At 61.4% G+C, this 45,994-nt stretch carries 41 protein-coding genes; 29 read left to right on the top strand and 12 right to left on the bottom strand.

Going from position 1 to position 45,994, the window contains the following annotated elements; genetic code table 11:
- Positions 1-129: 129 nt before the first annotated feature.
- The 5 genes from ACREPD_RS09855 to ACREPD_RS09835 form a co-directional block, all read right to left on the bottom strand.
- Positions 130-795 (bottom strand): hypothetical protein, encoded by a 666-nt coding sequence (locus ACREPD_RS09855; protein ID WP_431599163.1) that lies wholly within the window; start codon positions 793-795, stop codon positions 130-132.
- Between the two features lie 147 nt (positions 796-942).
- Complete coding sequence (locus ACREPD_RS09850) at positions 943-1,413, bottom strand: hypothetical protein (protein WP_431599162.1); 471 nt, start codon at positions 1,411-1,413, stop codon at positions 943-945.
- Between the two features lie 220 nt (positions 1,414-1,633).
- A complete protein-coding gene (locus tag ACREPD_RS09845) occupies positions 1,634-1,885 on the bottom strand; it encodes a hypothetical protein (protein ID WP_431599161.1) in 252 nt (83 codons plus the stop codon).
- A gap of 622 nt (positions 1,886-2,507) precedes the next feature.
- Entirely contained in the window at positions 2,508-2,819 is a 312-nt protein-coding gene (locus ACREPD_RS09840) for a hypothetical protein (RefSeq protein WP_431599160.1), read from the bottom strand.
- Positions 2,777-17,179, bottom strand: coding sequence for a hypothetical protein (locus ACREPD_RS09835; protein ID WP_431599159.1), 14,403 nt, complete (start codon positions 17,177-17,179; stop codon positions 2,777-2,779). The genes ACREPD_RS09840 and ACREPD_RS09835 overlap by 43 nt, the downstream gene beginning before the upstream one ends.
- Positions 17,180-17,572: 393 nt before the next feature.
- On the opposite strand from ACREPD_RS09835, the gene ACREPD_RS09830 reads away from it, so the two are divergent.
- The 26 genes from ACREPD_RS09830 (at position 17,573) to ACREPD_RS09705 (ending at position 38,130) form a co-directional block, all read left to right on the top strand.
- Positions 17,573-18,724 (top strand): tetratricopeptide repeat protein, encoded by a 1,152-nt coding sequence (locus ACREPD_RS09830; protein WP_431599158.1) that lies wholly within the window; start codon positions 17,573-17,575, stop codon positions 18,722-18,724.
- Positions 18,725-18,762: 38 nt separating this feature from the next.
- Positions 18,763-19,029 carry a flagellar biosynthetic protein FliQ gene (locus ACREPD_RS09825; protein ID WP_431599157.1) on the top strand — a complete coding sequence of 89 codons (267 nt, stop codon included), beginning with the start codon at positions 18,763-18,765 and terminating at the stop codon, positions 19,027-19,029.
- Positions 19,030-19,031: 2 nt separating this feature from the next.
- The gene (locus ACREPD_RS09820; RefSeq protein WP_431599156.1) at positions 19,032-19,775 is read left to right on the top strand and encodes a flagellar biosynthetic protein FliR; all 744 of its coding nucleotides are present in this window, start codon (positions 19,032-19,034) and stop codon (positions 19,773-19,775) included.
- A complete protein-coding gene (locus tag ACREPD_RS09815; RefSeq protein WP_431599155.1) occupies positions 19,772-20,839 on the top strand; it encodes an EscU/YscU/HrcU family type III secretion system export apparatus switch protein in 1,068 nt (355 codons plus the stop codon). The genes ACREPD_RS09820 and ACREPD_RS09815 overlap by 4 nt, the downstream gene beginning before the upstream one ends.
- Entirely contained in the window at positions 20,836-22,920 is a 2,085-nt protein-coding gene (locus ACREPD_RS09810; RefSeq protein ID WP_431599154.1) for a flagellar biosynthesis protein FlhA, read from the top strand. The genes ACREPD_RS09815 and ACREPD_RS09810 overlap by 4 nt, the downstream gene beginning before the upstream one ends.
- Positions 22,921-22,934: 14 nt before the next feature.
- Complete coding sequence (locus tag ACREPD_RS09805; RefSeq protein ID WP_431599153.1) at positions 22,935-23,663, top strand: flagellar hook-basal body protein; 729 nt, start codon at positions 22,935-22,937, stop codon at positions 23,661-23,663.
- A gap of 1 nt (position 23,664) precedes the next feature.
- On the top strand, positions 23,665-24,426 hold the full coding sequence (locus tag ACREPD_RS09800; RefSeq protein WP_431599152.1) for a flagellar hook-basal body protein: 762 nt from the start codon (positions 23,665-23,667) through the stop codon (positions 24,424-24,426).
- 11 nt (positions 24,427-24,437) lie between these two features.
- Complete coding sequence (locus ACREPD_RS09795; protein WP_431599151.1) at positions 24,438-24,872, top strand: hypothetical protein; 435 nt, start codon at positions 24,438-24,440, stop codon at positions 24,870-24,872.
- Positions 24,873-24,907: 35 nt separating this feature from the next.
- Positions 24,908-25,468, top strand: coding sequence for a flagellar basal body L-ring protein FlgH (locus ACREPD_RS09790; protein WP_431599150.1), 561 nt, complete (start codon positions 24,908-24,910; stop codon positions 25,466-25,468).
- A 143-nt stretch (positions 25,469-25,611) separates the two neighbouring features.
- Positions 25,612-26,655, top strand: a complete 1,044-nt coding sequence (locus ACREPD_RS09785; protein WP_431599149.1) for a flagellar basal body P-ring protein FlgI — start codon at positions 25,612-25,614, stop codon at positions 26,653-26,655.
- Between the two features lie 14 nt (positions 26,656-26,669).
- On the top strand, positions 26,670-27,035 hold the full coding sequence (locus tag ACREPD_RS09780; RefSeq protein ID WP_431599148.1) for a flagellar basal body rod protein FlgB: 366 nt from the start codon (positions 26,670-26,672) through the stop codon (positions 27,033-27,035).
- A 3-nt stretch (positions 27,036-27,038) separates the two neighbouring features.
- Positions 27,039-27,491, top strand: a complete 453-nt coding sequence (gene flgC / locus ACREPD_RS09775; RefSeq protein WP_431599147.1) for a flagellar basal body rod protein FlgC — start codon at positions 27,039-27,041, stop codon at positions 27,489-27,491.
- The gene (gene fliE / locus ACREPD_RS09770; RefSeq protein WP_431599146.1) at positions 27,488-27,805 is read left to right on the top strand and encodes a flagellar hook-basal body complex protein FliE; all 318 of its coding nucleotides are present in this window, start codon (positions 27,488-27,490) and stop codon (positions 27,803-27,805) included. The genes flgC and fliE overlap by 4 nt, the downstream gene beginning before the upstream one ends.
- A gap of 67 nt (positions 27,806-27,872) precedes the next feature.
- A complete protein-coding gene (gene fliF / locus ACREPD_RS09765) occupies positions 27,873-29,267 on the top strand; it encodes a flagellar basal-body MS-ring/collar protein FliF (protein ID WP_431599145.1) in 1,395 nt (464 codons plus the stop codon).
- A 390-nt stretch (positions 29,268-29,657) separates the two neighbouring features.
- A complete protein-coding gene (locus tag ACREPD_RS09760) occupies positions 29,658-30,425 on the top strand; it encodes a hypothetical protein (RefSeq protein ID WP_431599144.1) in 768 nt (255 codons plus the stop codon).
- The gene (locus ACREPD_RS09755) at positions 30,418-31,743 is read left to right on the top strand and encodes a FliI/YscN family ATPase (protein WP_431599164.1); all 1,326 of its coding nucleotides are present in this window, start codon (positions 30,418-30,420) and stop codon (positions 31,741-31,743) included. The genes ACREPD_RS09760 and ACREPD_RS09755 overlap by 8 nt, the downstream gene beginning before the upstream one ends.
- Complete coding sequence (locus ACREPD_RS09750; protein ID WP_431599143.1) at positions 31,740-32,192, top strand: hypothetical protein; 453 nt, start codon at positions 31,740-31,742, stop codon at positions 32,190-32,192. Before ACREPD_RS09755 ends, ACREPD_RS09750 begins: the two co-directional genes overlap by 4 nt.
- Before the next feature lie 110 nt (positions 32,193-32,302).
- Positions 32,303-32,893: a hypothetical protein gene (locus ACREPD_RS09745; protein WP_431599142.1), complete on the top strand. Its 591-nt coding sequence runs from the start codon at positions 32,303-32,305 to the stop codon at positions 32,891-32,893.
- Entirely contained in the window at positions 32,883-33,290 is a 408-nt protein-coding gene (locus tag ACREPD_RS09740; protein WP_431599141.1) for a flagellar hook assembly protein FlgD, read from the top strand. Before ACREPD_RS09745 ends, ACREPD_RS09740 begins: the two co-directional genes overlap by 11 nt.
- A gap of 12 nt (positions 33,291-33,302) precedes the next feature.
- Positions 33,303-34,496: a flagellar hook protein FlgE gene (locus ACREPD_RS09735; RefSeq protein WP_431599140.1), complete on the top strand. Its 1,194-nt coding sequence runs from the start codon at positions 33,303-33,305 to the stop codon at positions 34,494-34,496.
- 26 nt (positions 34,497-34,522) lie between these two features.
- Positions 34,523-35,308 carry a FliM/FliN family flagellar motor C-terminal domain-containing protein gene (locus ACREPD_RS09730; protein WP_431599139.1) on the top strand — a complete coding sequence of 262 codons (786 nt, stop codon included), beginning with the start codon at positions 34,523-34,525 and terminating at the stop codon, positions 35,306-35,308.
- Positions 35,309-35,312: 4 nt separating this feature from the next.
- Positions 35,313-35,639 (top strand): FliM/FliN family flagellar motor switch protein, encoded by a 327-nt coding sequence (locus ACREPD_RS09725; RefSeq protein WP_431599138.1) that lies wholly within the window; start codon positions 35,313-35,315, stop codon positions 35,637-35,639.
- 43 nt (positions 35,640-35,682) lie between these two features.
- Positions 35,683-35,994 carry a hypothetical protein gene (locus ACREPD_RS09720; protein WP_431599137.1) on the top strand — a complete coding sequence of 104 codons (312 nt, stop codon included), beginning with the start codon at positions 35,683-35,685 and terminating at the stop codon, positions 35,992-35,994.
- A complete protein-coding gene (gene fliP, locus ACREPD_RS09715) occupies positions 35,991-36,794 on the top strand; it encodes a flagellar type III secretion system pore protein FliP (RefSeq protein ID WP_431599136.1) in 804 nt (267 codons plus the stop codon). The genes ACREPD_RS09720 and fliP overlap by 4 nt, the downstream gene beginning before the upstream one ends.
- Before the next feature lie 50 nt (positions 36,795-36,844).
- Positions 36,845-37,564, top strand: coding sequence for a sigma-70 family RNA polymerase sigma factor (locus ACREPD_RS09710; protein WP_431599135.1), 720 nt, complete (start codon positions 36,845-36,847; stop codon positions 37,562-37,564).
- Positions 37,561-38,130 (top strand): hypothetical protein, encoded by a 570-nt coding sequence (locus ACREPD_RS09705; protein WP_431599134.1) that lies wholly within the window; start codon positions 37,561-37,563, stop codon positions 38,128-38,130. Before ACREPD_RS09710 ends, ACREPD_RS09705 begins: the two co-directional genes overlap by 4 nt.
- Before the next feature lie 100 nt (positions 38,131-38,230).
- Here ACREPD_RS09705 and ACREPD_RS09700 read toward each other — a convergent pair whose 3' ends face one another.
- The 3 genes from ACREPD_RS09700 to dksA all read right to left on the bottom strand — a co-directional run bounded on the left by ACREPD_RS09700 (position 38,231) and on the right by dksA (position 40,423).
- Positions 38,231-38,566, bottom strand: coding sequence for a hypothetical protein (locus ACREPD_RS09700; RefSeq protein WP_431599133.1), 336 nt, complete (start codon positions 38,564-38,566; stop codon positions 38,231-38,233).
- Positions 38,567-38,599: 33 nt separating this feature from the next.
- On the bottom strand, positions 38,600-39,148 hold the full coding sequence (locus ACREPD_RS09695; protein WP_431599132.1) for a lytic transglycosylase domain-containing protein: 549 nt from the start codon (positions 39,146-39,148) through the stop codon (positions 38,600-38,602).
- Positions 39,149-39,229: 81 nt separating this feature from the next.
- Positions 39,230-40,423 carry an RNA polymerase-binding protein DksA gene (dksA, locus tag ACREPD_RS09690; RefSeq protein WP_431599131.1) on the bottom strand — a complete coding sequence of 398 codons (1,194 nt, stop codon included), beginning with the start codon at positions 40,421-40,423 and terminating at the stop codon, positions 39,230-39,232.
- Positions 40,424-40,693: 270 nt separating this feature from the next.
- Between dksA and yidD the strand changes: the two genes are divergently transcribed.
- Genes yidD through ACREPD_RS09675 form a run of 3 tightly spaced genes read left to right on the top strand, consistent with a single transcriptional unit; the run spans position 40,694 to position 43,141 of the window.
- A complete protein-coding gene (gene yidD / locus ACREPD_RS09685; RefSeq protein WP_421570194.1) occupies positions 40,694-40,948 on the top strand; it encodes a membrane protein insertion efficiency factor YidD in 255 nt (84 codons plus the stop codon).
- A gap of 1 nt (position 40,949) precedes the next feature.
- The gene (locus tag ACREPD_RS09680; RefSeq protein WP_431599130.1) at positions 40,950-42,296 is read left to right on the top strand and encodes a dihydroorotase; all 1,347 of its coding nucleotides are present in this window, start codon (positions 40,950-40,952) and stop codon (positions 42,294-42,296) included.
- The gene (locus ACREPD_RS09675; protein ID WP_431599129.1) at positions 42,296-43,141 is read left to right on the top strand and encodes a M23 family metallopeptidase; all 846 of its coding nucleotides are present in this window, start codon (positions 42,296-42,298) and stop codon (positions 43,139-43,141) included. The genes ACREPD_RS09680 and ACREPD_RS09675 overlap by 1 nt, the downstream gene beginning before the upstream one ends.
- A gap of 234 nt (positions 43,142-43,375) precedes the next feature.
- On the opposite strand, the gene ACREPD_RS09670 is transcribed toward ACREPD_RS09675, so the two are convergent.
- The 4 genes from ACREPD_RS09670 to ACREPD_RS09655 form a co-directional block, all read right to left on the bottom strand.
- Complete coding sequence (locus ACREPD_RS09670; RefSeq protein WP_431599128.1) at positions 43,376-44,083, bottom strand: squalene/phytoene synthase family protein; 708 nt, start codon at positions 44,081-44,083, stop codon at positions 43,376-43,378.
- Between the two features lie 97 nt (positions 44,084-44,180).
- Positions 44,181-44,876, bottom strand: coding sequence for a phosphoglycolate phosphatase (locus tag ACREPD_RS09665; RefSeq protein ID WP_431599127.1), 696 nt, complete (start codon positions 44,874-44,876; stop codon positions 44,181-44,183).
- Complete coding sequence (ubiG, locus tag ACREPD_RS09660; protein WP_431599126.1) at positions 44,869-45,600, bottom strand: bifunctional 2-polyprenyl-6-hydroxyphenol methylase/3-demethylubiquinol 3-O-methyltransferase UbiG; 732 nt, start codon at positions 45,598-45,600, stop codon at positions 44,869-44,871. Before ubiG ends, ACREPD_RS09665 begins: the two co-directional genes overlap by 8 nt.
- 18 nt (positions 45,601-45,618) lie before the next feature.
- The coding region (locus ACREPD_RS09655) for an amidohydrolase family protein (protein WP_431599125.1) at positions 45,619-45,994 on the bottom strand (376 nt) is incomplete at its 5' end.

Here is a 45,994-nt window from a genome sequence, read left to right as displayed (position 1 = left end):
TCAGAGGGGTGGGTTCGCTTGTGTCCGACTGCGGGTAACAAACCCACGGAACAGCTTGCCACCTCCCATCTACTCGCCCGGCTATACCGCCGGAGCGCTGGCGTCTCAGTAGCTGGAGGAACCCGGCGGTCATCGTTTTGACTGCGCAACCAGCATCAGTTGATCCAGTCTCTTAGCAATTTGACCATACTGACTCGGCTGTACAACCTTGGCAAAAGCAAGGTACTGAGCGATCAACTCAGGCACGCGCTTATTCTCTGCAAAGAAAGCAGCCGCCACACCCAAATACACTCGCCGAGGGAAGTTATTGCACAGCGGGTGCGTTATCGACTCAATCGGATCATTTAGCCCGCGCGAGCACTCAAGTAGCGACGAATACTTCTTGAAAAACATCTCACCCTCGCCACTGAGCATGGAAGCGATACTGGAAGCGACATACTCCACATCTGCATCGACAGATGCACGACTGATGTACCGCTTCTCGTCTCTTCCTTCTTTGAACGGGAAAAAACCAAGCCCACGATCAACTGTCGCGGTGAACCTCCTATTAGCCTCCCCATACACCAAACCCAACTCGTTCACCACGCCTTCTACCATATTGTGACGAACAGCCAATAGCGGCACCAACTCAAGCCGCCCACCACCTTCTCCGGTCCAATAAAATTCCCAAGACAAACTGGAGAAACCATACAACTCTTTTCGCACGAACATTGCGCGCGCTTTGAGCCACTTAAAGCCCGCCTCCGCCATGAACGTTGCCAGCTGCTCAACCAGCGCTTTTTCAGCGTTACTCATAAATGTGCGACCACCAATTTTTTGGGGCAGGCAGACCGGAGACAGCGACCCTGCCCCTGCCAAATGACTCAAGCACTGAGGGGCTGTAAACGACACCGCCCGGCATTGCCGGGCGGTGGGTGAACTTTTTCAGCAGCTAGAGAAAGGCTAGGACTGTCGCTCGACTCGGACCAGGTCGTCATAATATCCAAATTCTGGCCTTGGGGAATAATTGGCGGCCACGTCAGCGCTCGATGTTGCTGTTTCGAGCTTATGTGGATTGAAAAATTCCCGCCTTATCGATACCGCTCCGTCTTGGCCAAAGATGTACGAAGTTCCGCTAAGAACCCTGTCCTTGTCGCCGTCAAAATTTCGATGCGTCGCCATCGTCAGAAAAAGCACGCCTGACTCAACCTCCTGAAAATCATATGACAGGGATTCGCGAAGATGCTCGTCAAGGAAACTGACGCCCACTGCGTTTCCGGCCACCTCCAAAAAGCAATAAGGGCACTCAACAGCGCCAACGAGAACCGTATAAGGCAAGCCCTTCTCATGCGCAGCCCTGGCCTGATCCTCGGACCACATCTCTGTAGGGCACTTCTTGGCACGAAACCACGAATTACAGAAAGAGACTTTCATCAATTAATCCTATCGTTGCAATGTCCGCGCCGCGTTGGGACACTTCATCCGAAGCTCCGCTGATTCCGACCGAGCACATACCAAATTACGCCTACTACCGATGACAGCAAGGAACTCTCGCGATTCCGGCTCAACACACATCAACTCACTCGTTCTGCGCCATACTTCCTTGCTTGGAACAACAGCGTACCCATAAGCAGTTGGAGCGCGCTGCCATACGTCACCTAGTCTTACTCTTACCCTGAAGATACGTGTCTACGACGACAAGACGGTCGCGAATTGACTGAATCCCTAGCACATCTCTCCCTACCTCAGGGTGATAGCAGGCAAGCATCTCAACCGTTTCCTGAAGATAGTCGTCGTCAGGGAACAACTCATCGAGCAGGAATTCCAACCTCTTGGCCGCTTCAGTGCCAGTGTCAGCGCCCGAAGCAATTACCTTTGCCAGCGAAAATATTCCTTCAACTCTCACTTCACTTCCTCCGTGGATTGATGACGGAGTTATTCTCTGACCCGTCGCCTCATCGACCACAACTCGACGCCTACATGGCCGGTCCGTGAATCCCAGCTCACCAGTTGTCGGAACACTGCTCGGATGTCCTTTACCACAAGCTACCAGCCACGCTGGTAAGCTACTGCGCCCACCTTTTTGCTGACCGTCGCGCCCAGGGCCGAGATCGCCACGCTCTTCCAGTCGAAACTCACCTGCCGGCCAGCGAGCATGCCAACCCCTTGGTTTAACCTGCCCCACTGCCCGTCTCTGCCGACACTGCCGACACTGCCATTATCGATGACGACGAACGCAGCCCCTACGACGACTTCAAGCTCCAATTCGAAGCAGTCAAGCAGCTACTGCCCGAAGACAAGCTCACCATCAAAGCCATGTTCGACGGCATGATCGCCAAGCACCGCACCAAGCAAATGGTGCAGTTGCATACCTCACAGCCAGCTGGAAACTCCATAGCACCAAACAGCACCGCCCGGCTATGCCCGGCGATGGGTGGGCCTTCAGCGACTAAAGAAAGGTCAGAAGGCCTGCAACCAACTCAAGCCCAGGACAGGTCATTCGAAGCGCGAAACATGCGGGCTTTCAACTAGGCATCGTGATCAACTAGATGCATACCTGCCACCAGTTCCCTTGGTCCATCCAGGCCAATAGCGATATTCTCGCTGGCTTCCGCATCAGGGTCTGGCTCAATGAGGGGCATGGTAGTCAGGCTCCATTCTCCAGAGAGTTCTGGTGACCGCATGGGCCATCTAACTTGACTCAAGTCACCAGAGATGACCTGCACTACGGCCAAGAAATCCTGCCGGCCAGGAACAAAAAAAACATCAATCACTTGAAATTGAGTAGGCATAGCGATCACCGATCCTTCTGGAATGCTTCGTGAAGCAACTTCTTCCACTCAACCTCAGCCGTTTTGAAATGTTGGACTTCGGCAGGTGACCAGCCCTTGGCCTGAGCGAGAGAGCCCAACCTCTGCTGCGCCTGAATCTCAAACTCAAGGCCTTGAATGTGGCCACCAGTTAGCGGATTACTCGTGGGGAAACCGGCTCGCTTGTACTGACCGTAGTGAAGAAGTTCTTCTAATACCATGCTGCGAGTAGGGTTGGTCGGCAAAAATAGTGTCCCAGGTGCGCCCTCTTGAGGCCAATAAGCAGCCTTTGCTCCAATGCTATTGAGTAGTCGCTCCGCTTCCTCACCTCTCATTACACCGACACCCTGCCTCTGTGCTGCCTCTAAAACACGCTCCAGCTTTTGCGCATCGTAGAGCTCACCGACAGCATCCCCTCTATTCATCAAAACAGTGCCATTGGCCCTTCCAGCACCGACTCTGTTTGGAACATCATAACTCTCCTCAGCAAACCGCGGCGAATTCCTAACGCCGCCCGCACCAGTCCCCGCCGGCATGTAAACAGTCTCACCCAGCGTGCGCCCCAGCGATACGTCGCGGGCCGCTAGGCCTCCGCCCAGAAGGCTGAGACCCATCACCAGCCCGCCGCGAACGTAATTGCCACGGGCAATGTCCACGCCGCCTTCGTACACCCCGTCGGCCGCCAGCGTCAACTGCAGCAGCGGGCTCAGTGCCGCCGCGCCGGCAAGTATGCCCGCACCGGCGACCATCGCGTTCGCCTTAAGGAATGCCATATCACCGCGCATAGCGTTGATCTCGGCCTCCGTCGCCACGTGGCGCGACGCCGCAAATTCAGCCCGGAATCGCTGCACCGATCTTTGGCTGCTGAAGATGTCTTCCCGCTCCTGCAGATACGCGTTATGCACAGGCCGCGTGTAGGCGTCCATGATTCCGCGATAGGCCGAGAGGTAGCTGCCCCCGCTGCCCTGCGGTGCCGGTTGCCCGTACTGCAGCGACCACTGGTACAGCCCCATGAAGTCGCGGTTGACGGCCTCCTCTGGCCGCACCTGTATACGAGGCAGCGTCTGGGTCACCGATGGATCCGGAACGTAGCTATCGGTCCGGGTCGACCGCAGCGGCACGTTGATCTCGCCTACGGCGTACTCACGCGATGGATCCGCACGCATCTCCAACAGCGCCGCACTGCGGGATTCCAGCCGTTCACCCAGCTCCGCGTTGGCCGCTGACATGTCCACCCAGCTGAGCTCGTCTGCCAAGCTTGCTCGCGGCGCCTCCTGCTGCCGGCTGGCCATGCCGCCGATCGTGGCCGACACCCCATCCAGCCCCGCCTGCAGCAGCACCTGGTCGGAATTGCTGCCGCGCATCAGCGCGCTGATCGCGCCGGAGCTAGCGCCGCTGCTGATGTACTGCACCACAGGATGCCAGCCACGCTGGTCTGCCATTGCGCCCACCTTGTTGCTGACCGTGGCGCTCACGGCCGAGATCGCCACACTCTTCCAATCGAAGCTGTTCTGACGGCCGGCGAGCATGCTCACCCCTTGGTTGGCAACGTTGCCCACAGCACTGCGCACCACTACCTGGCCAGCTGCACCGATACCTGCATTGCTCATCGCGGTGGTAAATCCAGCGCTATTAAGACCACCAGCGATCGCGCCGCCGGCCGCCGACAGGGCTACTGCCTTCCAATCGAGGCCAGATTGCTGACCTCCGGCGATCATCACGCCCTGGCTGGCAATCGAGCCGACAGCCGCGCCGATGGCCATCGCACCCGCACCCGCGGTGGTCGCCCCTGCCGTCATCGCAGACGCAAAGCCCCAAGCAGCGCCGCTGGCCACGCCGGCGGTATAGATGGTCACAATCACTGCCACCACGATCGCCAGGATCTGGACAAACTTGCCACAGCCGCCCTTGCTCTGCTGTGGCGGCGGCGGCGCGTCCGGCACGGTCGGATTGGTGTTACCCATCGCCGCGCCGGTGTCATAGGGCTTGAACGTGCCCGCGTTGTTGTGGATGTTTGTGACCTTGTTGGGAACAGTCAGCGAGGTGTTGGGCGTCAGCGGGTCCTGCGCAGTAAGCCCATTAGCATCGGCCAGCACGTACCACATCGCGCTGTCGCCCCAAAGCGCAAGCGCTATCGATTGCAGCGTGTCGCCGGTGCGCACCAGATAGCTGCTCGGTGCCGACCCCGGGTACATGCTGTTGATCGGTTGATAGTTGCTGTCGAAGTCGGCGCCCGCCACTGGGGTGAATCGCTTGTGCCGTGCGTCGTTCTTGGCACCCGAATCTGCCTGGTGCTGTGCCAGTTCCTTGGCGTAGTCGATCCTGTCGATGCCGTCGTTGCCGACATTACCGACCTGACGGTCATCGAACAGATAGTAGCTATGGAACCGATTGTTGGTCGCCCCAGTGACCTTGCCCGCGCCATCGACCTGACCACCGATCAGCTCATCGCGCTGCAGGATTCGCCCCTCGCCATCGGTCTGGTATCTGAAGCCGCGATTGCCCGCCACGTCGTAGGCGATCTTGATCCGACCCTGGCTGTCATACTCGTATTTGGAAAATCCTGGCGCCCAGTTCTTCACATCACTGTTGTCGGCCTGCACCTTGATCTCGGTCTGTCGCGCACCGTCATACCATCCGTAGGTGTACCACATCGTCTGCGTGGTCTTGTCACCGTAGGTTTTGGTGTGATCTACGGTGCCGTCCGCCATCCGATAGGTGATCGTGCCGGTGTTTGTTATGTTGTCGTGCTCGCGCGTCAGCAGACTGTCCTGGTCCCAGGTACGCGTCAGGTTCCCGATCTGCCTGCCATCGGCGGCATACTCCACGTAAGTAGTTACCCGCCCGGCCAGGTCGTTCGCGCGACGGGCACGCAGCACGTTGTTGATGTAGGTGTCGGTCAGGTAGCCCTGCGCATCATATGAATAGTCTTCCTTGTGTCCGTCGCTGGCATACACGGCCTGCCTGCGCTGGTTGGCCATGTCGTAGGACACCCGCACGCCATCGCCGCCCGTGCTGCCCACCCACACCTGGGCGCGCGCGTCACTCGCACTGGTTCCACGCACGCCGTCCTTCAGCTGGCCCATTGTTACAACGAAGCGGTTCATGCTGTCGTACTGGTACCAGTAGTCCTGCACCTGCTTGTTGCCACCCAGCCCGTCGTTGTATTCCGACCGCATGTGAATGCGGTTGCCCATCGCATCGTATTCGTAGTCGATTGCGTAGCGTGGGTCGCTGATTTTCACCAACCGGTTCAGGCTATCGTAGGTGGCCACTGACTGCTGGAAGCCCCAACGTCCGTCCATGCCGGTGAAGCCTTCGAAGGTGCGATTTCCATTCTTGTCGTACTCGTAGTACCCCACCGTTCCCTGCTCGCTGCTTCGCAGGTACTTGAGCAGGCCATTATTGTAGTACTCGTAGCTGGTTGCACCACTCCGGGCCAGCAGGCCAGCATAGTTGTAGACGTAGTCGAAGCGGCGCCCGCTCATGTCCTGGTGCACGAGCAGGCGCCCATGCGCGTCAACGTCATCCACCGTGCTGCGGCCGTTGGCATCGGTCATCACCCGTTGCCAGTACCCCTCATTGCCGGCTGGTACCCACGTGGCCGCCCACTCGATCACACGCCCCGCCATGGATACTGCACGGCTGACGTTTCCTTCGATGTCGTAGTCCGTCGTTTCGCGCCCCAGCGTGTTGCGATGGGCAATGCGACGATCCAGCTCGTCGTATTCGTAGTACTCGTGGTTGCGGTCACCATTGGCGAGCAACGGCCGGTCGATCTGCACCAGCCGGTTTCCGGCGTCATACGTATAGTCGGTGCGACGCCCTATCTCGTCGACCACCACACGTTGATTGCCGTAGACATCGTAGCCATAACTCTTCACGCCCCCATCGGCATGCCACTCCGTGGCAACCACAGGGGTGGCGCTGCCGTAGTTCCACGCCTGCGTGGTCAAGTTGCCATTGGCATCCTTGTACGCAATCAGACTGCCCACACGGTCATAGGTGTAGCGCGTCTCCGGGGATATCCACTCCCGGTAGCCGTTCGCCCGCGTCACCTGTACCCGCGGATCGATCTTTCCGGTCAATAGCCCAAGATTGTTGTACTCCAGCCGCGTGGTGTTGCCGCGACCATCGGTTTCGCTGATGACCTGGCCGAAGGCGTCGTACGCCTGCTTGCGCCGAATCATCACGCTGGTTGGACCAATGCTTTCGCTCTTCCAAAGCACCCAGCCGGTTTGACTGGCGGCTGCGGTGGGCGTGAAGTAGCCCGTCACTCGCGTGAGCGCGCTACCGCTAGCCGGCTCCTCACGGCTGACATAGACGTCGTAGTAGTACTCGTACTCACCGCCCTGCCGGAGCCCAATGGCATCCCAACGATAGATGCCGTCGCGATCCTTGAGCAACGTGATGCTCTGGAAGTCTTCCTCCGCACTTCCCTTGGGCCGGAAGTACAACTTGATGGCGTTACCTGCGGGCAGCTTCGGGTCGAAGGTAAGACCAGACACCCCGCCGATGGCAGAGAAGTTCAGGTCGCCACTGGTAACACCGGTCGTGCTGATGGCGAGGGTACGAGCAACCGTATAGGTAGCCGGCGGAAGGACACCGTCATCGGTGAAAGTGGCTTCGAACGTCCAGTTCGCCGTGCCAGCCATCATTTCGGCCTGCAAGGTCGCAGGCATGATCCATTCCAGCGCTCCGTTAACGATATTCCGGCTATCCATGACCGCCGCAACCGTGCCATTGGGGCGCCTGACCACCAGGCTCATTCGGTCAGCTGCGGCAGGCAACCCGCTGAGGCGCAGCGTGCCCGCGCCCGCAATGGCTTGGTACTTCACATCAACGCGCGGGTCCGTACCAATGCGGACGTCACCGGCCAGCGTATCAAGTACGCCATTACCGCCGACCAGGCGTATGAGCACTTCATAGTCGCCATTCAGACCGGAGGTATTCCAGACATGGCTTCCCCATGTCGCCATGGGGGGCACATTACCCAGATAACCGCTGCTCTGCCATGCGTCCTGGCTGCCCTTGCGTCGATACTCGACATAGGCACCAGAGGGCGTCTGCCCGAGCCTTGTGCGCAGGTCGACGAGATGCAACTGGCCGGCCAGCATGACGAAGGTGCCTGCAGGGTGGGTCAAATACGCAGAACCCGCGGAATAGCTATCGCCAACTCTGGAGATGCTCTGGTCCGAGCCGACCACCAGGCGATATTGCTCACGGCGCATCAACGCGACATCCGTCGGTTCCGCTCCGTTTCTCTCGGCAAGGTACAGCACCTCATACTCACCGTTGGCCAGGCCCGAGATGTTGGCGGTGGCGGGGCTGACGCTGCGGTCGAGTGGCAGCGACTGGAATGCCCCCGTGGAGCCGAACGGGCGTACATACACCTGAGGGTTGATATCAGAGCGGAAACCGTCGGCGGGAAGCTGAATTCCCTTCAGCGAGCTCGGCACGCTCACATTCGTGGTGCCACCCATGAAGGGGTAGATCCAGCTTCCATTGTTGGCCGTGTAGATTGTCCCGCTGGTGGCGAACCCTCCGATGTAATAGGTCTTTCCGGTACTCTTCTGGACGATGGAAACACCGATGGAGACCCCGAACATCCAGCCAATGTCTCGCTCGAAGCAGTTGGTGATGACCAACGAAACGTACGGCGGGTTGCCGTATCCATAGCCCGAATCGTAGCCTTCACCGTACCGGTTCATTCCCGTGCCGGTGAGTACAACGTCGTACTGGCCGAAAACCTTGGTGAGGTCCGGGATGTTCACGGAGTAAGCAATGCTCGTGCCGAGCTTCACCTGGTTCATGCTGAAAGACAGCATTCCAAGCTGCCCCGTCCCCGGCGTGACCGTAAGAGCGCCGTCAGCGGCGGTCAACTGTGGCGCACGGGGACTGGCCGGCCCTGTCCCACCCAAGACTATCTCGAGCCTGTCGCTACCTCCCTGGGACGCCGCCCAGCCTGAGCTGACCTTGAGCCGCTCCCCCGTGGTTTCCATCGACGGCTGGATCACCTCGATGGCTTGATTGCGTTGGTCGTAAACCGTATACGTTGCGAACACGTCCGGCAGTTCGAGGATCTGCTGCAGGCTCAGTGAGCGAAGGTCACTGGCTTGCGACTCCATTCGCATGGTGGAATTGCCATTGGCGTCATACAGGTATGCGTAGGTGATGCCACCTTCGGTGTTGCTCTTCACCGCCCGGCCCGCATTATCGTACTCGGCAAATTCCTGCCAGCCTTCGCTCCCGGTACCCCGCCCGGTCACGTCTCCAAACAGGTTGTACTTAACACGGCGCTCCGCGCTTCGTGCGCCGTCGCTTCCCACCGTACTTCGATAGACCTCACGTCCTTCGGCGTCATAGCTCACCGACACGGTTTCGGTCCGTGTGCCGCCCGCCGAGTCGGTGCGGGTATAGTTCATCGCAGCCATGTTGCCGGCCGCGTCGTAGCTGAAGTACGTAGTGTGTCCAAACGCATTGGTCTTCGACAGCAGCCGCCCAGCGACGCCATAGGCGTATGAATCGACCTGCACCTCCCCATCCACCGCCCCGCGGCGCACTTCCTGAACCACCTGGTTCAGGCCGTTGTAGCTGTACTCCGTCCGGGCCCGTACATTCCTTCCCGCAAAGTCCACCATACCTGGCAGCACGATGGCGATGTTACGACCCAGCAGGTCGTACTCCCACCCGCGCTCATTACCATTCGCATCGGTCGATCGCACGAGGTTTCCGGCGGCGTCATACGCATAGTTGGTGCTGACGTTTCCCGCAGTCTTGGTCAGACGGCCCGCCACATCCAGCGTGCCGTACGCCACACCCGACCGCGTTTCACTCAATCGGCGCCCCATCAGATCGTAGGTGTAGTCAGTGACCCGATCCTTGTCAGGGGCTATCGGAACCTCGACAGGGAAGTCAAGGCCAAGGCCAGCGTCAAGGCCAAGCCCAACCCCAAGGTCAAGGCCAGGACCAAGCGGTGATACGCCGGTATATGCCCGTTTCCGCGCACCGAATATCCACCGGTCATCAACATTTTCGATGATGTCGTTGTAGAGAATCTCCTTGACCACATTGCCTTCGGCATCGTAGTCCCAAGAACTGGAGTACCCGCCCGCATCCACTACATAGACCTTGCGCCCCAATGCATCGTAGTAGTTCCGGGTAACACCGCCGTTGCCATCGACATGCCGAATGATCTGGCCGTTCGCATCGTATTCCCACGTTTGTATGACGTGCCCGGTAACGGCCTCGAAGGTGAGATCGACGGTGCCGTCGGCATTGACTCGCTCGGCCTTTCGCCCCGAAACCACATCGGGCACCCGAGATTCTACGAGCCTGTTGTTTGCGTCGTACCGGTACTGCACCTCACGATAAACTCCGGAGGGCGCTGCCGGCATCGGGCCATCTGCCGTGGCAGAGACGGCATTTTCATAGGAACGCGTGCTGGCAACGTTTCCTACCTGATCGTACAGGGTAAGTGTCAATGCGCCGCTTGGCCCAACCTGGGCGGTCACACGATTACTGGCGTCGTAGTAGTACACGCGCGCATTGCCATTGGCATCGGTCTGCTCGATGACGTTGCCACGCAGATCGTAGCGCGTCGTCTCCTGAGCCTGAACGGTCGCGCCTGCAGAAGTAGCAACCGTCACCCGACGGACAGTCTGCCGATTCAGGGCGTCGAAGCTATAGCTGACAGCCCGCTGTTCCGCGGTACCTTCCGCTTCGACGCTACTGATCCGGTTTCCACCTGCGTCGTAAGTGTACCGATTCACCAGCGCGATGTTGCTGCCGTTGACGGCCCTCACTTGTGCCGGCAGTTGTTCGCTCAGCAGTTGCCCGAGCCGGTCGTACGTGAAGCGGGTAACTCCACCGAGTTTGTTGGTGTAGCTGGTACGATTGCCGTGGGCGTCATAGCTGTAGAGCTCGACGCCGCCCATCGCATCAATCGCTTTGCAAAGGCGCCCCAAATTATCGTAGGACAGCCTGGTCACTGCGACCGGCCCTTCGGGAGGGGCGTCCAGAAATCCTCCCCATTGCCACATGCTGGTCAGCAACTCTCCGTCGGACCTGATGATCCACGGCGATAAATTCTCGTTGACGCGCGAGTTGTAACTCGCCATCTGTGTCAGGTGGCGGCTGATCACCACTGCATTCCCCATCACGTCGTATTCGGTGCGGGTCTGGTAGCCCGACGGATCTACCTGGACAATCACCCTGCCGAGCAGGTCATAGAGGAAGTAGCCAGTATTGCCACGTGCGTCGGTCACCTGAACCAGGTTGCCAAAGCTGTCGTACGCATACACCGTCGCGTTTCCAAGTGCATCTGTGCTGCGGATGCGGTTACCGGTATTGTCATACTCGGACGTGCTGGTATAGCGGCTCATCAGCGCACTCTTCTGCGCTGCGCTCAGGTCCGCGGCACGCCACGGAGTTCCGGTTTCATTGACATATCCCAGCGCCTTGCGTTGAGCGAGCGCCCATTCCGAGTCGCTCTCAACGAGGTCGATGCCTCGCGGGTCAATTACCGCGACTTGCTGCCCAAACGCGTTGTAGGCATAGCGCGTGGTCGCTGCCACGGCCGAGCCTGCCGCGCGAATCTCCTCGACCAGGTTTCCTTGCCTATCGTATTTCCGCAGGGTGGTGACTTGCTGAGCGGTCGCCCAAGCGACATGGACGGCCGTGACTTGGCCGAGACCATCGACCTCGAAGCGGGTGATGCCACCCAATGCGTCAATCTGCTCGACGACGCGGCCGGCTGCGTCATATCGCAGCACGCTTGTGGCCACCTCGCTGCCTCCCAACCGCTCGGCGAGCGAGCTCGCCGTGTCGTGGACAGTGAGCGACGCGAAACGATCGTTGTACCGCAATGTTGCAGTCAACTGCCCAGCAGCATCGTACCGAAGCTCACTGATGTAGCCTTCGGCATCCTGAATGAACCGTCGCGCACCGGTGGAATCGTACACATACCGGGTCACAGCAGCCCGGCTTTGACGGGTTTCGGCCCAGCTTTCAAGCTGGTACTTCGTCCCGCTGCGCGGCGCTCCTGGATCACTGTATATCAGCTGCGCCACCACTCTTCCGGCCGCGTCATAGCGCTGCTCGGTCAGGGTTCCAGCGGCATTGATGTGCCAAACCAGGCGACCGGCGCTGTCATAGGCCCATGTGTCCACGATCCTGGCGGCAACTTCCTGGCCAGCGGCCCAGGACTGGAGCGCCGCAGCCGTGGCCGCCCCGGTGTAGCGCGCGGCATACGCCACGCGCTCAAGCGCGTTACCGTTGGCATCGTAGCGGTAGCCGGTGACATAGCCCCCTGCATTGATCTGGAATTGCGGGCGGTTGGCCGTGTCATAGATCGTTTGCTCGGACTGGTCAAATGGCCCTGAAGAGCGCGACGAACGCAACACGTTGCCTGCTGCATCGTATGTCAGTGTCGTCGTAACGCCGGAGACAGCCGTGGTCGCCAGGCGTCCGTTGGCGTCATAGGTGTAACTTGTGGTGCGGTCCTGTCTGGCATCGGGGGTGAGAAGCCCCAGTACCGCCGCGACATCGAGCGCGCCATTCAGGCGCTCCAGCGCCGACGTGCTCACCCGGGCGCCATAGCTCACCTGCCTGGTGACCCGACCTTCGGCGTCACGGATGAGTTGCTGCGCCGAGCCATCGGCCGCCAGCGTAAAGCGCAGCTGATTCTCTCCGTCATAAACGTAGCGGGTTACGAAGCCATTCGCGTCCGTACGTGCAACCACGTTGCCGTTGGCGTCGTAGCTGTAGCGCGTGGCAAGCGCCAGACCATCCGGATCTCCGATGCTGCTGACGCGGAACCCAGACGGATCGTAGCCATATGCGGTAACGCGTGCAGCGGCGGTGCCAGCCGCTTCGGTCACTCGCAGGAGCTGACCTATGCCGTCGTACTCGAACGTCGTGGTCAGGTTGAGCTTGCCCGTCCCAACGTCACGGGTCACTTGGACCGTCTGCCCACCATTATCATAGCGGGTCTCGGTCACCATGCCACCGGCATCAATACTGCGTATGGACTGGCCCTTGCCGTCGTACTCGAAGCGCTCGATCAACGCCAGGCCTTCAGGATCCAACGTTCGTGTCAGTACGCGGCCGGCAGCATCGTACTGGTAGACAGTACGCACTCCGCGTGCATCGACGCTCTCGATCAGCTGACCGGCACGGTCGTAGCCGGACGCCACGGTTCCGGCCGGCGAGGTGGTGCGGACCAGAAGCCCGTCGCTGTCGTAATCGTACGTGGTTGCATTGCCCCTGCCATCGACCACGGCAATCATTTGGCCGTGCTCGCCAAAGCGCGTCACGGTCTGGATGCCCCCGGGCGTCTTCATGCGCACTTCGCGGTTGAATGCGCTGTACTGGTAAGTGGTCGTTTTTCCAGTGCGGTCGGTTTGGCTCAGCACGTTGCCGAACGCGTCGTAGCTCAGGCGCGACTGCGCGCCCAAGCCGTCCTGCACGGTAACGACCTGGCCGCGACGATCGAAGGCTTGGCTGCGGGACACTCCTTGCGCATCCACCGTCTCTATGACGCGACCAAAAGCGTCGTAGCGAAGCTGGCTGTACGCCGTGCCGTTGCCAAAGGGCGAGCCGACCTCCACAGTCCGCCCCACTGCGTCATAACGGTAGCTGGTCGTTCGAGCCGTTCCCGGATCACTCCATTGGGTCTCGGTGGCCAGCTCGCCAAAGCGGGTGTATCCATAGTCGGTGACGTTTCCCAACGCATCGAGGCGCCTGTTCACCAGCCCCAGGACGTTGTAGTTCAGCGTTACCGTGCTGGATTGCGAGCCATCCAACTGCCGGAACGTCTCGGCCAGCGCTTCGCTGAGCGCTCCGCCACGCAATCCGCCGAGGATCAACGACGACAGCCGGTTGGCGTAGGTCGTTGTCTGGCTGACCTCACCAAATGCGTTGTACTGGTAACCAATGACCTCACCCAATGCATTGACGGCATGGGTCATACGGCCGGTTACATCGTAGTAGTAGTGACTGGTGTGACCCAGGGCATCGGTGGCGGAGGTGCGTCGGCCAGCGGCGTCATACTCATAGTGAGTGCCCCATTGCGACCAGACGGCGTCGATCTGCGCCTGGCTAGGGTCTACACCGAGCCCGGCCAGTGCAGCGCTCCCCATACCACCAAGCTCACCGATCAGCCGACCCTGCACATCGTAGCGCCAGGTACTGGTTCGATCACCGCGCTGCTCACCGACCAACCTGCCCTCACTGTCGTACGTGTACTGGGTAGCCGCTGCTCCTTCGCTGGCATATTGAACCTGCCGCGTCAGCCGTCCCATCCGGTCATAGGCGTATTCGGTTCGCTCCAACGGGCCGGGCAGCGTGGACAGATGGGCAAGCACCTGCGCTGCCTCCACACCCCAGCGCAAGGCGCCGGCCTGAACCAGACGCTGTTCCCCGGCAGGCTGCACACTGACGATTCCCTGCTCACTGCCGGTGCCACCAGCGGCCCATAGCACCGCGCCGGTGGCGTCAAATTGCGCGCCAGCAAGGCTCGCCTGAGTGATGGTAGCCTCGCGCCCCGGTGCTGCATTGGCATACACCACCGATACCTGATGCGCCGCACCGGGCGCAACCATGGCGGTGAAGGCGTAGGTCGTGTCGATCGCGGTCAACGTCAGCGTGCTGACCTTGATGCCGTCAACCCATACCTCAAGTTGCGGCCAGACCCCTCCAGGACCGGCTGCGCCGCGGGCACGCACGGCTCCGGAGACCTGGGTCGGCGTGTTGAGCGATGCTGCCGCGACCCTCTCGCCTCGAATGCGTTCGGTCACGTTACCCTGGCTGTCGTAACGGTAACGGGTGACATACCCTTCGCCATCGACCTCGCTCAACAGCAGCCCGCGGCGGTCATAGACTGCATACTGGTGCACGTCCTGTACCGAAGCGGCGGGACGCAGGCCATCGAGGGTTTCACTTGCAGCCGCCACCGACGAGGCGTAGCGGATCGTTTCGATTCTGCGGCCTGCACCATCATAGAGGTACTCGGTCAGCGCGCCACTGGCATCGAGCACGCCCTGCAGCGGCCCATCGGCGAGGTAGAAGTAGCGGGTAACCCGATCCTGCGTCGAACGCACCACCGCTTCGGCGCGCAACAGGCTTGGATCGGCCGCAAACGCGGCCGTATCGATCGAATTTCCGTAGGCCACTGTCTCGATCAGACGGAACGATGCATCGTAGCGGTATCCCACCATTGCACCTGTTGAATCCACCGTACGCACCAAGCGTCCGCCTTCGTCATACAGCCGCCAGCCATTGCGGTCGTCCGGAACCTCGGCAGGACGTACGCCCACGAGGCTGGCGCCTTCATCAATGAAACCGTTCGCGTCAGTCAACGACGCCAGTACTGCTGCCCCTACACGCGAGGCGTACTGCCGCGTATGCGTTATCTGATTGTTTCCATCGTAGTGGAACTCGGTCAACTTCCCGCCGGCGTCGATCAGCGCAACCTGCCTGCCGGCCTCGTCATACAGATAGTGAGTGCGTGCGCCTGCTGCATCTTCGGCCAGCCTCAGCCGCCCGTTGCGGTCGTACTGGTACCGCACCTGCGACAGCACCTGCCCCGCCTGCGATTCGGCCATCGCAAGCAGCTCGCCTGCCAGACTGTACGTTGACGTACGAACAAGACCACTGGCGAACGTCACAATCGTCTGCTGCCGCGCGTCGTCATACTGATACAGCGTCACGCGACCATCCAGCGTGGTGGCAGAAAGTACGCGACCCAGCGCATCGTAGCTGTACTGCTCCGCCCGTTGCTGCCCGATCGGGCCGACGTAACGCTGCACCAGCCGCCCCGCCGGATCGTACACATAGCGGACCTGACTGACCTGATCGTCCAACACGCCACTGCCATCGACCCGCACCGCTCCATAGGTCGTCACGGTATCGACGTTCCCGCGGAAGTCGTAGCGGGTCTCCGTGAGTGACACCTCGCTCTGCCGCGCATCTGCCCACGCCCTCAGGGCAGCCTCATTGAAAGCACCGCCTGACGGATATCGCCCGGCCGTATATGCCAAGGTGGCCACGACCTGTCCCGCAAGGTTGTAACGCTGCTCGCTTACCCTTCCATCGGCAGAGACTACAAAGCGCAGGTGGCCCTTCGTGTCATACACATAGCGCGTCTGAGTCGTCGCCGAGCCAGGCCCGCTCAGCGTTTCACTCAGCAACTGGTTGTCTGCACCAAAGGTGCGAACCACCACATTGCCAAGTGCATCCTCCTGCCGGACCCTATTCCCCGCGCTGTCGTAGGTGAACCGCGTCACTCGGCCGAGCGCGTCCTCCACACTGCTCACCTGGCCATTGCTGCCATATGTGAAGCGCTGGGTTTGCGCAGTACCGTTGACGGCCGGCATTGTTGATTGCAGCAATCGCCCTTGCCCGTCGTAGCTCAGCACCGTCGCCTGGCCCAGCGGATCGGTGATGGTCGTACGTCGGTTAACGACGTCGTAGTCCAGCGTCGTGGTCCGTACCTCGCCGACGGCGCTGGTTTGGCTCAGCGTCGTCACCCGGTACTCACCGCCAATCATCAGATAGGTGAACGCCACCATTGTGCCATCGGATTCGATGATTGAAGCGATCCGTCCGCTGCTTCCGTCGTATCCGTAGGAGGTGGAGTACACCCGGCCATCGGCAATGTTTCCATCCTCCGGACTCAGGTCGACTTTCACACAGCTCAGCCGGCCCAACCCGTCGTACTCGTAGCGAACCGTGGTTGTCTCGCCCCGCTGGCCGAGCGTGCGCAACTGGATCAGATGCGTGCCTGCATAGTCCAGGTACGTAGCCTCACCGCTGGCGGTGCGGACTTCACTCAATAATCCAGCGGTGTTGTAAAGGTATTGCACCGCATTGCCATCACGGTCAACCACGGCACTCAGCCGGCCCCCAAGCGTAGCCTCGTACCGCTCGGTCATTTCGCTGCCGCCTTGCGTCCACAGCCACTGCTGAGCGCCCGAATCCCAGACAAGGGTATCGCACGCACCGACGCCGCTACTCGCCACGTAGCGGCCGCGCGAAGCCTCCCATGCGTACGAAACTGATGAACCGTCCCAGTCTGTACGCACCACGGAGCTTCCCTCAGCCCCCAGCTCTCCTGATAGACCATTGACCGTCTTGGTCGTTCCAGGGCGCCAGTTCTGACCCTCCAACTGGGCTTGACTGTTGTAGGCCCGGTACACCTCGCTGTTTACACCCTGGCCGATGAGCAATTGATCGCGTCCGCGCAGGATCAGGTTTCCGTTGGCGGCGTTGACGTACGCCTGCTCGCCGCTCTTACCCAGTCCGGCTTGGCCCAACTGACCTTGGCTGCCAAGTCCCAGCGCCGAGCTCGACTGCAAACCAAGACCATTTCCCGTAACGATCGCGACCATGTTCGACATTCCCGTAGCAGCGGCCGCACCTCCGTGGCGCGACTCCTGACAACTTGTCCGAACAATTCACGACATGTTTAGGCCAATCGCAGACCCGAGATGATCGAAGGCTTCAAATGCCCTGCGGCGTCATGCACATCCCATCGACCCACGCACCAGCAACCAATACTCCCGAACATGCAAGCGATACCTCCGAAACTAGGATTCGTCTGATTGCGACCCAATTGCTGAGATGCTGAAATTCGCGAGGCTATTCCCCTCCAGCGAATAGTGCTCGGCGAGCTTCGGACGTACACCGTACATCTGGGCCCGGCTGGAGGGCTGCCCCAACACGACACGGATGCCGGCATACGCCTGCGCTCACGGCTATAGGACCAAGGAGAAGGATTCTTGATGGATGGCACGACGCAACGTCTTGATTCGCCCTCGCCACGGCTGCAGCGCCTGCTCGACTATATCGACGCGGACCCGACCAATCTTGCACTGATTGGCGATGCTGCCAAACGCGCTGCGGATGACGGTCGGTACGTAGAATGCGACACCCTTCTGAACCGGTACGAGCAGCTTCAGCCACTGGCCCCGGCACTGATGAACCTGCGCGCTGTCTCCGCGCTATCGCAAGGGCGCAGCAGCGAGGCTCGAGCAACTTTCGCGGCCTTGTTGCTTGAGCATCCCGACGACCCCTTCCTTGCCTATAACCTCGCCTACGCGAGCGCCCTGTTGGATGACTACGCGACGGCCGTCGACTTGCTGACCGATCCGGTCTTGGACGCCCAGCCAGACGCCATTGTCCTGCGGATGCAGTGCATGCATCACCTGGGCATGCTGGACGCCGCGATTGACCTCGGCAAGCAACATGCCGAGCATGCGATAGTCGGCGGGCAGGTTGCCGGCATGTTGGCCACACTCCTGTTTGATGCCGCCGAAGGCGACCAGGCAGAGGCCTTCGCCATGCGCGCGCCCGCCGCGGCGGGAAGCTTGACTGTCCTCGGCCTGCTGGCTCTGGAACGGGATGACCTCGGCCAAGCAATGCAGCTGTTCCGCAAGGCTATGGAGGCCGACCCAGCCAGTGGCCGCGCCCATCTCGGAGAAGGCCTGGGCCGCCTTGCCCAGCAGGACTTCAATACTGCCGCCATGAGTCTCGACAAGGCCGCGGCCCTGCTTCCGGGTCATGCGGGCACATGGCTTACGTCCGGCTGGGCACACGTTCTCAACGGAGACCTGGATACGGCACGTGATCGGTTCGAGCGCGCACTTGACATAGATCGAGGGTTCGCCGAAGCACTCGGCGCAATTGCCGTAACCGACGTCTACCAGCACCGCATCGACGACGCGCAGCGCCGCACACAAGCAGCATTGCGCCTCGATCGCGAGTGCCTGTCCGCCATCATGGCGCAGGGCCTGCTCCTCCAGCGCGCCGGTCAAACAGACAGGAGCGTCGAGCTGCGACTTGCTCTGCTCAACCATCCGCTCGGAGGCGAACAGGGGCCGACGATCGCGCAGATCATGGCCAAGCGTTCCCTGCGCGACGCTGCCAATCACTGATCCAGCGCCACTCCACCGTACTGACCAGGTAACCGTCCGTGTCGTCCGATCAAGCGCTTGAGCTTATGTCCCAGCTCTTCTGGAACAGCTTCGCCATATCTGCCCCCATCCTGCTCTCGACACTGCTGGTTGGCTTGGCGGTGAGCGTCTTCCAGGTAGTCACGCAGTTGCAGGAGATGAGCCTCAGCTACGTACCGAAGCTTGCCATTGCGATGATCGTTGCGATCGTGCTGGGCTCTTGGATGCTCGGGCGCGTCGTCGAGTTCGCAGCAAGCCTGTTCAAGAGCATTGCAGGCATGGGCTGAGAATGAACTCTACCGTCTCTGCCATCGCCCTGCTGACACTGAGAATCGGACCACTGTTCGCCATTGCTCCACCGTTCTCGCAGATCAACGTGCCAGTGCGCATTCGCATCACCCTGGTCCTTGGCTTGGCCGCTGCGCTGGCTCCGGTTATGCCATCGAACCTCCCGCAAACTGACGGCGCTTTTATCGCATCGGCGGCCTGTGAGCTGATTCTAGGCCTGGCGATTGCGTTTTCCCTGCAGATTGCCTTCGCCTCACTGTCTTTCGCCGGCCGTGCGCTGGACGTGCAGGCAGGATTCGGCCTCGCGCTGGTGATAGACCCCGGGTCACGTGGGCGCGCGCCGTTGCTCGGCACTGCGCTCACCATGGGCGCCGGCATGATCTTCTTTGCAAACAACGGCCATTTGGAGGCAGTACGACTTCTTGCTTCGATGGCGAACGTATTACCCGTAGGACAAAGCAGCATCGCGGGCAGCCCGGAAATGCTGATCGGCTACACCAGTCTCATCATGGGCATAGGTCTCAGCGCGGTGGCCGCCGCTGTGGTCACCTTGTTTCTGATCGACATTACGATCGGCTTCCTTTCGCGCGCGCTACCGCAGATGAACGCGTTGATGATGGGCCTGCAGGTGAAGGCCATCGCAGCACTCGTCATGCTCGCGCTTTCGGCAGGCCTTCTTGGCCCAGTCGTGCTTCGCCTGTTGCGACACGCATTCGACTACACCGCTTCGTTGGCGACCCAATGAGCGACAGCGAGCAGAACAAGACAGAGCAGGCAACCTCCTACAAGCTCGAGCAGGCCCGGAAGAAGGGCATGGTCGCTAGGAGTCCGGATCTTGGCATGGTCGTCGCGCTGGTATTTCTTGCCAGCTACATTTCGCTTCGCGGGAGCCAACTGGCGACTGAACTCAGCACTTTGTGCGCCCGCGCGTTCGCCGAGGCCGGCATGATCCACAGCAGCGGCAATGCTCTACTGGTTTGGTCTGGTCGCCTTCTGGTGGAAGGGGCGACTGCAGTTGCGCCATTGATAGCGACTGTCCTCACTGGCGCGCTACTGGCATCACTTGCCCAGACTGGCGTCATCTTTGCGCCTGCCGCACTGAAGTCCGACCTCTCCAGACTCAACCCGATTCAGGGCGTCAAGCGGCTGTTTTCGCTGCAGCTGCTACTCGATGCGGGCAAGGCATTCGTGAAGATGGCAGCCTACGTCGCGATCGCCGTGCTGTTCATCTGCAGGTCCGCGCAAGATCTCTCACACACGGCATTGGCCTCCCGGGATATTGCCGGCATGATCCGCAGCAGCGGCATGGACCTGCTCGTGCTGTTCCTGATCGCAGCAAGCATCTTTGCCGCCATCGACCAGGTCATTGTCCGGCAAATGTTCGCCAGGAAGATGCGCATGAGCCGGCACGAACAGAAGCAGGAAGCTAAGCAGCGCGAGGGCGATCCGCGAATCAAACAACGGCGCCGGCAGCTCCAACGCGAACTCCTACAGCGCGCAAAAAGCATGCGCAGCCTGCGCGGCGCGGATGTACTCGTGACGAACCCAACACACTATGCCGTCGGGTTGAAGTACGATCCGACCATCATGGCCGCCCCGGCGGTGGTCGCAAAGGGGGCTGGTGACTTCGCCCTGCGGCTACGCAAGCTTGCCTTCATCTATGGCGTGCCAATCATAGAATCGCGCGCCGTCGCGCGTCAGCTCTACCACAAGACCGCGCTGGAGCAGGAAGTTCCCGGCACTCTGTACCGTCGCACGGCTGAGATCTACCTGAAGATCCGGCAATTCAACTCCGGCAAGGCCGCATGAACCCATTCCTGAAGCTCAAAGGGCAGTCCGACCTTGCGCTGGTATTCGCGGTGCTGTCTATCCTGCTCATTCTGTTCATGCCGATACCTTCGGCGGCATTGGACTTCCTCATTCTCGTCAACTTTGCGTTCGCGCTGACGATGCTCCTGATGACATTCTACGTGCCGCGGCCTGTGGACTTTTCCACGTTCCCCTCGCTACTGTTGATCGCGACCCTGTTCCGACTGTCGCTGAACATCGCGGCCACGCGCCTGATACTCTCCGGCGCAGAGGCCGGGCAAGTCATCGGTTCGATTGGCAAGTTCGTCGTCAATGACAACTTCATCATTGGCCTGATTGTCTTCTTCATCCTCATCGTGGTGCAGTACGTTGTGGTGACCAACGGTGCTCAACGCGTATCGGAAGTCGCCGCACGTTTTGTACTCGATGCGATGCCCGGCCAGCAGATGAGTATCGATGCCGATCTCAATATGGGCCTGATCGATCAGGATGAGGCTCGCCGGCGACGCAAGGACCTGGAGAAGGAAGCCGGCTTCTATGGCTCAATGGATGGCGCCAGCAAGTTTGTGAAGGGCGATGCGATAGCCGGCATCATCATTCTGTTGATCAACGTCATCGGCGGGCTGTCCGTCGGGGTCGCGCAGATGGACATGTCGTGGGGCGATGCGGCGCGGGTTTTCACTCTCCTTACCATCGGTGACGGAATCGTCACTCAGGTACCTGCGCTTGTCATATCGGTGGCTACCGGCATCATCGTCACCCGATCGGCATCCGACAACCGTCTGAGTCTGGAAGTCGTGCGGCAGCTGTCGAGCCATCCGAAGATCCAGCTACTGGTGATGATCGCGCTTGGTGGGCTGCTCCTTCTACCTGGCATGCCAAAGTGGCCGGTGATCATCCTCGCCGGCATCGCGGCGGCAATTTGGCTCAGCGTCCGCCGGAAGGCCGCCGCTGTCGCAGGCCAACAGGCTGGGACAGCCGAAGAGATCACATCGGCCGCGCAGCGTACACACGTGGCAGTCTCACCAATCGAGGTTGTGTTCGGCGCTGGGCTGGGCAAGGCGTGGATGCCACTCCAGCTACTGCTGTCCGAGCGTCTAGCGAACATCAGAAAGCAGTACGCGCAGGACATGGGAATGATGGTTCCCCCCATCGTGTTCCGCGATGATCCACAGCTTGGCACTGACGAGTACCGGATCCTGCTGTTCGGAGACCGCTACGCTGGGGCAAGCCTGCAGCACGATATGACGCTGGCCATCCACTCCAATGAAAAGGCCGCAGGCCAGCTTCCCGGCACACCTACGAAGGACCCGGCTTTCGGGCTGCCTGCGGTCTGGATCGCGGCGGAACACATCACCCAAGCGCGCGCGCTCGGCTATACCCCAGTCGATGCCATGACCGTATTCACGACGCATGTGACGGAAGTGATGAAGGAGCATGCCTCCATGCTGCTGCTGCGCAGCGAGGTGCTATCGCTGTTGGACGGTGTACGTGCGCGTCAGCCTGGGCTGGTCGAGGAGCTCGTTCCGAACATTCTCGCGCTCAGCGATATTCAGCAGGTGCTGCAGGGGTTGCTGGAAGAGAGTGTTTCGATACGGAACATCGACCTCATCATCGAGGTGCTGGTCGACAAAGCCAGGCATGAAAAGGACGCTGCGAAGCTCGGCGAAGCCATTCGCCAGAGACTCAGCCATTCCATCTGTCGCAACATCCAGGGCAATCGCGAGGTGTTGCCGGTCCTCACTCTAGATCCTGCGATCGAGGGTCGCATGATGCAGAACCTGCATGATGTCGATGGAAGTGGTGGGTTCGTTCTTGATCCACACCTGGCGGAGGGATTTCTGGGTAGGCTTTTGGCGCAGATTGACCTGATGATGCGAAAGAACACGCCTCCCGTGATGCTGTGCCGACCTGAGCTTAGGCGTGCGCTTAGAACGTTTACCCGACGCGTCGCACCCCGGCTCTCGGTGATCTCCATGAGTGAGGTCCCGCATTCGATCACGCTCTCCTCCTTCGCCACGATAACAGTCGAATCGATTAGTGAGGCGAAATCCAGCAACCCTGTCTTCCCTGCCCGATGAAGGACGCTGTCTCGATGGACAATTTAATGGTCACGGCAACGGAACTGATCGCGCAGGAGACAAGGCGCGTTGAGGCTTCCAGTCAGAACGTCGCCAATACCGCCACGCCGGGCTACAAGAGCCTCATCAGCTTCAAGCAGGAACTGACCGCTCAAGAGCCACGCCACCTTGGCGCCACACCACGTATGCATGGCATCACGATTTCAACCGACTTCAGCAACGGAAAGCTGGTGCATACCGGCAATCCGCTCGACATCGCGATCAACGGCCCCGGTCTCTTCACGCTCAGTACCGACGATGGCGTTGTGTACACCCGCGCTGGAAGCTTCAGGCGCGATGCCGATGGTCGCCTGGTTACTGGACGAGGAGGCTATCTGCAGTCTGCCGAGGGTGGCGATATCGTGGTCCAGACCAGCGACTGGCACGTCGAATCGGATGGAACGGTGATCGACGGCGGCGCCCCGGTCGCTACGGTCGGCATTGTCGAGTTCGAAGCCGGCGTAAATCTGGTTCGCAAGGGCAATAGCCTCTTCGCCGCCGATCCCGCTCTCGCCCCGCCGATGGAGCAGCGTGTGGTGAGCTCCACGCTCGTCCAGGGCTTTGTGGAGATGGCCAATGTAGCGGTAGGCAAAGACATGATCCAGGTCATGGAATCCATGCGTCGAATCGAGGCAGGCCAGAAGGTGATTCATGCCTACGACGACATGATGGGAAACGTACTGCAACGCCTTGGAGACATGTGAGATGAACGGGGTTTTCTATATTGGCGCCACCGGCCTGAACGCGCAGCAGACGGCCGTGGACATAACCGCCAACAATGTGTCCAACATTAATACGGCCGGCTACAAGCGCGGGGTGGTTTCGTTTTCGGAGCTGGTCGGTGCTACCTCGCCCAACGAGCGAAGCTCGCCCAGCAGTAACGCCAACGGTGTAATGGCAACTCCAGCCTTGCATGTATTCACTCAAGGTGACCTTCGCCCGACTGGCAATGCTCTCGACCTCGCCATTCGCGGCGACGGCTTCATCGAACTACAGGCGCGGTCTGGTGACAGCGTTCTCTGGCGCGGTGGCACGCTGCACATCGGCGAAGACGGCTATCTCACCGCACCTAATGGGCTTCCCTTGCATGCCATGATCACCGTGCCGAGCGACGCAACCAGCCTCACCATCCGCGCCGATGGGCAGGTCCTGGCCGCACTTCCCGATCAGAGCGAGTTGCTGGAGCTTGGCAACATCGAACTGGTGCGCGCCAAGGATAGCGGTCGCCTGCTATCGCTTGGCGATGGCATGTATGGGATCGCGGAGGACGACCTCACCTTGAGCCGTGGCGTTCCGGGCGAGGACAACGCGGGATTGATCGCCCAGGGCTTCAGCGAAGCATCCAATGTCCAGTTGTCCGATGAGCTGGTCAACCTGATGATCTATCAGCGCGCGTACGCGGCCAATGCACGTCTGGTTCAGATCGGGGATGAGCTGATGGGCATCGCCAACGGATTGAAGCGTTGATGCCTACATCCATGCCGCTCCTCCTGCTGTTCGTCATCATTGCGAGCGCTCCTGCGGCCGCCCACGCGAAAACAGGCGCCAGCACCTGCATGCGCCTGACCCAAACGGTAGCACGCGGCGATGCCTTTTCCAGAGAGAACCTGGAACTCGCCGAGTGCTCAATCGGAGAGGCATTGGTTCCCGTGCACTACGACGGAAGAGAGCGTCTGGCGCGCGCGACACGGGACATGCTGCCCGGACAGACCGTTCCCCGTATTGACGGGGCCAAGCTTGCTCGCGCCAGGCGCGGCGAGGAGATTGTCGTGCTGCTCATAAATGGCCCCATCACCATTGCCAGGCGTGCAAGCGTGCTTCGCGATTGTGCGGGCGGAGACCCCGTCCTGGTAGCAATGGGCGACGGCGTTGCAGTTGCGCTGCGAGCCGAACCCGCGAAGGATGGGAAATGAGATTCCTGTCACCAAAACGTGGGGTAGAACGGTGCATGTTGGCACTGGGTCTGCTTTTTGCCAGCGCCAGTGCATGCTCTGCAGACCTGTACAACGGGGCCGACTATCGCCCGCTCATCGCCGACAGACGCGCCTCGCTGGCGGGGGATATCGTCACGGTGCTCGTCTATGAGAACTCCAGCGCTCGCAACAGTGCGGACACGTCCACCTCAACTGCTTTCAGTGTGGGCGGGAGCGTCAGGTCACTTGCCAACACCGATACCTCGCTGCAGGCCAACCTGCGAGACAGCTACGGCGGTCGTGGCCAGATACAGCGAAGTGGAAACCTGCTTGCGCAGATCAGTGTGCTGGTGGTGGAGCACCTGCCAAACGACGATCTCAGGATCGCGGGCGAGCAGACCATCGACATCAATGGCGAAAAGACCCGCATTCGACTGAGTGGTCGGATACGCCCGATCGACATTTCACAAGGAAACACCGTTCTCTCTACCCGGATCGCCGATGCGCGTATTGACTACGTAGGCGACGGCTACATCACAGATCGAACTCGTCCTGGTCTCATTCCACGTGTACTTGCATGGCTGGGGTTGTGGTGAACATGCCTCGCATCCGCCCCATCGGCCGAAATGTCGACCGCAGAAAGTGCGTCATCTTGGCCGTGCTCATACTCATGACAGTTCAGCTTTGCGTGACTGCCTCCGCCTCCGGAATCCCTCCAGCACAATCCAATGAAGCGAGCGTGCGACTGAAGGATCTTGGACGTTTCCTTGGCCGGCGCGACAACATGCTGGTGGGCTACGGCATTGTCACCGGCCTTGCAGGCTCGGGAGATTCGCCGCGCAACCAGGCCACTCGACAGGCCATGGCCAACATGTTCTCGCAGTTTGACCTTACCGTCCCACAGGACCAGATTCAGAGCCGCAACGTCGCCATGGTTCTGATCACCGCCACCCTGCCCCCCACCGCAAACATGGGCGACAAGATCGACGTCAACGTCACCTCTACAGGCGACGCGCGCAGCCTGGCCGGTGGGACGCTGATCATGAGCCCGCTGCGAGGCCCAGATCGCCGCACCTACGCGTTGGCGCAGGGCCCAGTGGCCGTGGGCGGGTACAGCTTCAATGCAAACGGCAACCTTCGGCAGAAGAACCACCCGACAGTGGGCATCGTATCGAGTGGCGGGACGGTGGAGTACCCGGTGCGGTCGGAATTGAGCGCGGACGATGGATACCTGACCTTCGTTCTCAAGAATCCCGACTCGATGACCGCCGAGCGCGTCGCGTCGCAGATCAACCACTCGATCGCGCCTGGCACCGCGTCTTCGTTGGATGCAGAGACGGTGAAGGTCCGTATCCCTTACGCGCGCGCAGAGCTGAATGCCTACGTGTCGCGCATCGAGGACCTCAGCGTCATTCCCGACCAATCCTCACGCGTCGTCATCAATGAACGGACCGGCACCGTGGTGTCCGGTGGCGATACCCGCATCTCACCTGTCACCATTTCTCATGGGGATATACGTGTATCTGTCGACACTGAGTTCTCAGCCTCTCAGCCAGAGAATGTTGGTATTGCGGGGCGTGGCGTGCGAAGCCTGGTCATCGGCAATAGTGATCTCGCGGTGGAAGAAGGCGCTCAGCGAATTGCGTATTCCTTTCCCCACACGACCGTGTCTGTTCTCGTCAGCTCCCTCTCGCAATCGCATGTCAGCACGCGCGACGTCATTGCCATTCTGCAATCGATCAAGGCTGCCGGCGCTCTGCATGCGGACATCGTTGTCCAATGACCGGGGTATTCCAAATGTCATCTGAAATCATCAAGGCAATCGCGTCCAAAGCACTGGATGGATTGCAGGTGCGGCAGGCCGCCACCGCCCAGAACATCGCCAACGCCAACTCAGTGGACTACCAGCCCCTGCGCGTTTCATTCGAGGAACAGTTGCGCCTCACTGTCTCCGAGGCAGGTACCGCCAACCCAGCCGATCTTGCACGAGAAATTGGCGCTCTACGGCCCTCGCTGCAGTGGTCCGCCGATGGCCCCGAGCATGGCGTCCGCATCGACTATGAAATCGCCCAGGCATCCGAGACCTCAGCGCGCTACGCGATGCTGATAGGCGTACTCAACCGCACGTTGCAGATCGAGCAACTTGCCATCAAGGGAGGCTGATCCATGGCTGATTCCATTTTTGCCATATCGCGATCTGCGCTCGAGGTAGAGCGGCAGCGAATGGAAGTGATCGCGCAGAACCTTGCCAATTCCGGCACCGTCAGCACTCCGGGCGAAGAGCCGCATCGTGCGATGCGCCTGATCTCGGGGCCGCGAACCACACGATTTGATCAGGCGCTCCAGCAGGTGAGAACCGATGCAGGCAGCTCCGGGCCGGAGCTGTCCGGCGTTCAATCCTATGCACTCGTGCAGGCAGATGCACCTGCGAGAGTTGTCCATGACCCGTCCCACCCGTTGGCCGACAAGAACGGTGATATCGCTTACCCGTCGATTGATCACGCTGGCGAAATGGCGCTGATGGTGCAAACCCTGCGTACATATGAGGCAAATACGGTCATGTTCAACGCAGCGCGCTCGATGTACATGCGGGCGTTGGAGTTGGGGGGTACCCCATGAGCATTGCGCAGCTCGGCACGATCGCCTCGCTGATGCCGTCGGCAATTCCCAGCCCTGGGCTGCAGCCCTTGAGCCCGGCAAACATCAATGACCCGATTGGCTTTGGCGAGATGCTGATGGCTGGCGCAGTGAAGGTCGATGGTCACGTCAAGGTCGCCGATCAAGCTGCGCAGGCCTTTGCTATGGGTGCCGACATTCCGCCGCATCAGGTGATGTTGGCGCTTGAGGAGGCGCGCATGTCCCTGCATTTCGCTCTGCAGGTTCGCACACGGTTCGTGGAGGCGTATCAGGAACTGATGCGGATGCAGCTCTGACATGAGTGTCCCAAATCCTTCAATGGCATCAGCCTTTTCCTCCTTGAGTAGAACCCGCCAGTGGCTGATGGCAGGCGCGCTGTTTTCATGCCTGCTTCTGGTGGCTCTGGCCATCTATCTCGCACTCCGCCCCAGCTATAAGCCACTGTTTACCGACCTCAAGCCAGGGGACGCCAGCGCAGTGATCGCCGAGTTGGAGAAAGAGAGGATTCCCTTCAGGCTGGACGAAGATAGGGGCGCCATTCTGGTTCCGGAGAACGACAGCCGCGCCGCCCGCATCAAGCTTATGAGCGGTGACCTGCGCCTGCAGAACGTGGTTGGGCTGGAGCTGTTCAAGGACTCAAGTCTTGGCCTTACGGAGTTCGCGCAGAAAGTCAACTATCAGCGTGCACTTCAAGGCGAGCTCTCCAGAACGATCATGTCGCTGGACGACGTCGATACGGCACGCGTGCATCTCACCCTTCCCGAGTCGTCCATTTTCCGCAGGGACAAGGCGCGCCCCAAAGCATCCATTGCTGTTTTCATGCGCCGTGGCGGCCATCTCGACGAGGACACCATCGGCGGCATACAGCGGCTGGTGGCTGCTGCAGTTCCGGAGATGGCCGTATCCGATGTCACTGTTCTCGATGCGCGCGGCGTGGCGCTCGCCTCTGCCAACGGCGCTGTTGAGGACCAGAAGTTCGTGTTGAAGCGCACACTCGAGGAGCACTACCAGAACAGGATATTGGCGCAGATTTCGCACCTCACCGGCGACACGCAAGCCAGTGTCGCAGTCGATGCCGAGATGGACTTCGACCAGACACAGGTCACCCGCGAATCCACTTCCCGCCCGCGCTCTGTCGGGATGACCAACCTGATGTCGCTTCCCGGTATCGTCGAAGCGACCGGTGTCGACTCGACATCGGGTGTTCGCCCTCCGATCCCGATGGAGATCGACAATGGAAAGTCGAACCGTACCGTCGAACAGGTTGTATCGGCACCGGGCTCCGTTCGCCGCCTCTCTGTCGGCATCGTGTTGGGTAAGCCGCTGTCTGCCGCGGAAGCTGCAGAGATCACTGAGCTGGTTTCCGCGTCCATTGGACTCCTCCCGGACAGGGGCGATGTCATATCCATCATTGCCCGATCCACACCATCACTCTCGGACCTCGAGAGCGGGAACGCGTCAGCGACCTCCATAACACAGAGCGTGCAACCAATCATCACTGAGCCAGTATTGGCCGCTAGGCAGGCCGCTCCGTCACCGAGCCTTTCGAGAGAACCCCACAGTAACCAGGCTTACACGCGCACTTACTGGCTGGCCGGATCGGTGCTGCTTGGCTTGCTGCTTCTCGTCTCCGCTCGCCTGCTACGGCGAACCTCCGCCACTTCCAGGCGACGCCAGATGAGCGAGGAGGAACGCCAGGCGTTCGTACAACGCCTGAAGAACCTCATCGATGCGGAGGCGCAGCATGGCAGGGCATGACAGGACCCTGCGCCGCGCCGTGGCTCGTTTGAGCGAGTGCGCGATTGAGGACGTGGAACATATCTGGTCAAGCTTGGACACTGTGGAGCAGGCCCGGCTACGGCCGCTTCTCGCCGACGCGGGCGGCATTGTCCTGCAATCGCTGTCGAACTCGGATGCCGCTTCAGAAGAGGTCATCTGCAGAGCGCAGCGCCTTGATCGCTTCATGAGCTCGGCCCCTAGCGATCTCACAACACGGCTGCTCCATAGCCTGAGAATCAATGGCGAGGATGCCTTGCTGGCGGTACTGGAACGCCCCGTCTCCAACCATCGAGCCGTTAAATACCCGGCATACCAATTGACCGCGCACGCCGGAAAGGCACTGATCGAAGCCGCATTGGCAACTCAACCATGGTCGACGTCAAGCGCGCCAACACGCCGCGCAAGGGCATGGGATGCAGTGCTACGACGCGTCCGACGATGGGGGCAACTGCGATGACCGGACTGATCAAGGCGTACGCGGTCTCCGCCCTCCCCGCGCGCGCCGTGGCTGCACCTGATCAGTCGGTCGAGGGCCACGAGCTGGCTGCCGCCGTAGAGCATGCCGCTGCGCTGGCTGCGGTTATCGAGGGGCTGCGGGGTGAGCGGGATCAAGCAGAGCAGAACGCCTCGATCGCAGAGGAGGTGGGCTTTGAGCGAGGCCTTCAGCTAGGGCGGGAGCAGGGACGGAAGATCGCCCAGGAAAAACTTGACCATAGACTTCAGGTGCTTCGTGATGCCATGGAGACGGCGCTTTCGGCGTTCGATGTCTCGTTGGTGGAGCATTCGCAGCAGCTCGCAGTACGAATGACGCAGGTGGCGCTGGCTAATCTTTTCGGCGATGTCACCAGCTACGCATCATTGGTGGCGCAATCCATCGCGCACCATCTGCGCGCTACCGCTCACGATGCCGTGCTCAGCATCGATGTCTCCGCGCAGGATTTCCCGGATGACAAACAGCTCCGCAACCTTCTGGCGGAGTATGTCCGCACTCCAGGCTGTTCCATTACCGCCAGGCCTGAGCTGGAGCCAGGTGCCTGCCTGATTGGCCTGACTCTTGGAACAAGCGACATCAGTCTCTCGACCCAACACGGAAAGCTGGCAGCAACACTGGACAATCTGCGTGGCGACCATGCCTGATCTGGAACAACACCCGTTTGTCCAGGCGCTGCAGTGCATCGACACAGCGACGCTTTGTGGCAGGATCACGCGGATCACGCCCACCTACGTGGAGGCGGACGGACCGGGCGTATCTCTGGGATCGCTATGCCGAATCGATAGATATGGCCAAGCCTCGCTGCTCGTCGAGGTCGCCAAGGTCGAAGTTGGCAGAGTTACGCTGGTACCTTTCGGACCACTAACTGCCCTACATGTCGGCGACAGGGTGGAGGCACTTACAATCGGTGCCACTTTACCCGTTGGACAGGGCTACCTCGGGCGCATCATCGATGCCTTGGGCAATCCCCTGGATGGGAAGGGGCCGATCAACCACTGCCTGCAGCGCCGGCCCTTGGCCGGTGCCACGACCGCCGTCCTTGATCGCGTGTCGCCCACGCAGCCACTGGAGACCGGATTCCGGGCAATCGACAGCCTGCTCACCCTGGGTATCGGCCAGCGCGTTGGCATCTTTGCCGGCAGTGGTGTCGGAAAGACCAGCTTGCTTGGCGGCATGGCCAGGCATGTCGCCGCGGATATCTGTGTGCTGTGCCTGGTCGGCGAACGCGGTCGGGAAGCTGAGGAATTCTGGGAAGAGGCACTGACCGAAGAGGCGCGAAAACGCTCGATCATGGTCCTGGCCAGTTCCGACCAGCCCGCGATCATGCGTGCTCGCAGCGTTCTGGTCGCACTGACCTTGGCGGAGTACTTCCGCGAGGCCAAGAGCCATGTGTTGCTGCTGCTGGACTCGATGACCCGCTATGCACTCGCGCTACGGGAAATCGGCCTTGCCGCTGGCGAACCCCCGACCGTTCGAGCGTACACACCCAGTGTATTTGCAGCGCTGCCCAAGGTGATCGAGCGCTGCGGCGCACTCAAACAAGGTGGTGCAATCACCGCGGTAATGACGGTTCTTGCAGAAAGCGACGACATCGACGACCCAATGACGGATACCCTGCGCGCATTGCTTGACGGCCATATTGTCCTCACCCGGGAGCTGGCGGAAAAGCGACACTTCCCAGCGATTGACGTCCCGCGGAGCATAAGCCGGGTATCTGGACGGGTGAGCAACAAGCCACAGCAGCGCGCCGCAGCAGATGCAATATCACAACTGTCCTTGCACGATTCGTCGCGAATGCTGATTGAATCTGGCCTGTATATCGCTGGCGGCAGCAGTGCGTTGGACCGTGCTATCGCCCTGCGTCCGGAGCTGATGGATTTCCTACGCCAGGAGCCGACCGAGTTCTCCAGCAGTACCGAAAGCACTCGCACGCTGCAGCATCTACTCGGCACTGAATTGTGAAGAAGCGCGATGTATACAAAGCTCGAAGCGCCATCGCAGAACTGCACATTCTGCGTCGGCACTGCGCGGAGGCGGACTCCATGCGACTTCGACACAGGAAGGACCTGACCCGTGCGTCACTCGACGCCGCCACGGCACGGCTCCAGTTCGCCATCACACAAGGCCGCGCTGCGCTATCGAGCCTCGGCGGGCCTGCGCCAATGGCGATCATGGCTTGGTCGCAGGTCGCTGGTCATGCCTACAAGCTGGTTGTCGACGCAGAGACGGCGGCAACCAGCGCAAGCGAACATCTCAAAGAGCAACACAGAACCTTGGTGCAGCGACGACAGTTGGCCGATCACGCGCAAGAAAACGCCCTGCGCGCGCGCGCGCGCCTTCGGCAGCAAATTGACGATGAGCGCTCAGCGCACCTCGCACAGTTCCCCCAGGAATGGAGTGATGAGCAATGAGAATCGCGATCGCCGTTCCATTGCCTTCTCGACCTGCCCCAGAAGCTGCGGCCACGCGACCTGGATCGAGCTCAGGCTTCCAGCACCTAATGCAGTCCCTGGAAGAGAGCATGTGGAACAACGCACGCGCCGGAGACAGCTACGTGGAAGAGGCATCATCCGCGCCGAAGCCGCGAACAGCTGGAGAAGCGTGTTCACTCATTCGCACTCCCGAGAGCCCGGCTGCGCATAGCCCCTCGGCAGCACCCCCGCAACCGAACCGCATCGGCACTCCAGCTGTCGGTACTACAGATTATCCTCTGGTGCAACCGACCCGCATGTGCCGGTACGACCCACAAGAAGTTGACCACGCCAACACGCCCACCCTGGGCATGCCGGTGGTCCATGGAAGCGCGGCCCCTACTGTGTTCTACCGCCAGTTGGCCGCAACGCCCGCGAGCAGCGTACAGGCCGGACCTGCCTCTCCGGCGCCCCCCCCGGCCCAATCCCCCTTCTCCGACAGTGCAGTAACCATCGTATGGGGAGCGTATGGACTGAACATCTTCGTACGCATCAAGGAAGGCGACTCACTCAACACCAACGATATCCGCAAATACATTATTCAGATCGTCAGAGAACGCGACATGGTGATCGACCAGTTGCACATCAACGGATTCGAAGCCTCCCACACCCTCTTAAAGGAGCAGAACCATGGCAATTAGCCCTGTCGGTCCCACCAGCGGGGTCGACCAACGAATCGACTCGCTCGGCCTGGATATGCAGTCGCTGCTGCAGATCATTCTGACCCAACTTACCTATCAGGATCCGCTGAAGCCGGTGGACAACTTTGAGTTCGTCTCACAGCTGGCGCAGTTCACCTCGCTGGAGCAGACCCGCCAGATGACGGACAAGATCGACAATCTCCTGTCGGTTCAATCGGCGACGCAGACCCTGGGGCTGCTTGGCCGTCAGGTGGATGTGCAGACCGACTCCGCGCTGCTTAGCGGCGTGGTCAAGAGCGTCTCGTTCAAGGAGGCGAGTCCAAACCTGGTTATCGAAACGGCGAGCGGTGAGTTCCTGACCAACGCGAACATTTCCCAGGTAGTACAGGTTCGATAAGGAGACAGCGACATGCTGGAGAGCATCTACATCGGCATGAGCGGTCTAACCGCGCACGCCAAGGGCTTGCAGACGATCAGCAACAACGTTGCAAACATCAACACGCCCGGATTCAAGACAACCACCCCGCGATTCTCCGATCTCTACTACGGTCAGCAGTTCTCAAACAACGCGCTTGGCTATGCCAGCACCATGCAGCTTGGCAGCGGCGTGGAGTATGGCTATTCATTCATGAGCTTCTCCCAGGGCGACATACGTGCAAGCGATGGCCAGCTGGACCTGGCTATCCAGGGCGAAGGGTTCATTCCCCTGCTCGACGGCGATCAGGTCAAGTATGTCCGTACCGGCCAGTTCATCGTGGGGGACGACGGCTACATACAGGACAAGGCCACCGGGCTTCGACTGGCCACACTGAGCGGTTCCGGCGCTCTGCAGCCGATTTCGCTGGAAGGTAAGCGAATGAGCCCACCCTCCCCGACCACCAGCATCAAGTTCTCCGACAATCTTTCTTCGGGCGCCACAGAGTTCTCGATTCCCAACGTAGACGTCTACGACAGTTCTGGTGAAAAGCACACACTCAAGATCGTCTTCACCCCGGACAGCGGAATCTTCCCCGGACGCTGGGCGGTCTCGATGGTGGATGCCAACGGTCGCGAGATTGGGCGGAACACGCTGCAGTTCCTTGGAGGCATTCCGGAGCCTGGCATGGATCTGCTTGAGTTCACGCTGGAAGCCAACAATGCTGAGGCCAGCACAATCACGCTGGACTTTTCAGCTGGCGTAACCAGCTTCTCGGCAGGTACCTATTCCAGCCTTCGCGTCTCCACTAGCGACGGATATGCCGCCGGCTCCTTGTCGTCCGTATTCATCGACGAGGATGGAAGCCTGACGCAGAACTACTCCAACGGTCAGAAGGAAACGTCAGGCAAAGTCGCGCTGGCTCTGTTCTCCGATCCGCAGAGACTGATCCAGGAAAGCAATGGACTGTTCAATGCAACGAAGTCGCCCCCTCCCAGCTTCACCACCAGCAAAGAGAATGGCGCAGGGATGCTCGTATCTGGTTATAGCGAAGCTTCAAACGTCGATCTTTCCACGGAGTTCGGCCGCCTCATCATGATCCAGCGTGGCTTCCAGGCGTCTTCGCAGGTGATCAGTACAGCCAATGAAATGATCATGCAGCTGTTCCAGATGCGGGGCCAGGGATGAGATTGATGCCCTCGCGGTGGCGTCCATTGGTCCAGGCCGACACCGACCAGCTCCTTGCAGCCGTAAACGGCGCACTGTTCGTCTGGCAGCAGCAGTGGTTCGAGCACCCAGATGATCTGAAGGTCACGTCCTGCCCAATGCCGATGCTTGCATGCGTGCCGCTCGAGGATAGTGTGCAACGATGGGCTATCGATCGCGACCTGCACTTCGTTACCCACAGAGGGGACTGGAACCGCTATGCGGAGAAAGCGCTGGACTACCCGATCGATGCCGAAGGCATGCCGGTCCACGCGCTTCAACTACAACTGCGCGACAGTCTTCGCGATGAGATGCTGAACGAGCTGATCCACGCCATAGGAGCCGCTATCGCGCCCTCCTCGCTGGAACAGACCATTCAGGCGCCACCTGCAGAGACCATCCGACTTGACCACGGTGGTCTGCGCATAACCATCGGCTGCCTGGACCACCGACCGTTGTTGGAACTCTACTGCTCGACACCATTGCTTTGGCGCCGCACGCAGTTCGAACAGCCGGCCATTCCCACTCTGCCGTCGCCTGAGCCACGCAGCTCCGCACTGGCCCCGACCGAGCTCTTGGTCTTGGTCACCCTCGGCGAGTGCCGGCTAACGGCGATGGAGTTTTCTTCGTTGGCATTGGGCGATGTCTTGACTACCTCCCAGGTTGTTGGCCAGTCCGTCCCACTTCGGCTCACTTCCTCGAGTCATGCCGCAGCGAGCATCCTGGCGCACGGCCAGCCCGTACGCAATGGCGACCGTGTCGCCATTGCATTGACCTCCATCAACAGACAGTAGATCCATGGACACCAACGCAGCAGCACACCAGACCCGCATCACCCGCATAGATCTGCCCGACCACGCGACGCCCGTACCCGAACCGAATTCGCAGCGCCCTTCACTGGAGCTTCTCCATGATGTGACGGTAGTGCTGGAAGTTCGATTGGGAGTAACGGAGACCACGGTCAAGACACTGATGGATCTGCGCCTGGGCGCTACCGTCGAGCTCTCCCAGCATGTGCAACAGGATGTCGATGTACTTCTGAACGGAAGGGTCATTGCACGCGGCGAGATCGTCGCGGTCGATGACCACTTCGGCGTGCGCATCACTGAGCTAGCCGCGACCTGATGATTCCTGGAATCCTTATCCGCAGAAACGCAGGGAGGCGCGCATGACGGGTGGCATCGACTACCTCCGGGTTGCCCTGTCGCTTGGCTTCTGCCTTGCGCTTGGCGTAGCTGCCATCTACTTCATTCGTGCCAAAGGTCGATTGCCGATCAAGGGTAGGACCAGGGACATGCGCCTGCTGGAGAGCATGGCGGTGGATACCCGCACATCGGTGCATGTCATCGAGTATCGAAGCTGCCGCTTTCTGCTGACCTCCAGCACGGGCAACGTGCATCTCTCCCCGCTTCCCAGCGAGCGCCCCCTACCGACCAACGCGGACGTTGCCGCGGAACAACGCAGCCTACCTGAGCCATGACCCCACTACCCATAGACAAATCGCATCTATCAAGACTGGCCCGCGATGTCACCTTGCTTCTTGTCACTGCCCTCGCCCTATGCGCCACCTTCTCCGTGCTTGCTTCAGATGCATCCCCGCAGACGGGGAGCGGCGAACTGTTGAGACAGTTCGGAGACGTGTCCGATGCCCAAGGCGCGAGCGAGGCAGTGCGCATCGCAACAATACTGACCCTGCTCAGCCTGGGCCCGGCGCTCGTGATATCGATGACGGCATTTATCCGGATCATCATTGTGTTATCGATGATCCGACATGCCTTTGGCATGCCGGAAACGCCGCCCACTCCGGTTCTGGTCAGCCTGGGGCTTCTGCTCACCGTATTCGCAATGATGCCTACGCTGGAGAAAGTAAACAGCGAGGCGTTGCAGCCGTTCATGGCAGGTACCCTGCAGATTGACGCTGCGTACGAGAAGGGCTCTGCACCGATCCGGGACTTCATGCTTCGCCAGGTTCGTGAAGACGAGTTGGCGCTGATGTATGAGCTATCTGGCAAGGATGCTCCCACCACACCCGAGCAGGTTGGGCTGCTGCAGCTGACCCCGGCGTTCATTCTCAACGAGCTGCGGGTAGCATTCCAGATCGGCTTCGTCATCCTCCTGCCCTTCCTGCTCATCGACCTGGTGGTGTCCAGCGTGCTGCTGTCGCTTGGAATGTTGATGGTGCCACCCGCCACAATTTCACTTCCTCTGAAGGTCCTGATGTTCGTGTTGGTAGATGGCTGGAGTCTGATCCTGCAAGGCGTGCTCACCAGTTTCAGATGACGCCCCACTCCGCCCCCATAGTCGACCTACCGGACCGCGATGAGACCGATATGGCTGTCGACGCACTGTGGCCGCTGGTGGATGCAGCAGAGAGCGCGATCTCGCGTGAACGTATCTTCCTGCACTACTTGTCCTATGCAAGGAGCATTGCTGCACGGCTGTTCGCCAGTCGCCTGCGTGATGATGTGCAGTTCGACGATTTCATGCAGTTCGCGGGACTTGGTCTACTGGAGTGCATCGACCGGTTTGACAGCTCACGAGGTGTTTCGTTCAAAACCTTCTGCACCGCGCGTATCCGCGGCAGCATTTTGAGCGGCGTAGAGAGACTTACCGATGCGCAGGCACAGATATCTTTTCAGCGCCGCGCACAGCGGGAGCGACTTGCGTCGCTTATGCCCGAGAAGGCGTCGGACCCATTTGAGCGCCTTTCCGAACTGGCCGCTGGGCTGGCTATTGGCTTCATGCTGGATGACACCGGCATGTTCCAGGCAAGCACGCATGACCACGCCAGTGTCCCGGGCAATACCGGATATGAGGCAGTCGCTTGGCAGCAGGAGCGAGCAGCGGTGACGCTGGCGTTGGACTCGATGCCCGAGAGACTGGGCGCAGTGATCCGGTACCACTATCTCCAGTCCATTCCATTTACTCAGATCGCCGCTCTTCTTGGTGTCAGTAGAGGAAGAGTTTCCCAATTGCACACCGCCGCAATGTCGCTGTTGCGAGAGAAGATCCGCACCCCCTCCTCATCCTCATGGCAGGAAAAAAGATGAACAGACAATCGAGCGGCACCTACTGCAATGACGCCAAGATGGAGCAGATCAAGCTGGCCATGGGTCGTTCTGACGCGGAGCCTATTGAATTGATCAGCGTTGCGATGCAGACCTTTCCCGCCGATGCCCGGCTCACGCTGCTGCGGGGATCCATCTACGCCAGCCAGGGGAACTATGGGGCCGCGCACGCTGACCTGACGCAAGCCATCGCGCTGGATCCGGGACTGCACGCCGCACGCTTCATGCTTGGCTATCTTGAGCTTTGCCATACCCAAACGATCAAGGCGGCCGCCGTCTGGTGGCCATTGACTGAAGTGACCGACAACGACGCAATGCGCAACTTCGCACGTGGGATGCTCAGTTTGATTGAAGATGACTTCGTCGACGCCGCACGACTTTTTGAAGAGGGACTACGGCATGAAGGAGCTTCGCCGGAGATAAGCTCATTCATTCAGGCACTGCTGATCAACACCCGCCGGACCATGGAAGGCAGCGATAGTGGCGACGACATCACCAGCGAGCGCGGGTCACATCTGCTACTGAGCGGCTACACCCTTAACCTCTGACCCATCAGCGACCAACCAGCTTCGACGGCGTCACAAAGGCCGTGGTCGATTCACGTGTCCTTGGACAGCACCGGCACTTGATGCATTCAAGTGCCGCCAGCTACTGGGTTTCCACCAGACAGGTTCTGCAGAGCGCCCAAGCCTCTGGACTGTCGGCCATGGCCGCGACCACCCTCGCAACTGTCTGATGGAATTCGGCGTCATTACTCATTCGAGCCCCGAACTCCCGTAGCAGCATGCCCTCCACCAACGATGTCACCAGCACGCGCTCGTCGGTGATCCCAGCTGCGCGCAGTTCACGCACCAGCTCAATGGGTGTACTACTTTGCCGTTCTGAAGCGCGCTCATCCGCCTCCCCACGAATGCTGGCGGTTGCGCTTTCCTGCATACCCGCGCGCGCCGCCTGTTTGTCCAACTGCGTTCGCAGTTGGGCCATCATTCGATCCAGTCGGGATATCGGGTTCAAAATTTATGCTGGCTCTGCTGTTGACTGTGGGTCTACATACCCGTGTGTACTATTCTGATTGCGCCGGGTGTCACGCCAGCTCAGTGGCTCTAGTGTCGCCTCAGTCTGGTTCACTTTGGGCGCGACCATGACGCCCCAATGGCGCAGGATGCCTTGAATCCGCGCAACATACTCTGCATTCAAGCGGGGTGTCTCGGAATGATACGCGCCCACCGCACGCCAATTGTTGCCGTGTCTGACCATCATCCGCTTCAGGTACCACGCGCCTACATACGCATTGGCGCAGGGCTCGGTCAGTACGACCTGATCCACCCCATGCCGTGACAGCTCCGCCAGGTGGACTGTATTGATTCCCATCAGACCAATATCGACGGTGCCATTGGTATTGTGATTCAGGGTAGCAGCGCGCATTCCCGATTCATTGAAAGCGATCGCCCTCAGCACGGCGGGGTGCACCTGCTGGTAGGCGGCCGCATCATCAATACAATCTGCCATCGCGTAGCTGGATGGCAGAAGCGCGCATAGCAGCCATCCGAAAAATGAATGGTTCATCCTCTATCCCGATCAACGCCGCGATCAAGCCCCAATGACTTCCCGCACCAGTTGCAGACTGGTGCGGGATGCCATTCAACACTAGTCGCCCTGCTGCTTCTGCAGGTGCTCCCAACGCTCCTGGGCGTCGATGGTGCGTTCGGCGGTCAGACGCGCTTCGAGGCGGTCCAGGCCGATTTCTTCGCCGGTGTCCACGCAGTAGCCGTAGTCACCGTCTTCCAGGCGCTTGAGCGTGCTGTTGATCTTGCCGATCAGCTTGCGGTAACGGTCGCGGGTACGCAGTTCCAGCGAGTTCTCGGTCTCGCGGGTGGCGCGCTCGGCTTCGTCGCCGATGTCACGCACTTCTTCCTGCAGGTTGGCGATGGTCTGCTTGGATTCCTCGACCAGCTCATTGCGCCAGTTCTGCAGGCGCTGGCGGAAATACTCCAGCTGCAGGGGGCTCATGTACTCCTCTTCCGCGCTCGGCTTGTAACCGGCGGGCAGGATCGGACGACCAGTGGCTTCGTCGGTCTTGTACTCGACCACCTTGACCTTGGTGCGCGGGGCCGGGGCGGACGAACGCGCGGCCACGGCAACGGCGACCTTGCCGACCGGACGCGACACGGGCTTGGGGGCGGATTCGGACTTCACGGGAGTTTTTGCAGGCGATTTCGAAACGGGCACGGGATTCTTGTTTTGCGGGGCCTTCGGCGCGGGGGCTGCCGCCACCGGCTTCGGCGCGGGGGCCGGAGCAGGAGCAGGCTTGGCCGCGGCTTTGGCCGGGACAGACTTGGCCGGCGCCGGCGGAGCCGGCTTCGGTGCGGACTTCACTACGGGTGCTGCGGCCGGCTTGGCCGCCGGCTTGGTTGCCACCGGCTTGCTGGCCGGCTTGACCGCCTTTACCGGCTTGGCCGGGGCGGGCTTGGCAACCGCTTTTTTCACCGGCGCGGGCTTGGCCGCCGGGGTAACGGATTTCTTGGCCACGGTCTTGCTGGCGGGCGCGGTCTTCTTGACCGGTGCCTTCGCGACCGGCTTCTTGGCCGTGGCGGTCTTGGACGCAGGCTTGGGCGCCGGCTTGGCCGCCGCCTTCTTCACTGGTGCCTTTGCGGGGGCTTTTTTGGCCGCCGCTTTCTTTACGGGTGCCGTCCTGGCCGCCGGTTGTTTGGATGCAGGCTTGCCAGCCGGCTTTGCAGCCGGTTTCTTGGCAACGGACTTGGCCGCCAACTTCTTAGCAACAGGCTTGGCGGTTTTCTTGGCGGCCTTGACGGCCTTCTTTGCAGTTTTTTTAGCAGCCACGAAACGCTCTTCCTTGGTTTCCCCGGGGCCCGGGAAAGCGGGCCTTTATAGCCTACCCGACCAGCAGCAGCAACCACTCCGCCTACTCCGTTCAGCCGGGGAGTGCGGCGGCGTGTGGCCGTCCCCCCGCTTGGGCGGAGCGACCTGCGCAGTTCGGAACCTGACCCGGCGCTGTCGCCGGGGCGGCCCGCCGCGTGCGTGGTGCGGCGGGGCCAACACCCCATCCTGCGACAAATGCGGCCTTCATGCCAACTGCTCTAAGATTGGGGGGTGATCTCCCACCTGCTCATTGCCCTGCTGCGCTTCTACAAGCGCTTCATCAGCCCCCTGCTGGGGCCGCGTTGCCGGTTCATGCCCAGCTGTTCTGAATACGCCATGCAAGCCATCGCCACGCATGGCCCCGCGCGCGGCAGCTGGCTGGCCGCGCGCCGGCTGGGGCGCTGTCATCCCTTCCATCCCGGTGGTATCGACGAGGTGCCGCCGCGCACCGCGCACGCTGACTGCCGCTGCCCAGGAAAACACTGAAATGCCCTCCACGCTCATCGTCAACGCCCGCCTGGTCAACGAAGGCCGCATCTTCGACGGCGACCTGCGCATCGAGAACGGCCGCATCGCGCAGATCGGCACCGGCCTGCAGCCGCAGGACGGCGATACGGTGGTCGACGCCGCCGGCCGCTGGCTGCTGCCCGGGATGATCGACGACCAGGTGCACTTCCGCGAACCCGGCCTGACCCACAAGGGCGACATCGCCACCGAATCGGCCGCCGCCGTGGCCGGCGGGCTGACCAGCTTCATGGACATGCCCAACACCAATCCGCCGACGCTCAACGCCGCCGCGCTTCAGGCCAAATACGACTCTGCCGCCGGCCGCGCGCGCGCCAACTACGGCTTCTACATGGGCGCCAGCAACGACAACCTGGCCGACATCAAGGTGGTGGACCCGAAGACCTCGCCGGGCATCAAGGTGTTCATGGGCGCCTCCACCGGCAACATGCTGGTGGACAACCCGGAAACGCTGGACGCGATCTTCAAGTACGCCCCCACCCCGATCATCACGCACTGCGAAGACACGCCGATGATCGACGCCAAGGCGAAGGAATACGCCGAGAAGTACGGCGACGCGCTGAGCGCCGAACAGCATCCGGACATCCGCTCGCGCGAGGCCTGCCTGAAGTCGTCGGAACTGGCGGTGGCGCTGGCCAAAAAGCACGGCACCCGCCTGCACGTGCTGCACATCTCCACGGCCGACGAGCTGAAGCTGTTCGAGAAGGGCCCGCTGATCCGTGCCGACGGCAGCCGCAAGCAGATCACCGCCGAAACCTGCATCCATTTCCTGCGCTTCGACCGCACCGATTACGCGCGGCTGGGCAACCTGATCAAGTGCAACCCGGCGATCAAGGAAGTGAGCGACCGCGAGGCGCTGACCCAGGCCGTGACCGACAACGTGATCGACGTGCTGGCCACCGACCACGCCCCCCATACCTGGGAAGAGAAGCAGAAGCCGTATGCACAGGCGCCTTCGGGTCTGCCGCTGGTGCAGTACGCGCTGGTGGCGGCGCTGGAGCTGGTGCATGAAGGCAAGCTGGAGATCACCCAGGTGGTGCAGAAGTTCGCGCACGCCCCGGCGCAGCTGTTCGATGTGAGCCAGCGCGGTTACCTGCGCGAAGGCTACTGGGCCGACCTGGTGCTGGTGGAAGACGTGCCGTTCACCGTGAAGCGCGAGGACGTGCTGTCCAAGTGCGGCTGGTCGCCGTTTGAAGGCACCACGTTCCGTTCGCGCATCGCCTCCACCTGGGTCAACGGCCAGCTGGCCTGGGACGGCCAGCAGCTGGTGGGCGCGCCGAACGGCCAGCGCATGAGCTACGACCGCTGATGCGGGCTACCGTTTTGGGCCTGGGCCTGCTGGCCCTGGCCCCGGTTGGGGTGCTGGGCCTGCTGCCCTCCCCCGCCCTCGCCCAGGCCGACGCCCGGGTGGTGTTCCCGGCCAGTGCCTCGCAGGGCGCGATGGTGATCGGCAAGGTGCCTGCGGGCAGCACGGTGCAGTACGCCGGCCGCACGTTGCGGGTGAGCGGCTATGGCAGCGTGGTGTTCGGCATCGGCCGCGATGAAAAGGGGCCGCTGCAGGTACAGGTGCAGCGCCCGGATGGCGGTAGCGAAACGGTGAGCATCGCGGTGACCCCGCGCGACTGGCCGACCGAGCGCGTCAACGGCGTGCCGCCCAAGACGGTGAACCCGCCGCCGGCGATCGCCGAGCGGATCAAACGCGAGCAGGCGCAGGTCACGGCCGCGCGTGCACGCGATGACGACCGCACCGATTTCGCGCAGGCCTTCATCTGGCCGGTGCAGGGGCGCATCAGCGGCCGCTTCGGCAATGCGCGCGTGTACAACGGGCAGCCGGGGTCGGGGCATTCAGGGATGGATATCGCGGTGCCCACGGGCACGCCAGTGAAGGCGCCGGCCGCGGGTGTGGTGACGTTTGCGGGGCCGGATCTGTACCTGACCGGCGGCACGCTGCTGCTGGATCACGGGTTCGGGATCAGCTCGAATTTCCTGCACCTGTCGCGCATCGACGTGAAGGTGGGCGATCGGGTCGAGCAGGGCCAGGTGATCGCGGCGGTGGGCGCCACCGGGCGTGCGACCGGGCCGCATCTGCATTGGGGCATGAACTGGTTCGATACGCGGATGGATCCGCTGTTGGTGCTGGAACGCGGGAAGTAACCGGCGGTCTACGGGCCGCCATCCGGACATGGTCAACCGGGGCCGGTAGGGTCGGTTCCCGAACGACTGCCGACCCTGCTGATCGGCGCTGGGACGCATGACCTCTAACGGGGAAACGCCTTCGTTCCAGGGTCATGCGTTACCGCGCGTGGCACCGCCATCGGCAGTCGTTTGGGAACCGACCCTACCGCCCCCGATCCGTTCCGGCACCGCGCAGCCACGCAGGGCGTGGCTCTACCCTCTCGCCGCCCACCAGGTGCGCAGCAGGGTGCGCACGGGGGTTGCCTTGAGCTCCTGCCCTTGCGACCACGCTTGCTGGCGCGTGCGCGCCAACGAGGCATACAGGCGGCGCGGGCGCGGGCCGGGCACGCGCGCCGGCCAGTCGCGCAGCAGTTGCTGCGCCCAGCGTTGCGCGGCGTCGCCATCGTCCTGGGCAAGCAGCGAACGCGGCACCGCCGCTACGCCGGCCTCGTGCAGGCGCTGGGCCAGGGTCTGCAGCACGATCGGGCCGGCCACATCGCCGCGCGCCGAAGTATCAAACAGCACCGCTTCTACCGCCGCCACGGCCGCGCCGTAGGCCTGCAGCGCGCGCCGCGCCTGCGCCGGGTCGACCGCTACCGCGCGCGCTTCGATCAGGTCCGGCAGCGTCTGCGCCAGTTCGGCCCACGGTGCACGCACCGGTTCCAGCAGCCGCCCGAGCGGATGCCGCGAGCGCTGCGCGGACCAGCTGCGCAGCTCCTCGCCCCACCACGCCAGCTTGGCGTCGGCCGGCATCGGGTCGCCGGCGGTGTTGAGGACGTCGTCGAATTCCTGCAGCAACGCGAACCACGCCACCACGAGGGGGCGTTGGGATTCGGCAATGAACGGTTCGGCCACCTGCCATTCCGGCCAGCGGGTCCGCCATTTGTCGAGGAAGCTGTCGAGGGCGGTGGAGGTGGTCATTGTGGGATTCCTTGCGACGCATGTACCGACCAACGGTCGGTACCTACCAATTCGTACCGGCCAACGGTCGGTACCTACCAATGTTGTGCGGACCGCGTTACCGGCGCGAAGCGGGCCACGCCGCTGCCTGCTGCAGCTCAGCGGGCTGTTCGATCATGACCTCGGCGCCCCAGGCCAGCGGGTCGTCGGCGTCCAGGCGGTAGCCCCACAGCGCGGCCACCGAGGCCATGCCGGCGGCGTTGGCCGCCACGATGTCGCGCTCGTCGTCGCCCACATAGATGCAGATGCCCGGGTCGATGCCCATGCGCTCGGCGGCGGCCAGCAGCGGCAGCGGATGCGGCTTGCGCTGGGCCAGGGTGTCGCCACCGATCAGGACCGCGCAGCGCGCCTCCCAACCCAGCTGCGGCAGGATCAGCCGCGCCAGGTACTCGGGCTTGTTGGTGACGATGCCCCACGCACAGCCGGCCGCTTCCAGCGCCTCCAGCATGCCGGCGACGCCGTCGAACAGCACGGCGTGCTGGCCGATCAGTGCTTCGTAGCGGTCCAGGAACTCGGGCACCAGCGCGTCCCGCGCCTCCTGCCCTAGTTCGGGAAACGCCACCGACACCATCGCCCGCGAGCCCTTGGAGACCACCGGGCGCAGCGCGTCCAGCGTGATCGGCGCGCGGCCACGCTCGGCCAGCATCGCGTTGGCGGTGGCCAGCATGTCCGGCGCGCTGTCGAGCAGCGTGCCGTCCAGGTCGAACAGGACCGCCTGCGGGAACAGGCCCGCGTGGACGCCGGACTCAGCCATTGACTGCATCGTCCGGCTTGACCGCATGGGCCAGGTAGTTGATGTCGGTACGCGAGCTCAGGCGGGCACGGTTGCGCCACGGCTCATAGGCCATGCCGCTGACATCGCGCAGGCTGAAATCGGCCTCGCGCAGCCACTTGCCCAGCTCGGCCGGCTTGATGAAGTCCTGGTAGTGGTGCGTGCCCTTGGGCAGCAGCCGTGCGATGTACTCGGCGCCGACAATGGCCACGGCGAACGCGGCCGGGGTGCGGTTGACGGTGGACAGGAACAGCTGGCCACCCGGCTTGAGCAGGCGGTGGCAGGCGGCGATGATCGCGCCCGGGTCCGGCACGTGCTCCAGCATTTCCATGCAGGTGACCACGTCGAAGCTGCCCGGCTGTTCGGCCGCCAGGTCTTCAGCAGCCTGTACGCGGTAGTCGACAGTGACGCCCGACTCCAGCCCGTGCAGGCGGGCCACCTTGACCAGCTCCGGGGCCAGGTCGATGGCGGTCACGTCCGCGCCGGCCTGGGCCAGCGCTTCGCTGAGCAGGCCGCCGCCGCAGCCGATGTCGAGCACGCGCGCGCCGCGCAGCGTGACGCGGTCGGCCACGTACTTCAGGCGCACCGGGTTCAATGCGTGCAGCGGCTTCTGCGGGCCGTCGGCGTCCCACCAGCGGTTGGCGAGCGCGGCGAACTTGTCCAGTTCGGCCTGATCGAAATTGGTGGAAGCGTGGGGGGAATTCATGGCGGTCCTTTTCGCGCCTCAGGCGCGGATGTGACGGATGCGCTCGCGCCACTGGCGGGCGTTGGCAACAATCGCGGCGGTGTCCATGCCGACCAGCTCGCGCTGGACCAGCTTGGGCTGCCCGGCGATCCAGACATCACTGACCTGGTGGCGGCCGGCGGCGTAGACAAGCTGGGAAAGCACGTGGTGCAGCGGCTGGGTTTCCAGCGCGGACAGGTCCACGCACACCAGGTCGGCCTGCTTGCCCACTTCAATGGAGCCGATGCGGTCGCCGAAGCCCAGCGCGCGCGCGCCGCCCAGGGTGGCCGCACGCAGGGTGGTGGCCGCGTCCAGCGCGGTGGCGTCGTTGGCCCCGGCCTTGGCCAGGATCGCCGCGGTGCGGTTCTCGCTGAAC

It is taken from the genome of Stenotrophomonas sp. (assembly GCF_050737075.1).
GTDB lineage: Bacteria > Pseudomonadota > Gammaproteobacteria > Xanthomonadales > Xanthomonadaceae > Stenotrophomonas.
The sequence above is the reverse complement of the archived record's forward strand: the minus strand, read 5'-3'. Positions and strand labels throughout refer to the sequence as shown.

What these genes read in the sequence shown, in the direction of transcription:
- ACREPD_RS09855 (WP_431599163.1), bottom strand. Translation starts at nt 795, where the DNA reads ATGAGTAACGCTGAAAAAGCGCTGGTTGAGCAGCTGGCAACGTTCATG.
- ACREPD_RS09850 (WP_431599162.1), bottom strand. Translation starts at nt 1,413, where the DNA reads ATGAAAGTCTCTTTCTGTAATTCGTGGTTTCGTGCCAAGAAGTGCCCT.
- ACREPD_RS09835 (WP_431599159.1), bottom strand. Translation starts at nt 17,179, where the DNA reads ATGGTCGCGATCGTTACGGGAAATGGTCTTGGTTTGCAGTCGAGCTCG.
- ACREPD_RS09830 (WP_431599158.1), top strand. Translation starts at nt 17,573, where the DNA reads ATGGATGGCACGACGCAACGTCTTGATTCGCCCTCGCCACGGCTGCAG.
- ACREPD_RS09820 (WP_431599156.1), top strand. Translation starts at nt 19,032, where the DNA reads ATGAACTCTACCGTCTCTGCCATCGCCCTGCTGACACTGAGAATCGGA.
- ACREPD_RS09815 (WP_431599155.1), top strand. Translation starts at nt 19,772, where the DNA reads ATGAGCGACAGCGAGCAGAACAAGACAGAGCAGGCAACCTCCTACAAG.
- ACREPD_RS09810 (WP_431599154.1), top strand. Translation starts at nt 20,836, where the DNA reads ATGAACCCATTCCTGAAGCTCAAAGGGCAGTCCGACCTTGCGCTGGTA.
- ACREPD_RS09805 (WP_431599153.1), top strand. Translation starts at nt 22,935, where the DNA reads ATGGACAATTTAATGGTCACGGCAACGGAACTGATCGCGCAGGAGACA.
- ACREPD_RS09800 (WP_431599152.1), top strand. Translation starts at nt 23,665, where the DNA reads ATGAACGGGGTTTTCTATATTGGCGCCACCGGCCTGAACGCGCAGCAG.
- ACREPD_RS09795 (WP_431599151.1), top strand. Translation starts at nt 24,438, where the DNA reads ATGCCGCTCCTCCTGCTGTTCGTCATCATTGCGAGCGCTCCTGCGGCC.
- ACREPD_RS09790 (WP_431599150.1), top strand. Translation starts at nt 24,908, where the DNA reads ATGTTGGCACTGGGTCTGCTTTTTGCCAGCGCCAGTGCATGCTCTGCA.
- ACREPD_RS09780 (WP_431599148.1), top strand. Translation starts at nt 26,670, where the DNA reads ATGTCATCTGAAATCATCAAGGCAATCGCGTCCAAAGCACTGGATGGA.
- flgC (WP_431599147.1), top strand. Translation starts at nt 27,039, where the DNA reads ATGGCTGATTCCATTTTTGCCATATCGCGATCTGCGCTCGAGGTAGAG.
- fliE (WP_431599146.1), top strand. Translation starts at nt 27,488, where the DNA reads ATGAGCATTGCGCAGCTCGGCACGATCGCCTCGCTGATGCCGTCGGCA.
- fliF (WP_431599145.1), top strand. Translation starts at nt 27,873, where the DNA reads ATGGCAGGCGCGCTGTTTTCATGCCTGCTTCTGGTGGCTCTGGCCATC.
- ACREPD_RS09760 (WP_431599144.1), top strand. Translation starts at nt 29,658, where the DNA reads ATGGTCGACGTCAAGCGCGCCAACACGCCGCGCAAGGGCATGGGATGC.
- ACREPD_RS09755 (WP_431599164.1), top strand. Translation starts at nt 30,418, where the DNA reads ATGCCTGATCTGGAACAACACCCGTTTGTCCAGGCGCTGCAGTGCATC.
- ACREPD_RS09745 (WP_431599142.1), top strand. Translation starts at nt 32,303, where the DNA reads ATGTGGAACAACGCACGCGCCGGAGACAGCTACGTGGAAGAGGCATCA.
- ACREPD_RS09740 (WP_431599141.1), top strand. Translation starts at nt 32,883, where the DNA reads ATGGCAATTAGCCCTGTCGGTCCCACCAGCGGGGTCGACCAACGAATC.
- ACREPD_RS09735 (WP_431599140.1), top strand. Translation starts at nt 33,303, where the DNA reads ATGCTGGAGAGCATCTACATCGGCATGAGCGGTCTAACCGCGCACGCC.
- ACREPD_RS09725 (WP_431599138.1), top strand. Translation starts at nt 35,313, where the DNA reads ATGGACACCAACGCAGCAGCACACCAGACCCGCATCACCCGCATAGAT.
- ACREPD_RS09720 (WP_431599137.1), top strand. Translation starts at nt 35,683, where the DNA reads ATGACGGGTGGCATCGACTACCTCCGGGTTGCCCTGTCGCTTGGCTTC.
- fliP (WP_431599136.1), top strand. Translation starts at nt 35,991, where the DNA reads ATGACCCCACTACCCATAGACAAATCGCATCTATCAAGACTGGCCCGC.
- ACREPD_RS09710 (WP_431599135.1), top strand. Translation starts at nt 36,845, where the DNA reads ATGGCTGTCGACGCACTGTGGCCGCTGGTGGATGCAGCAGAGAGCGCG.
- ACREPD_RS09705 (WP_431599134.1), top strand. Translation starts at nt 37,561, where the DNA reads ATGAACAGACAATCGAGCGGCACCTACTGCAATGACGCCAAGATGGAG.
- ACREPD_RS09700 (WP_431599133.1), bottom strand. Translation starts at nt 38,566, where the DNA reads ATGGCCCAACTGCGAACGCAGTTGGACAAACAGGCGGCGCGCGCGGGT.
- ACREPD_RS09695 (WP_431599132.1), bottom strand. Translation starts at nt 39,148, where the DNA reads ATGAACCATTCATTTTTCGGATGGCTGCTATGCGCGCTTCTGCCATCC.
- ACREPD_RS09680 (WP_431599130.1), top strand. Translation starts at nt 40,950, where the DNA reads ATGCCCTCCACGCTCATCGTCAACGCCCGCCTGGTCAACGAAGGCCGC.
- ACREPD_RS09675 (WP_431599129.1), top strand. Translation starts at nt 42,296, where the DNA reads ATGCGGGCTACCGTTTTGGGCCTGGGCCTGCTGGCCCTGGCCCCGGTT.
- ACREPD_RS09670 (WP_431599128.1), bottom strand. Translation starts at nt 44,083, where the DNA reads ATGACCACCTCCACCGCCCTCGACAGCTTCCTCGACAAATGGCGGACC.
- ACREPD_RS09665 (WP_431599127.1), bottom strand. Translation starts at nt 44,876, where the DNA reads ATGGCTGAGTCCGGCGTCCACGCGGGCCTGTTCCCGCAGGCGGTCCTG.
- ubiG (WP_431599126.1), bottom strand. Translation starts at nt 45,600, where the DNA reads ATGAATTCCCCCCACGCTTCCACCAATTTCGATCAGGCCGAACTGGAC.